This is a genomic window from Cohnella sp. CFH 77786, from assembly GCF_019400745.1.
In the GTDB taxonomy this organism is placed as follows: domain Bacteria; phylum Bacillota; class Bacilli; order Paenibacillales; family Paenibacillaceae; genus Cohnella.
This window is the reverse complement of record NZ_WJIB01000012.1, coordinates 115343-167144: the sequence shown is the minus strand read 5'-3', so window position 1 is coordinate 167144 and position 51802 is coordinate 115343. Positions and strand designations below refer to the sequence as shown.

General features: G+C 58.6%; 49 protein-coding genes and 1 riboswitch (1 of these 50 only partly in view). Of the genes, 33 read left to right on the top strand and 16 right to left on the bottom strand.

What is annotated here, in order from left to right; all coding sequences use genetic code 11:
* Positions 1–346: 346 nt before the first annotated feature.
* A complete protein-coding gene (locus GE107_RS18600) occupies positions 347–1246 on the bottom strand; it encodes an aminoglycoside 6-adenylyltransferase (protein WP_219641493.1) in 900 nt (299 codons plus the stop codon).
* A gap of 167 nt (positions 1247–1413) precedes the next feature.
* On the opposite strand from GE107_RS18600, the gene GE107_RS18595 reads away from it, so the two are divergent.
* The 4 genes from GE107_RS18595 (at position 1414) to GE107_RS18580 (ending at position 8219) form a co-directional block, all read left to right on the top strand.
* A complete protein-coding gene (locus GE107_RS18595; RefSeq protein ID WP_219641492.1) occupies positions 1414–1920 on the top strand; it encodes a tellurite resistance TerB family protein in 507 nt (168 codons plus the stop codon).
* A 362-nt stretch (positions 1921–2282) separates the two neighbouring features.
* Positions 2283–6083: a bifunctional 2',3'-cyclic-nucleotide 2'-phosphodiesterase/3'-nucleotidase gene (locus GE107_RS27435; protein WP_219641491.1), complete on the top strand. Its 3801-nt coding sequence runs from the start codon at positions 2283–2285 to the stop codon at positions 6081–6083.
* Between the two features lie 478 nt (positions 6084–6561).
* On the top strand, positions 6562–7806 hold the full coding sequence (locus GE107_RS18585) for a DUF445 domain-containing protein (protein ID WP_219641490.1): 1245 nt from the start codon (positions 6562–6564) through the stop codon (positions 7804–7806).
* Between the two features lie 62 nt (positions 7807–7868).
* On the top strand, positions 7869–8219 hold the full coding sequence (locus tag GE107_RS18580; RefSeq protein ID WP_219641489.1) for a Uma2 family endonuclease: 351 nt from the start codon (positions 7869–7871) through the stop codon (positions 8217–8219).
* Positions 8220–8243: 24 nt separating this feature from the next.
* Here the strand turns inward: GE107_RS18580 and htpG are convergent, their stop codons facing one another.
* From htpG to GE107_RS18555, 5 genes are all read right to left on the bottom strand, one after another.
* Positions 8244–10079: a molecular chaperone HtpG gene (gene htpG / locus GE107_RS18575; RefSeq protein ID WP_219641488.1), complete on the bottom strand. Its 1836-nt coding sequence runs from the start codon at positions 10077–10079 to the stop codon at positions 8244–8246.
* Positions 10080–10209: 130 nt separating this feature from the next.
* The gene (locus tag GE107_RS18570) at positions 10210–10983 is read right to left on the bottom strand and encodes a metallophosphoesterase (RefSeq protein WP_219641487.1); all 774 of its coding nucleotides are present in this window, start codon (positions 10981–10983) and stop codon (positions 10210–10212) included.
* Between the two features lie 118 nt (positions 10984–11101).
* Complete coding sequence (locus GE107_RS18565; protein WP_219641509.1) at positions 11102–11530, bottom strand: SRPBCC family protein; 429 nt, start codon at positions 11528–11530, stop codon at positions 11102–11104.
* 127 nt (positions 11531–11657) lie between these two features.
* Complete coding sequence (locus GE107_RS18560; protein ID WP_219641486.1) at positions 11658–14897, bottom strand: DEAD/DEAH box helicase; 3240 nt, start codon at positions 14895–14897, stop codon at positions 11658–11660.
* A gap of 261 nt (positions 14898–15158) precedes the next feature.
* Positions 15159–15272 carry a putative holin-like toxin gene (locus tag GE107_RS18555; protein ID WP_219641485.1) on the bottom strand — a complete coding sequence of 38 codons (114 nt, stop codon included), beginning with the start codon at positions 15270–15272 and terminating at the stop codon, positions 15159–15161.
* A gap of 220 nt (positions 15273–15492) precedes the next feature.
* On the opposite strand from GE107_RS18555, the gene GE107_RS18550 reads away from it, so the two are divergent.
* The 6 genes from GE107_RS18550 (at position 15493) to phnE (GE107_RS18525) (ending at position 21530) form a co-directional block, all read left to right on the top strand.
* Positions 15493–15681 (top strand): hypothetical protein, encoded by a 189-nt coding sequence (locus GE107_RS18550; protein ID WP_219641484.1) that lies wholly within the window; start codon positions 15493–15495, stop codon positions 15679–15681.
* Positions 15682–15698: 17 nt separating this feature from the next.
* On the top strand, positions 15699–16679 hold the full coding sequence (locus tag GE107_RS18545) for a Gfo/Idh/MocA family protein (RefSeq protein ID WP_219641483.1): 981 nt from the start codon (positions 15699–15701) through the stop codon (positions 16677–16679).
* Positions 16680–16695: 16 nt separating this feature from the next.
* Positions 16696–17589, top strand: a complete 894-nt coding sequence (gene rbsK, locus GE107_RS18540) for a ribokinase (protein ID WP_219641482.1) — start codon at positions 16696–16698, stop codon at positions 17587–17589.
* A 1597-nt stretch (positions 17590–19186) separates the two neighbouring features.
* Positions 19187–19972: a phosphonate ABC transporter ATP-binding protein gene (phnC, locus tag GE107_RS18535; RefSeq protein ID WP_219641481.1), complete on the top strand. Its 786-nt coding sequence runs from the start codon at positions 19187–19189 to the stop codon at positions 19970–19972.
* A complete protein-coding gene (phnE, locus tag GE107_RS18530) occupies positions 19969–20760 on the top strand; it encodes a phosphonate ABC transporter, permease protein PhnE (protein ID WP_219641480.1) in 792 nt (263 codons plus the stop codon). The genes phnC and phnE (GE107_RS18530) overlap by 4 nt, the downstream gene beginning before the upstream one ends.
* Positions 20757–21530, top strand: a complete 774-nt coding sequence (gene phnE / locus GE107_RS18525) for a phosphonate ABC transporter, permease protein PhnE (RefSeq protein WP_219641479.1) — start codon at positions 20757–20759, stop codon at positions 21528–21530. Before phnE (GE107_RS18530) ends, phnE (GE107_RS18525) begins: the two co-directional genes overlap by 4 nt.
* A gap of 60 nt (positions 21531–21590) precedes the next feature.
* On the opposite strand, the gene GE107_RS18520 is transcribed toward phnE (GE107_RS18525), so the two are convergent.
* Positions 21591–22616, bottom strand: a complete 1026-nt coding sequence (locus GE107_RS18520) for a phosphate/phosphite/phosphonate ABC transporter substrate-binding protein (RefSeq protein ID WP_255570616.1) — start codon at positions 22614–22616, stop codon at positions 21591–21593.
* A 124-nt stretch (positions 22617–22740) separates the two neighbouring features.
* Here GE107_RS18520 and GE107_RS18515 point away from each other — a divergent pair, with 124 nt between their 5' ends.
* The 3 genes from GE107_RS18515 (at position 22741) to GE107_RS18505 (ending at position 25991) form a co-directional block, all read left to right on the top strand.
* Positions 22741–24342 (top strand): bifunctional metallophosphatase/5'-nucleotidase, encoded by a 1602-nt coding sequence (locus GE107_RS18515; protein ID WP_219641478.1) that lies wholly within the window; start codon positions 22741–22743, stop codon positions 24340–24342.
* Positions 24343–24704: 362 nt separating this feature from the next.
* Positions 24705–25511 (top strand): adenosylmethionine decarboxylase, encoded by an 807-nt coding sequence (speD, locus tag GE107_RS18510; RefSeq protein WP_219641477.1) that lies wholly within the window; start codon positions 24705–24707, stop codon positions 25509–25511.
* Between the two features lie 15 nt (positions 25512–25526).
* Positions 25527–25991: an acyl-CoA thioesterase gene (locus tag GE107_RS18505; RefSeq protein ID WP_219641476.1), complete on the top strand. Its 465-nt coding sequence runs from the start codon at positions 25527–25529 to the stop codon at positions 25989–25991.
* A 552-nt stretch (positions 25992–26543) separates the two neighbouring features.
* Here GE107_RS18505 and GE107_RS18500 read toward each other — a convergent pair.
* Together GE107_RS18500 and GE107_RS18495 are read right to left on the bottom strand one after the other, a co-directional pair.
* Entirely contained in the window at positions 26544–26867 is a 324-nt protein-coding gene (locus GE107_RS18500) for a 2Fe-2S iron-sulfur cluster-binding protein (RefSeq protein ID WP_219641475.1), read from the bottom strand.
* 72 nt (positions 26868–26939) lie between these two features.
* Positions 26940–27794, bottom strand: coding sequence for an SDR family oxidoreductase (locus GE107_RS18495; protein ID WP_219641474.1), 855 nt, complete (start codon positions 27792–27794; stop codon positions 26940–26942).
* A gap of 305 nt (positions 27795–28099) precedes the next feature.
* Here GE107_RS18495 and GE107_RS18490 point away from each other — a divergent pair, with 305 nt between their 5' ends.
* From GE107_RS18490 to GE107_RS18475, 4 genes are all read left to right on the top strand, one after another.
* Positions 28100–28438: a YrdB family protein gene (locus tag GE107_RS18490; protein ID WP_219641473.1), complete on the top strand. Its 339-nt coding sequence runs from the start codon at positions 28100–28102 to the stop codon at positions 28436–28438.
* Positions 28439–28609: 171 nt separating this feature from the next.
* The gene (locus GE107_RS18485; protein ID WP_219641472.1) at positions 28610–29182 is read left to right on the top strand and encodes a permease; all 573 of its coding nucleotides are present in this window, start codon (positions 28610–28612) and stop codon (positions 29180–29182) included.
* Positions 29183–29206: 24 nt separating this feature from the next.
* The gene (locus GE107_RS18480) at positions 29207–29917 is read left to right on the top strand and encodes an MBL fold metallo-hydrolase (protein WP_219641471.1); all 711 of its coding nucleotides are present in this window, start codon (positions 29207–29209) and stop codon (positions 29915–29917) included.
* A gap of 113 nt (positions 29918–30030) precedes the next feature.
* A complete protein-coding gene (locus GE107_RS18475; RefSeq protein ID WP_219641470.1) occupies positions 30031–30615 on the top strand; it encodes a TetR/AcrR family transcriptional regulator in 585 nt (194 codons plus the stop codon).
* Between the two features lie 27 nt (positions 30616–30642).
* Here GE107_RS18475 and GE107_RS18470 read toward each other — a convergent pair whose 3' ends face one another.
* On the bottom strand, positions 30643–32910 hold the full coding sequence (locus GE107_RS18470; RefSeq protein WP_219641469.1) for an ATP-binding protein: 2268 nt from the start codon (positions 32908–32910) through the stop codon (positions 30643–30645).
* Positions 32911–33099: 189 nt separating this feature from the next.
* A riboswitch (cobalamin riboswitch) is annotated at positions 33100–33297 on the top strand.
* 200 nt (positions 33298–33497) lie between these two features.
* On the opposite strand from GE107_RS18470, the gene GE107_RS18465 reads away from it, so the two are divergent.
* The 11 genes from GE107_RS18465 to infC all read left to right on the top strand — a co-directional run bounded on the left by GE107_RS18465 (position 33498) and on the right by infC (position 43546).
* Entirely contained in the window at positions 33498–34517 is a 1020-nt protein-coding gene (locus GE107_RS18465; protein WP_219641468.1) for an ABC transporter substrate-binding protein, read from the top strand.
* A complete protein-coding gene (locus GE107_RS18460) occupies positions 34514–35551 on the top strand; it encodes a FecCD family ABC transporter permease (protein ID WP_219641467.1) in 1038 nt (345 codons plus the stop codon). The genes GE107_RS18465 and GE107_RS18460 overlap by 4 nt, the downstream gene beginning before the upstream one ends.
* 3 nt (positions 35552–35554) lie before the next feature.
* The gene (locus GE107_RS18455) at positions 35555–36343 is read left to right on the top strand and encodes an ABC transporter ATP-binding protein (RefSeq protein ID WP_219641466.1); all 789 of its coding nucleotides are present in this window, start codon (positions 35555–35557) and stop codon (positions 36341–36343) included.
* The gene (gene cobT, locus GE107_RS18450; protein WP_370636453.1) at positions 36336–37385 is read left to right on the top strand and encodes a nicotinate-nucleotide--dimethylbenzimidazole phosphoribosyltransferase; all 1050 of its coding nucleotides are present in this window, start codon (positions 36336–36338) and stop codon (positions 37383–37385) included. The genes GE107_RS18455 and cobT overlap by 8 nt, the downstream gene beginning before the upstream one ends.
* A gap of 81 nt (positions 37386–37466) precedes the next feature.
* Entirely contained in the window at positions 37467–38036 is a 570-nt protein-coding gene (gene cobU, locus GE107_RS18445; protein ID WP_219641465.1) for a bifunctional adenosylcobinamide kinase/adenosylcobinamide-phosphate guanylyltransferase, read from the top strand.
* Positions 38033–38998 carry an adenosylcobinamide-phosphate synthase CbiB gene (gene cbiB, locus GE107_RS18440; protein WP_219641464.1) on the top strand — a complete coding sequence of 322 codons (966 nt, stop codon included), beginning with the start codon at positions 38033–38035 and terminating at the stop codon, positions 38996–38998. The genes cobU and cbiB overlap by 4 nt, the downstream gene beginning before the upstream one ends.
* Positions 38971–39792, top strand: coding sequence for an adenosylcobinamide-GDP ribazoletransferase (cobS, locus tag GE107_RS18435; RefSeq protein WP_219641463.1), 822 nt, complete (start codon positions 38971–38973; stop codon positions 39790–39792). The genes cbiB and cobS overlap by 28 nt, the downstream gene beginning before the upstream one ends.
* 12 nt (positions 39793–39804) lie before the next feature.
* Positions 39805–40869 (top strand): threonine-phosphate decarboxylase CobD, encoded by a 1065-nt coding sequence (cobD, locus tag GE107_RS18430; protein ID WP_219641462.1) that lies wholly within the window; start codon positions 39805–39807, stop codon positions 40867–40869.
* Positions 40866–42443: a cobyric acid synthase gene (locus tag GE107_RS18425; protein WP_219641461.1), complete on the top strand. Its 1578-nt coding sequence runs from the start codon at positions 40866–40868 to the stop codon at positions 42441–42443. The genes cobD and GE107_RS18425 overlap by 4 nt, the downstream gene beginning before the upstream one ends.
* Entirely contained in the window at positions 42436–42984 is a 549-nt protein-coding gene (cobO, locus tag GE107_RS18420; RefSeq protein WP_370636452.1) for a cob(I)yrinic acid a,c-diamide adenosyltransferase, read from the top strand. The genes GE107_RS18425 and cobO overlap by 8 nt, the downstream gene beginning before the upstream one ends.
* 88 nt (positions 42985–43072) lie before the next feature.
* On the top strand, positions 43073–43546 hold the full coding sequence (gene infC / locus GE107_RS18415) for a translation initiation factor IF-3 (protein WP_219641459.1): 474 nt from the start codon (positions 43073–43075) through the stop codon (positions 43544–43546).
* On the opposite strand, the gene GE107_RS18410 is transcribed toward infC, so the two are convergent.
* Positions 43543–43890, bottom strand: a complete 348-nt coding sequence (locus GE107_RS18410) for a hypothetical protein (RefSeq protein WP_219641458.1) — start codon at positions 43888–43890, stop codon at positions 43543–43545. The two genes, infC and GE107_RS18410, sit on opposite strands and share 4 nt — an antisense overlap.
* Before the next feature lie 148 nt (positions 43891–44038).
* On the opposite strand from GE107_RS18410, the gene GE107_RS18405 reads away from it, so the two are divergent.
* Both GE107_RS18405 and GE107_RS18400 read left to right on the top strand, forming a co-directional pair.
* Positions 44039–44935: a Crp/Fnr family transcriptional regulator gene (locus GE107_RS18405; RefSeq protein ID WP_219641457.1), complete on the top strand. Its 897-nt coding sequence runs from the start codon at positions 44039–44041 to the stop codon at positions 44933–44935.
* Positions 44936–45006: 71 nt separating this feature from the next.
* Complete coding sequence (locus GE107_RS18400; RefSeq protein ID WP_219641456.1) at positions 45007–45525, top strand: hypothetical protein; 519 nt, start codon at positions 45007–45009, stop codon at positions 45523–45525.
* 56 nt (positions 45526–45581) lie between these two features.
* Here GE107_RS18400 and GE107_RS18395 read toward each other — a convergent pair whose 3' ends face one another.
* From GE107_RS18395 to GE107_RS18375, 5 genes are all read right to left on the bottom strand, one after another.
* Positions 45582–46274: a response regulator transcription factor gene (locus tag GE107_RS18395; RefSeq protein ID WP_219641455.1), complete on the bottom strand. Its 693-nt coding sequence runs from the start codon at positions 46272–46274 to the stop codon at positions 45582–45584.
* A complete protein-coding gene (locus GE107_RS18390) occupies positions 46271–47740 on the bottom strand; it encodes a sensor histidine kinase (protein ID WP_219641454.1) in 1470 nt (489 codons plus the stop codon). Before GE107_RS18390 ends, GE107_RS18395 begins: the two co-directional genes overlap by 4 nt.
* Before the next feature lie 23 nt (positions 47741–47763).
* Complete coding sequence (locus GE107_RS18385) at positions 47764–48513, bottom strand: ABC transporter permease (protein ID WP_219641453.1); 750 nt, start codon at positions 48511–48513, stop codon at positions 47764–47766.
* A gap of 1 nt (position 48514) precedes the next feature.
* On the bottom strand, positions 48515–49243 hold the full coding sequence (locus GE107_RS18380; RefSeq protein WP_219641452.1) for an ABC transporter ATP-binding protein: 729 nt from the start codon (positions 49241–49243) through the stop codon (positions 48515–48517).
* Positions 49244–49316: 73 nt separating this feature from the next.
* The gene (locus GE107_RS18375) at positions 49317–50198 is read right to left on the bottom strand and encodes a hypothetical protein (RefSeq protein ID WP_219641451.1); all 882 of its coding nucleotides are present in this window, start codon (positions 50196–50198) and stop codon (positions 49317–49319) included.
* Between the two features lie 244 nt (positions 50199–50442).
* Between GE107_RS18375 and GE107_RS18370 the strand changes: the two genes are divergently transcribed.
* The 3 genes from GE107_RS18370 to GE107_RS18360 form a co-directional block, all read left to right on the top strand.
* The gene (locus GE107_RS18370) at positions 50443–50949 is read left to right on the top strand and encodes a hypothetical protein (RefSeq protein WP_219641450.1); all 507 of its coding nucleotides are present in this window, start codon (positions 50443–50445) and stop codon (positions 50947–50949) included.
* A gap of 192 nt (positions 50950–51141) precedes the next feature.
* Entirely contained in the window at positions 51142–51582 is a 441-nt protein-coding gene (locus tag GE107_RS18365) for an SRPBCC family protein (RefSeq protein ID WP_219641449.1), read from the top strand.
* Between the two features lie 4 nt (positions 51583–51586).
* Positions 51587–51802 carry the start of an EVE domain-containing protein gene (locus tag GE107_RS18360; protein WP_219641506.1) on the top strand. Its footprint extends 327 nt past the window's final position, so 216 of the gene's 543 nt are visible here — the first part of the coding sequence; the start codon lies at positions 51587–51589; its stop codon lies beyond the right edge, outside the window.

Here is a 51802-nt window from a genome sequence, read left to right as displayed (position 1 = left end):
CTGATATTGAGCCATAGCAAATCCTCCCCTAGAATGTTGTCTCGACAACCTCATTCTAACCGAGGATTTTGACTATGGCTCTCCTATTTCTCACCATAGCTTTTTACACAAGTATACGGACTCAACTAGAGTTAAGGAACAAAATGCCTTAATTCCACCAAAATAGCGGGAGAGCGGCAGAGTTAAGGAACAAAGTGCCTTAATTCTACCAAAATAGCGGCAGAGCAGCGGAGTTATGGAACAAAATGCCTTAATTCCACCACAATAGACGGTTACGTTTCATGTGATCGACTCGAATCCTCTTCGTACTCCAAGGTATAGAATCCTTGTTCCTCTCCCGAAGGCTCTAAAACTTCGAGCCGTTTACTTGAGCCGGTTCGTCCAAATCATCCGCGTTCGGCGGTAAGCGATACACTTTGCGGAGATAGTCCGAAACCCGGCGGTCGTCGCCTTCCGGATACGAGAATCCGAACCGGTCGGCTACCGACTGAGCGGTCTTCCGGAACAGTGTCCCCATCTCGAACAGCGCCCGCCATATCGACTCGTAATCCCCATTTGCGAATGTCTGAACGAAAGCTTCCCATTTTGCAGGCTCGAGGTAATGCTCGAAATATTTGCCTTCCTTGCCGGACTCCGCGGCGAAGTCGGTGCGTACGCCGATGTACCAAGTCAACATGCGCATGAGCATGTCCCGCACCGGCCCCTCGTACATCCGCATGGCGTACGGCAATTGCCGGCGCCATAGCCCTTTCGCCACGTAGGTGCTGACCCACCAAAACTCGTTGCAGCAGTTGCCGAATTGTTCGGCGTTGGGCTTGACCGGCCAATAATCGCGGTTGCTGGGCGGAGGCACGTCTCCGAACAACCCGTCCTTGTCGAGCAAGATGACCGTCTCGCTGTCATGCGCCCAATACGCAACCCGGTCCGCCGGATAGAACGTCAGGTCGATCCGGTTTCCGTCCGCGAACAGCATGAGATAGGCGAACCTGTCAAACCGCGCGGCATCCGGACGGTCCATCCGGTCGGGAGTTTGCATGATCAGGATGTCGCCGAATGAGGAGATCCAGCTCGCGTCATCGACGAAATCCTGAACGGACGAAACGAAATAAACGATATCGTAATCTTGGAACAAATCCTTCGGCGCATGCGGGTTCGCCCGCGAACCGTTCATCATCACCGCGCGGATCCGGTCGTCGTTCTCCGCGAACCCGCGGATCGTGTGCAGCATTTCGGCTTCCTTCCGCAACGGGGCATCCTCTTTCCATCCGCATTTCCTTATATGGTAACGGTTGAAATGGGGATTCACAACTCGGATTTTGTATATTTTTTGGAAACCTTGTCCTCTCTATCCCGTATAGAAAAGTGCGCGCTACCGGGTCACCGGCCGCTATCATTTGGATGGAGGGTTCAAGCATGGGTCTGTTTGATATGTTCAAAGGGGACAAGAGCACGGAAGGCATGACGCCGCACTTCGCTTTCGCAACGTCGCTGCTGTATATGATGCAATCCGACGGCGAAATGGATCACGAAGAAGTGGGTCAGCTGCTCGCCGTCCTGGGCGGGGAAGAGAGCAATGGCGTCATCGGAGTCGGGGCGAATAACCGGCAGCTGCTGGACCGTGCGCTGAAGTACGTACGCTCCAACTCGATCGACAAATTCCTGCAGGAAGCGGTGCCGGTCCTGACGGACGCGCAGAAGATGTGCATCCTCGTTAACCTGGTCGACTCTTCGCTCGCCGACGGCCAGCCCGAACGCCAAGAGCAGGAGCTCTTCGCCAAGTTTCTGAACGGCTTCGGGATCTCCGAACAGCGGTTTGCCCCGTTCTTCGAGGTCATCGCGCTGAAGAACGACCGCTCCGTCTTCATGAATCAGAACCATCCGAAAAACCAGCCGGGATATCAAGTTTCGTTGTCCGTCTAAGCCCTGGCGGGACTCCCGAAAAATCCTCGCGCCGTGCAGGATATCGCGATGGGAGTCGTTGCTGCTTTTGCAAGTCCTTCGCGCAAATGAAAGAGAGCATTGAGGATTGGAAAGAACGGCAACAGGGCATTCCTGTAAGCGGTGAACCGCTTCGGGAATGCCTTTTCGTCGTTTTCGCGCCAGATTTGCTTTCTTTCGTGCAAAAAATCGATCTCTGCCCGCCCGTTGCGCAGAAGGTTTTTTCCGGTCCCGTATCGAATTTCTAACCCATACACTTCCTGACTATGGAAAAAAATCAAAAGAATGTATCGAATCCTGTCGGGTGGTGTCGCTTGTTTCTAAATGAGGAGGAGAAGGAGACCGTGAAGAGAAAATCGCTGATCGCCGTTGCGGTTGCCGCGCTGCTGTCGCTCCCGACCGGAGTATGGGGGCCGGCGAGGACGTTTGCGCATGAGGTGGGGGAAACCGTTCCCGCGCAAGTGAACCCGGTGGGGCCGAACTACGAAATGTCGAAGCATCCGCTGAAGGAAACGACGTTGACTTTGATTCACGACACCCATTTCCACGGAAACTTCGGCGATCCCAAGGCAGCCGAGAACATCGCGAATTATTTCGGCGTGGCCGACCGGATTCGTTCTCAATTCCCGAACTCCATCTATATCGCCAACGGTGACGACCTTGCTACCTCCGTCATGTCCAACGTATTCAAAGGCAAACACATGGTCGACGCTTTGGGCGCGGCCAAGGTGACGGTGGACACGTTCGGCAACCATGATTTCGACATGGGCCCGGACCAGCTGGCGGAGAACGTCAAGCTGAGCCGGTTCCCTTGGGTGAGCGCCAACGTGGTGGACAAGCGCACGAACGACGTTTTCGCCAAGGAACAAGGGGCCAAGAAGTTCATCATCCATGAGGTGAACGGCGTCAAGGTCGGCCTCACCGGATTGGTGACCGAAGACGCTCCCGAGCTGACCTCGATGGGCGATAACGTCACGGTTCTGCCCGCGGTGGACGCCATGAAGAAAGTCGTTCCCGAAATGAAAGCGGCCGGGGCGGACCTCATCGTCGTATCTTCCCACCTCTCGAGCCCGGATGCCCGCAAAGTCGCCGAGCAGGTGAGCGGCATCGACGTAATCGTCGGCGACCATGCGGCGTTCGCATACGAGACGCCCGAGAAAATCGGAAATTCGCTCCTCTGGTTCATCGGGGACGAATTCGAGTTCATGGGCCAAATCAATTTGCAAGTCGAGAACGGCAAAGTGACGGATTACAACTTCCATCGTTACAAGATCGCCGACGAAGTCGCGAAGGAAGGGTTCACGCCCAGCGCGGACGTCAAAGCGGTCATGGACGACTATACGTCCAAACTCTCGTCGGATCTGGGCGTCGTCATCGGCAAGACGGAGACCGAGCTCGACGTAATGAAGGCCTCCCAGCGCAAGGGCGAGACCGCGATCGGCGATTTCGTGGCGGATACGATCCGCGAATATGCGGGAGCCGACATCGCGCTCGTCAACGGCGGCGGCATCCGGGCGGAACGGATTTTCCCTGTCGGCAACCTGACGAAGAAGGATATCATCGACGCGCTTCCGTTCACCAACTACGTGATCAAGCTGGAAGTGACGGGCGAGATGATCCGGCAGGCGCTGGAGAACGGCGTGAGTCAAATCGAGAGCGGCGCCGGCCGCTTCCCGCAAGTCAGCGGCATGACGTATACGTACAATCCGAAGCTGTCGCCGGGCTCGCGCGTGGTCGATGTCCGCATCGGCGGCAAGCCGCTGGACATGAAAGCCAAGTATACGATGGCCTCGCTGGACTTCGTGGCGACCGGCGGCGACGGCTATACGATGTTCAAGGGCGCGAAGGTGCTGCTTGACGCGAACGCCGGACCGCTGCTGAACGCGCTGATCATCGAGACGATCCAGAAGAAGGGCACGATCGCTCCGAAGACGGACGGCCGCATCGCCGCGACGGACGCGATTCCGGAGAGCGCCAAGAACCGGCTGAAGCTGCGCCTGATGGAAACGACCGACATCCACGTCGAAATCATGAACTACGATTATTTTAAGGACGCCCCGACCGACGAATTCGGGCTCGTCCGCACGGCTACCCTGATCCGCAATGCCCGCGACGAGGTCAAGAACAGCCTGCTGTTCGACAACGGCGACCTGCTGCAAGGCAACCCGATGGGCGACTATATCGCCAAGATCGACCAATTGAAGGATCCGGACGCCGTTCATCCGGTTTATAAAGCGATGGACCTGCTCGACTACGATGCGGGCAATATCGGCAACCATGAGTTCAATTACGGCCTCGATTTCCTGCAGCGCAGCCTGAAGGGCGCGGACTTCCCGTACGTGAACGCCAACGTGTACGTGGACGACCATGACGACAACCCGGATAACGACAAAAACTATTTCACGCCGTACGTCATTTTGGACAAAACCTTCAAGAACGAAGCGGGAGAAGACGTCAAGCTGAAGGTCGGCGTCATCGGCTTCGTCCCTCCGCAGATCATGCAGTGGGACCGCTCCAATCTGCAAGGCAAAGTGATCGCGAAGGACATCGTCGCCACGGCCGAGAAGTTCGTTCCCGAAATGAAGAGCAAAGGAGCCGATATCGTCATCGCCGTGCCTCATTCGGGGATGGGCGGAACCGTCCATGAAGGCAACGAAGAAAATGCGGCATGGCTGCTCAGCAAGGTGAAAGATATCAATGCCATCCTGTTCGGCCATTCCCACGTCGTATTCCCGGGGCCGGCTTTCAAAAGCGAGAACGGAATCGATGTCGCCAAAGGCACGATCAACGGCGTTCCGGCGGTAGAGCCGGGTTATTGGGGCAACAACCTCGGCGTGATCGACATGACGCTGGAGAAGAAGGACGGCAAGTGGACGCTGGTCGATTCGCAAAGCCAGGCACGTCCGATTTCCGAGAAGAAAGACGGCAAGACGGTTCCGCTCGTGGATTCCGATCCGGAGATCGTCGAAGCGGTGAAAGAGGACCATGAGCACACCTTGGATTACATTCGCGGTCCCGTTGGGAAGACCAGCGCGCCGATCAACAGCTATTTCGCGCTGATCCAGGACGATCCGTCCATCCAGATCGTAACCAATGCGCAGAAGTGGTACGTGGAGAAGCATATCCAGGGAACGGAGCTGGACGGTATCCCGGTTCTGTCTGCCGGCGCGCCGTTCAAAGCCGGAGGAAGGAGCGGGCCGGCCTATTACACCAATATCCCGGCCGGCACGATCGCGATCAAAAACGTCGCCGACCTGTATGTGTACCCGAATACGCTGAAAGCGGTTCTGCTGAACGGCGATCAGGTGCGGGAATGGCTGGAGCGCTCGGCAGGACAGTTCAACCAGATCGATCCGAACGGTTCAGGCGAACAGCCGCTCGTCGACGAGAGCTTTCCTACCTATAATTTCGACGTGATCGACGGCGTCTCGTACCATATTGACGTAACCCAGCCGTCCCGATATGACAAGGACGGCAAGCTGAAGAACCCTTCCGCGCACCGGATCGTGGACTTGACCTTCGAGGGCAAACCGGTGACGAAAGACATGAAGTTCCTCGTTGCGACCAACAATTACCGGGCCGGCGGCGGCGGCAATTTCCCGGGTCTGGACGGCAGCAACATCGTCATCGACTCGCCGGATGAAACGCGACAGGTTATCATCGATTACATCATGACGCAGAAGACGATCAATCCTTCCGCCGACGGCAACTGGAGCTTCGCTCCGATTCCGGGCGGCGCGAACGTCACGTTCGAGACGTCTCCGAACGCGAAGGGCTTCGCCGAGAGCATCGCCTCGGTGCAATGGAAGAGCGACGAAGCGTCGGGCTTCGCGAAGTACGCCTTGGATCTGGGCAAGCCGCCCGTGCCCGCTTCTTCCGGCGGCGGTAGAGGCAGCGAAGGCGGCAACGGCGACGGCAGCGGAGCCGGGGGCAACGCCGGCGGCAACGGCGGCACCGGTTCAGGCGGTCACTCCGGCGGCGATCGTGCCGGCTCAGACATCGTCTACACCGTGAAGGCGGGCGACTGGCTGTCGAAGATCGCCCTCCGCTACGGCGTCACTTGGAAGGAACTCGCCGAATACAACCGGCTGTCCAACCCGGATTTGATCTTCGTCGGCCAGAAAATACGCATCCCCAGCAAGTAATCGAACGTAAACGCATGAAAGCGCCCCTTCGGCCGAACCGCAAGGTATCCCTTCGGTTCAGCCGCAAGGGGTTGTTTTTCGGGGAAAGGTTGATGTACGCCGTCGGGCCGGCACCCCAGTTTTCTTGAATAAGCGCCTGGTTATGCTCCAGAGAAGAGCGCTTCGCAAGCGGATGGAGTCATTTGTTCCGAGGCTACCCCGGGAGGGTAAATGGAGGAAAAAGTTCCCACCCAAAGTGGTCTCCGAATCGAAAATCCGGGTTGAAGGGGATTAATGGTGATTTTTCCTTTCCAATGGCTTATAAACTACGGTTGGGTGCAGTTTAGCGGTACATTTGCGCTAATCCAGTCCCGGCACCGGCTTGACGCCGCTACCCAAACAAGAAGGGTCTAGTCTCGGCTTTGGGAAAAGTTGTTCTTCCCCCCAACGTTCATTATCATGGAGGGAGATAATGTGGCACAGGCTCAGGGAGGTTCTCATGAAATCCAGATATTTGGCCGGGGCGTCGCTTGCGCTCATGGCTTGCGGTTTTACCGTTACGTTGTTTCTGCCCGATAGCGTATTCGTTCAGCTGCTCAGAGGCGGATTCGAAGCCGGTCTCGTCGGGGGAGTGGCCGATTGGTTCGCCGTGACGGCGTTGTTCCGCCATCCGTTCGGCATTCCGATTCCCCATACGTCACTGCTGCTTCGAAACAAGGACCGAATCGTCCAATCGCTCGTTTCCGCCATGGAGAACGAATTGCTGAACAAGCGGAGCATCGAAAACAAGCTGCGGAACGTTCCCCTTCTGAGCAACGCGGCTTCGTTCCTCACGAGGAATTTACGCAAACGGTCCGTGAGGACGGAGATGCTGGACGCCGCCATCGGCATGCTGCGCGAGTTTCCGATTGAACGATCGCTGCCGGCGCTGCAAGCGGGCATTGCCGGCTACGTTCGGCAAACGGATCCCAAAGCCGCGGCGGAAACCGTCGTCACGAAGCTCATTCAGTCGGGATACGAGGAGAAGGCGTTCGATTACGCGATTTCGGAGGCATTAAAATGGGTAGGGCAGCCGGGGACGAGGGACGTACTCGGCAGGCTCGCTCTCGAGAAGCTGTCCGAGGTCAAAGCCTCCGGCTTTATGGGATTCGCGATCCAGGCGTTCGCCGGCTTCGCGAGCGAGGACAAGCTGGGAACCCTGCTGCAGAACATGCTGATCTCGGCCGGGAACGGCTTGCTGGATTCGGATAATGAGAACCGGCAGCGGCTCATTCAGGAAATCCGCGTGAGGCTGTTCGAATTCGCGGGCGATGACGAACGGTTGAACCGATGGAAGCAGGGACTTGCCGATTTCGCGGCCGGCCCGGAGGGCGGAACGTTCCTGCTGGCGCGGCTGGAGGAAATCCGCAGGGGGCTGATCGATCGGTTGGAACGGGAGCGGGCAAGCGGCGGACGAGCCGTATTCGCCGTGTATCGAACGGCGGTGCGCAGTTTAAGCCGCCATCCGCAACGGGTGGAAGCGGTCCAGAACCGGGTGCTCGCGGCCGTCATCGATTGGGCCCAAGCGAACCATTACCGGATTGGCCAACTGGTCAAAGAGAACGTGGAGCAAATGGACGACGCTTCCTTGGTCCGCATGCTGGAAGAGAAGGTCGGCAAAGACCTTCAGTGGATCCGCGTGAACGGGGCGATCTGCGGATTCATCGTAGGACTCGTGCTGTCGGCGTTCCAGTGGATAACTTGAAGTTGATTCAACTTCAAGTTTGCCGTAGAATAAGAACAAACATTCGTAATGCGGTGACGGCTTTGTCCGACCAGAGGGATGAGCCGGATCTGATTTATATCTCGAACGAAAACTCGCAGATCATGAAAACCGGAATAGAGGGCGTGCCCGACCTGCTCGTCGAGATCTTGTCCCCCAGCACGGGCGAGCACGATAAGGTCCCCAAAAAGGAGCTTTATCAGCGGTTCGGCGTCAAGGAATATTGGATTGTCGATGCCCGTCACCGGACGGTGGATCAATTCGGACTGGAGAACGGGAAGTACCGCCTCGAACGAACCTGCGGATCCTTCGATACGCTCGTGACCGAGCGGTTTCCTTGCATCCGGATTGAAATGAAAAACCTTTTCCAAGTTCTGGAAAAGGTTGAGGGGTAATTCCTATTCTTGTTTTGATCCGCTTTACACCATCACTTTGCAAATGTCGTTCGTGAACGCGACGGGATCCTGGATCGGCAATCCCTCGATCAGCAGCGCCTGATGGTACAGCAGGTTGGTATACAGCGCCAGCTTCTCCTTGTCTTTCTCGTGAGCGTCCTGGAGCGATTGGAATACCGGGTGGTTCACGTTGATTTCGAGCACCTTGTCGGCTTTCACGTCCTGGCTGTTCGGCATCGCCTGCAGAATTTTCTCCATCTCGATCGAGACTTCGCCCTCCGTCGTAAGGCAGACCGGATGGGATTTCAGGCGTTTCGACGCCCGAACGTCCTTGACCTTATCCGACAGGTACGTCTTCATGTAGTCGAACAGCTCTTTGCGGCCGCCCTCCTCCTGCTCCGTCTTGCTTTCCCCCGCATCCGCCTCGATGCCGAGATCTCCGTCCGATACGGACTTGAACGATTTGTCCTTGTAGGACATGAGCACCTTGAGGGCGAATTCGTCGATGTCCTCGGTCAGGAACAGCACTTCGTATCCTTTGTCCAGCACCAGCTCGGTTTTCGGCAGCTTCTCGATCCGGTCGATCGACTCGCCGGAAGCGTAGTAAATGTATTTCTGATCCTCCGGCATTCTCGAGACGTATTCGTCCAGCGTGACCGGCTTCTTCTCCTTGGAGGAGTAGAACATCAGCAGATCCTGGAGCGTTTCCTTGTTCATGCCGAAATCGCTGTACACCCCGAACTTGAGCTGGCGGCCGAAGGATTGATAGAACTTCTCGTAGGCCTCCCGCTCGTCCTTGAGCATGCTCTGCAATTGGCTTTTGATTTTGCCCGTGATGTTCTTGGCGATCAGCTTCAGCTGCCGGTCATGCTGCAGCATCTCCCGGGAAATATTCAGCGACAGATCCTCGGAGTCGACCATTCCTTTGACGAAGCCGAAATAGTCGGGGAGCAGGTCCGCGCACTTGTTCATGATCAGAACGCCGTTGGAATAGAGCTCAAGACCTTTCTCGTATTCCTTCGTGTAGTAATCGAACGGCGGTTTCTCGGGGATGTACAGAATGGCGCGGTAAACCGAGGCTCCGTCCGCCTGGATGTGAAGGTGCTTCAGCGGCTTGTCGAAGCCGTAGCGCTTCTCCGCGTAGAAGTTCTCGTAGTCTTCCGCCGTCAGCTCGTTTTTGTTCTTGCGCCAGATCGGCACCATGCTGTTGACGGTCTGCTCTTCGCCGTCTTGCGCCATCTTGATCGGATACCGGATGAAATCGGAGTACTTCTTGATGATGGACTTCAGGCGGTAAGGCTCAAGATACTCGTCATAGTGCTCGTCTTCGGTGTTCTCTTTGATTTTCAGAGTGATCTCGGTTCCGACGGTCTCCTTGTCGCACGGCTCGATCGTATACCCGTCCGCTCCGGAGGACTCCCACTTGTAAGCCTGGTCGCTGCCGAGCGCTTTGCTGACGACCGTGACGACATCGGCGACCATAAAGGACGAATAGAAACCGACGCCGAACTGGCCGATGATCGAATGATCCTCTTTCAATTCGTTCTCTTGCTTGAAGGCGAAGGAGCCGCTTCTGGCGATGACGCCGAGGTTGTTCTCGAGATCCTCTTGCGTCATCCCGATACCGGTGTCCGTGATGGTCAGCAGGCGCTTCTCCTTGTCGGCCGCAAGCTTGATGTAATAGTTGTCTTTATCGAATACCAGGCTGTCGTCGGTCAGCGCTTTGTAGTAAATTTTGTCGATGGCGTCGCTGGCGTTGGAAATGAGCTCCCGCAGGAAAATTTCCTTCTGCGTATAGATGGAGTGGATCATCAGGTCGAGCAGGCGTTTGGATTCGGCTTTGAACGCTTTCTTGGCCACGCGGCGATTCCCCTTTCGAAATGGTAATCTCGTCCGGCAATTAGCACTCTTCGCGCAAGAGTGCTAAAGCTAATTTTCTTATACCATACCCATTTTTAGCGTGTCAACGCGGCCCTCATAACAAAGAAAATCACAGATGATGAAGGGTCACTTCGCTGCGTATAAGAAAACGAGCATTCAGACCTGCCTGTCCAATGCCTGCCGAGATGTAGAACGGCCCGTTTTGTCCAAGATGCAATCCTTTGTAAACGCCGCCGGCTGCCAACTTTCCCTTGTTTTTGATGCGAAAGAAAAAGGGGATGTTGAACTGTTTGCCGTGCAGATGCCCGGCCATGAAGTAGGTATACTTGCGATTCATATGGAGTACCAATTCCGGCGTATGGGTCAAAACCAAGCTTGCTTTATCGGGATTCACTTGATGGAACGCCTCGTCCACATTGCTCTTCTTGCTCGTAAAATCGTCAATGCCGATCCATTGGATGCCGGCTGTCTCTACGGATTCATTGATCAGGACTTTTACGCCTGCGCTCCTAAGTATCCGGACAAGGCGGTCTAAGTCAGCCGGAGGCAATCTGTAATCATGATTGCCTAATACGGCGAATACGGGGATTCCAAGCGAGCATATCGCTTCCGCATATCGTCTCACCTTGGACAAATAACGGGATTTCATCGTGAAATCACCGGTCAGCACAATATAGTCCGGCTGTTCTTCCAGGATCAATCGTTGCAGTCTGCCATATCCGACCCTGAGTCTCTCCACATGAAGGTCGCTGATCTGAAGAACTCGGATCCCTAAACCGCAAGGATGCTGAATTCGCTCGACCTTCAGCCACTGAGTGGGAACGATTAACAACAGGTGAAGTAAAATCGCAGCCCCAAAAATGCAAAGCAGCAATAGGCTCATTGTCCCTTTCCGTTCGGTATTGACATCGCCAATTCCTGAATAAGAAAATTGTATCAGAACGGGTGAGATCCTTGCTCGACAAAAAAACCTTCCGGGGAGAAGGTTTTTTTTGTGAATCTTAATTCGCGTTTTCGCAATATTTTTTGAAGTTGTCTAGAAACGCCTGCCAGCCCGCTTGTTGTTGCTCAATGGAATGGGTTCCTTCCGCTTCAAACACCTCAATGACCTTCGTGCTGTTCTCTTGACTCAAAAAGGTGACCGTGACTTTTCTTCCATCTCCGAGCGTGTAAGAAATGAATTCGTTGGTTCGAATTTCATCATAAACCCCGCCGAAATCGAATCCAAAGCTTCCATCCTTCGCTTCCAGCCTTGTAAGAAATTTTCCTCCCGCCCTTAAATCATTTTCGGCATGGGGAGCATGCCAGTCATCGGATGCAAAACTCCATTTCGTGATATGCTGCGGTTCGGTCCAATATTCCCACACTTTTCGGGCGGGTGCATGGACTGTCGTTTCTACCGATATTGTTCCTTGATTACCCGATTCCATTGTCATGAACGCCTCCCATTGCTTTGGATTATGGATAATTATACCATCAAACAGAAGGAGACGTTAGTAGCCCAAAAAAAGAGACGCTTCGGATGTTTCGAATCTCGAAGCCTCTCTTCCTTCATGCTCATTCGATCAGGAGGAGCTCCCGGATCTCTTGCTCCGTCAGGGTGGACAGGGATTCCTGGCCCGGCTGGATCACTTCCTCGATCAGATCCTTCTTACGCTGCTGGAGCGCGTACATCTTCTCTTCCACGGTGCCGTGCGTCACGAGCCGGATGACCTGCACGACGTTCTTCTGCCCGAAGCGGTGGGCGCGATCCGCGGCTTGCTGCTCTACGGCCGGGTTCCACCACAGGTCGTAGAGGATGACCGTGTCCGCTCCGGTCAGGTTGAGCCCGGTTCCTCCCGCCTTGAGGGAGATGAGGAAGAGCTCCCGCTCGCCCTCGTTGAACCGGCTGCACAGCTCCACCCGCTCCGCGGACGGCGTTTGTCCGTCCAGGTAGAAGAATGGCACGCCTTGGCCGGCCATCTCCCGCCGGATCAGATTCAACATCTCCGTAAATTGGGAGAACACCAGCACCCGTTTGCCGGAGCCGCGGCATTCCTCCAGAATCTCCAGGAGCTGCTCGAATTTGGCCGACCGGCCGGCGTAATCTTGAATGAACAGAGCCGGGTGGCAGCACAGCTGGCGGAGGCGGGTCAGACCGGCCAAAATTTTGATCCGGCTCTTGTGGAGCCCTTCCTTGGCCAGGTGCTTAAGCGTATCTTTCTGCAGCTTGGCCAGGTATGCGAGGTATAACTTCTTCTGCTCGGGCAGAAGCTCGGAAGCTTGCACGGACTCGATTTTCTCCGGCAGCTCCGTCAGCACGTCGGTCTTGAGCCGGCGCAGAAGGAACGGGCGAATCCGCCTGGCCACGGCTTCCCGGGACATTTCGCCGAACTCCTTGCGGTCCGGGAACAGTCCGGGGCATACGACGTCATAGAGGGACCACAGCTCTTCGAGGCGGTTCTCGATCGGCGTTCCGGTCAAGGCGAACCGGTGACGGGCCCCGATTTGCTTCACGGCTTGCGCCGTCTGCGTCGTCGGGTTCTTGAAAGCTTGGGCCTCGTCCAGAATCACGGTGTGGAACGCCATTCCGGCAAACCGCTCGAGATCCTTGAGGAGCAGCGGGTACGAGGTGATGACCACGTCCGCCCGCTCCGAGCGCAGAAGCCGGTTCCGTTCCGTCTTGCCGCCGTCCGCGACGACCGCACGGACGTCCGGGGCGAACTTCTCCAGTTCGTTGCGCCAGTTGTACAACAGGGAGGACGGAGCGACGATCAGCGCCGGCAGCCCTTCCGCCCGGATTTCCGGCAGCACGGAAACCAGAAAGGCGATGCTTTGGACGGTTTTGCCCAGTCCCATGTCATCCGCGAGGATACCTCCGAAACGGTAATGGGTCAGCGTTTTGAGCCACTGATAGCCGACCCTCTGGTAGTCCCGCAGCACGGGCGCCAGGCTGTCCGGCACGGGGAAATCGAGGCTGTCCGGGTTTCTCATGTCCTCGAGCAGCCTGCGGAACGACTTGCCCAGCCGAATGCCGGCCCGCCTCTCATCGGCATCCATCAGATGGAGGGCGCGGGCCAGAGGGACCTTGATTTCCGCTCCGGTCACGTTCTCGCTTCGGATGCCCACCTCGCGGAAGAATCGGATAATGTCCTGAAGCTCCGCGCCTTCCAGCGGCATCAAGGCCCCGCTCGGCATTTTGTAGAACCTGCGCTTCTCTTCCACGGCTTGCACGAGGCGCCGGATTTCATTGGGCGGAAATCCTTCCAGCTCGAAGCGGCAATAGAGCCAATCCGTTCGTTCGTCCGAATCGACGATGATCCGCGGAGGAGCATGGCCGGCGAACAGCCTGGTTTTGACCGCGGACGTCGCGTAGATGTCCGCCAGCTTCTGCAGCTGCGGGACGACGTGGTACAAGAAGTCGTATTCCGCTTCTTCTTCCGCCAGGAAGTATCCGCTCTCCGTTTTCGCGAAAGGAATCTGCTCCATCAGCTCCAGAATCCGCGTTTCCCGTTCCCCGTCCCGCATGAGAATGCGGTCGCCGCCCCTGCGGGTTTCCGTCTCCAGCGGATTGATCACGATTTCTCCGTAGTGGAATTCCAGCCCGGCCAGCAGCCGGTCCTTCACGCGGTCCAAGTACAGCTTGGCCTTCAGCGGGATCCGCGTCACCCGGTCCGCGACCGCTTCGTCGATGCGGACGCTTCCCAGCTTCATGAGAACCGGGACCACCTTCTCCATGAAGTCCCCGATTTGGGCGGGAGAGACCGGAAGGCGGGTCTTGCCGGAGGTTTCCAGCATCCGTTTGAACTCCGCCAGCCGATGCGAGAGATCGTCCCTCACCTTGACGATTCGCGCTTCATGCAAGACCATCCCGTAAGATTCCATGACGGCGATCCGGTCCAAACCGTCGATTGCGAGTTCATAGGTACCGGAGGCGGAGAATTGGAGCCGAAAGCGGAGCGGCAGCGGTTCGCTTACGATCCGGATCCCTTCGGATACGTAGTCGTCTTGTTCCATTCGCGCGGATGGCGCTGCCGCGAGCAGGGGGAGCAGGTTGTCCCAGAACACGGGCGGAACGAGCAGCATCCGGTCGCCGCTGATCCGTTGCGTGTCCGTGGCAAACGGATTCGAGGCGTCCCGGTACATTTTCTCGTGGCGCAAAACCCGGGTGAGCTGCCGGAGGACGGCGCCGTCTTCCGGGCGGAAGCCGTGGAGGCTCGGCTCGTAGGCGAAATGGCCGGAGAACGCATAAGGCTCCCGCCGGTCGACCCGGTCCAGGAATTCGCGAATTTTCTGCACGACGTACAACCGTTTAGGTCCCGCCTTCATCTCGATGCCCAACATCAGCTTGCGGTAACCGTAAGGGACCGGCCTGCAGGTGAATTCCACGTCCAGAAGCGGCCGGGCATCCTGCACGATGCGCGTGCTGGCCGGAGACTTCGGCGGGCTCGCGAACAAGCCGAGGACACTCTCGGTCAAGCTGAAATCACCGGGAGGAGCCGAGGCCTGAACGGTCGCGGCTCCATCCGCGGGAATATCCCGCAGACTCAGGAGGACGGCGGCGATGTGCTGGCAGCAGCGGTCATAGGAGCCGAGAGTAGGGCAGGAGCAGCGGGCATCGATCTCCTCCTGCGGATCGGCGGCAATCGAAACGAGAAGATTGCCGTTCCGTCCTTTGACGATAGCTTCGCAAATGCCCGCCGCAGCGTCGTAGCGGGTGATTTCCACTTTGCCTGCGCGGCAGAGGGTTTCGCCTTTGGCATAGGAAACCTGGCCGCACAACGACCGGATGGTCTTCAAGGAAAACTGCAGCCTCATGTTCAGGCTCCTAATCGTTCGTCTATTCTTCTCATCATAGCAAAGCGCGCGGCCTTCCATTCCGGTGCCGGCTCCCGCCAAGGCTCCGGCGGAACAAACGGGCGTATCGCAGGACGATAGTTGCAGGTATGGGGGGGCCGCGTTATAATCGAATTAAAAGAGGGGCCGGCGGCAACCGGCCCCCCAGGCACATAAACCGCTTCAAAGGCGGTCGGCTGCTAAATCGGGTAGGAAATAGACCGATTCCTTGGTGGGGGCGGTCTATTTCTTTTTGTTTTGGTTAATCGCCGTGACGATGGTCACGACCAGCGACAGCAGCGCGACGAGCAACGTGCCGGAGCCGATCATAAGCGTCAAAGCGTCTTTAACCTCCACAGGCATCACCTCCCTTCCGGGAGATTAGCCGACCGCCCTTGCCAGCCGTTTTATGTACCTATAAGGATTATAACATATGGAACGTCAGTTCGTATGTCGAATCTGGAAGAATCGCCGGGCGAGAACGATGCCGAGGCTCCGGAACGGCGAGGCTGCTGGATGGAAGCCGAAAAGTAAGCCATAATGGAACAAAAGCGAATCCAACGAGGTGATCGATCCCATGTCGGAATCCGGCCAACCGCCGAAGAAAATCAGCCTGGCCGAGGCCATGAAGCGCAAGCTGGAGCAGAAGAAGCAAGCGTCGTCCCCCGCCAAGGCACGGCAGGACCATTTCAGCACGGAGACGAAGCGAATGAAGAGCCAGATCAAGAAGAAGCCGAACAACCAGAAAAAAAGAACGGGCGTGTAACGCGAAGGAGCAGAAGCATGCGTTTCGGAATCATCGGTACCAATTGGATTGTAGATCAGTTCCTCGAGGCGGCGCGCGAGGTCGAGGGGTTCGAGCTGGCGGCGGTGTATTCGCGCACGGAGGAGAAGGCCCGGGCATTCGCGTCGAAGCACGGAGCCGCGCATACGTTCACGGATCTTGCCGCGATGGCGGCGAGCGATACGATCGATGCCGTGTATATCGCCAGCCCGAATTCGCTTCATGCGGAGCAGGCGATTCTCTGCATGAACCGCGGCAAGCACGTACTATGCGAGAAGCCGGCCGCTTCCAGCGCGAAGGAATTTCGGGCGATGGCGGAAGCAGCGGCGCGCAACGGCGTCGTGCTCATGGAAGCGATGAAATCGACGCTGCTTCCGAATTTCCGCGCGATCCGGGAGAACTTGCCCAAGCTGGGGAAGGTGCGCCGTTATGTGGCCAACTACTGCCAATACTCTTCGCGTTACGATGCGTACAAGCGCGGCGAGCTTCCGAATGCGTTTAATCCCGTTTTCTCGAACGGCGCTCTCATGGATTTGGGCGTATACGGCGTGTATCCGCTGGCCGTGCTGTTCGGAAAGCCGCACCGGATCCAAGCGACCGGCGTGATGCTCGATTCCGGCGTCGACGGCGAAGGCAGCTTGCTGCTGCAGTATCCGGATATGGACGCGGTGATCATGTACTCCAAAATCGCCGATTCCGCGCTCCCTTCGGAAATCCAAGGGGAGGCGGGCAGCATGCTGATTCACCGGATCAGCCAGCCGCAGCAGGTGGAAATCCGCTACCGGGACGGCAGGGAGGAAGATCTCACGTTGCCCCAGAGCATCCACGCGATGGCGTACGAGATTCGCGAGTTTATCGGGCTTGTCCGATCGGGGCAGACGGAATCGGCAATCAATTCGCATGCCAACTCTCTCCTGACGCTCGAAATCGTAGACGAGGCTCGGAGGCAGTTGGGGCTGGTCTATCCAGCGGATCGATAGGAGGCAGGCTGGGAAAATGAAGATTATCGTGATCGGCAGCGCGAACATGGATATGGTCATGAAGACGGTCCGGATGCCGGAAGCCGGGGAGACGTTGAACGGAACCGGGTTCTTCCTGTCGGCGGGAGGCAAGGGGGCCAATCAGGCCGTCGCCTGCGCGAAGATGGGCGCTCCTACGTGGCTGTTGGGGAAAGTTGGAGACGACGTCTTCGGGCAATCGATTTCGGAGAACCTGGCGCGCTATGGAGTGCAGACCGGCTGTCTCGAGACGGAACCGGGCGTGAATACCGGAGTGGCGGCCATTACGGTCTGCGCCGGGAACAACCGCATCATTCTCGAAGGCGGCGCGAACAAGACGGTCACCCCCGCTTATATCGACCGGCACCAGGACGAAATCCTGTCCGCTTCCGCCGTCATGCTGCAGCTGGAAATCCCGCTCGCGGCCGTTTATCGGGCGATCGAACTGGCCAAGGGCAAGGTTCCGGTCTTCCTGAATCCGGCGCCGGCCGTGCCGCTGGACGAATCGATGCTGGTCGGGATCGACTATTTCTCGCCGAACGAATTGGAAGTCGGCATGTATACGGGCATCCAGGTTCGCGGGGTAGAGGACGCGATGATGGCCTTGAACCTGCTGAAGGCCAAAGGCATCCGGTTCCCGCTCATCACGCTCGGAGACAAAGGCGTCGTATACTATAACGGCACCGAGAACATTTACAAGGAAGGCCTCCGCGTCATCGCGGTGGACTCGACGGCGGCCGGAGACACCTTTTCCGGCACACTGGCCGCGATGATCGTGTCGGGCAAGACGATGGACGAAGCCGTCGACATCGCCCAACGCGCGGCCGCGATCTCCGTCACCCGACCCGGCGCGCAGGATTCGATCCCCGTTTTGTCGGAAGTGCTAGGCTGAAGGTCCTTTCAGACTCACCGCCAGGGAACTTCGCGTTCCCTGGCGGTTCTTCTCGTTAAGAGGGGATGGTACCCGTCGCTCCCTCAGCACACCGCCGAAATAGCGTACTAGGTGTACTATTTTCCACGTTCTGCCGCCATATCGACGAAATAACGTCCGAGGTGCACTATTTTGCACGTTCTGCCGCCGCATCGCCGAAATAGCGTCAGAGGTGCACTAATTCGCACGTTCTGCCGCCGCATCGCCGAAATAGCGTCCGAGGTGCACTAATTCGCACGTTCTGCCGCCGCATCGCCGAAATAGCGTCCGAGGTGCACTAATTCGCAAGTTCTGCCGCCATATCGCCGAAATAACGTACGAGATGCACTAATTCGCACGTTCTGCCGCCATATCGCCGAAATAATGTACGAGATGCACTAATTCGCACGTTCTGCCGCCATATCGCCGAAATAACGTACGAGATGCACTAATTCGCACGTTCTGCTGCCACACCGCCGAAATAGCGTCCGAGGTGCACTAAATTCCACGTTCTGCTGCCACACCGCCGAAATAGCGTCCGAGGTGCACTAAATCGCACGTTCTGCCGTCCCACCGCCGAAATAGCGTACGAGGTGCACTATTTTGCACGTTCTGCCGCCACATCGCCGAAATAACGTCCGAGGTGCACTAAATTCCACGTTCTGCCGTGTAATCTCATCACACCTCCGAGTTAGCGCCCGCGGTCTGCTATTTTGCCCGTTCTGCGCTACTTGTCTATTCAATATGCAAGCGGTCTGCTTCATTTGACCCGTACTTTGACCGCTATCCCTTTAGCTCAGGATGACCGGTATCTGAGCAAAGGGGATAGCGGCGAAAAGGGAAGTGTGAGGAATCTGAGCGAAAGGGATAATGTCGAGAGCGGAGTCTCGGCGACTGAGGGAAGGGGATAGCGGCAATAGCGGGGATACGAGCAACAAAACTGAGCGAATGGGATAGCGGCTACAGCGGGAATACGAGCAGCAAAACGGAGTGAAGGGGATAGCGGGGATACGAGCAACAAAACTGAGTGAAGGGGATGGCGGCGACAGCGGGAATACGAGCAGCAAAACTGAGCGAATGGGATAGCGGCTACAGCGGGAATACGAGCAGCAAAACTGAGTGAAGGGGATAGCGGGGATACGAGCAACAAAACTGAGTGAAGGGGATGGCGGCTACAGCGGGAATACGAGCAGCAAAACTGAGTGAAGGGGATAGCGGGGATACGAGCAACAAAACTGAGTGAAGGGGATGGCGGCTACAGCGGGAATACGAGCAGCAAAACTGAGCGAAGGGGATAGCGGCTACAGCGGGAATACGAGCAGCAAAACTGAGCGAAGGGGATGGCGGCGACAGCGGGAATACGAGCAGCAAAACTGAGCGAAGGGGATAGCGTTGGAAGCTGACGATTGTCTACCCGACAAGCACGCCCAATCCGCACGATCGCGATAAAAAAATTGTATTTTCGACTCGTTTTAACACGAAATTTACATAACCGCAAAACGCCCTTCTCCTTCATCGCGGATACTGGTAGAGTTCGGGAAATGCTCCCGCGCTTAAATCCAAGGAAAGTTGGAGGGCCATGATCAAGTTCAACAACGTTTCGAAAACGTACGCAAACGGGACCAGAGGGTTAAACCGCGTCAATCTGACGATCGCCCCCGGCGAATTCGTCGTGATCGTCGGCTTGTCGGGCGCCGGCAAATCGACGCTGCTGCGGTCGATCAACCGGCTGCACGAAATTACGGAAGGCGAAATCCTGGTGGACGGCAAGTCGATCACCGCGGCGTCCGGCGAGAAGCTCAGGCGGATCCGCCGGGATATCGGAATGATTTTCCAAAATTTCAATCTCGTCAAACGGTCTTCCGTGCTCCGCAACGTGCTCTCCGGAAGAGTAGGCTACCACTCTACGATGAGGACCTTGCTCGGCCTGTTCCCCAAGGAGGATGTCGAGCTGGCCCATCAAGCGCTGAGGCGCGTCAATCTCGGGGAGAAAGCCTACGTCCGCGCCGACCAGCTGTCGGGCGGACAGCAGCAGCGCGTGTCCATCGCCCGCGCCTTGGCCCAGGAAGCGAAAATCATCCTCGCCGACGAGCCCGTCGCCTCGCTGGATCCGCTGACGACGCGCCAGGTCATGGACGATTTGCGGCGGATCAACCGGGAATCGGGCATCACGATGGTCGTCAACCTTCATGATGTCGAGCTGGCTCGGGAATATGCGACCCGGATCATCGGCATGCGGGTCGGGTCGGTCGTGTTCGACGGGCCGGCGGAGACCGCGACCGACGAGGCGTTCGCCGGCATTTACGGAAGTGCAGCCGAATCCGAAACGCGGGACACGCCCATGAATGCGAGGATTCACGCATGAAAACATCTACGCTGCCACCGATCCCCAAACCGCCAAGCCGCATCAAAAGCTACCTCACGTTCGCCCTGATCGTGCTTCTGCTCTGGTCCAGCGGCGTGAAGACCGGAGCCGATTTTCTCAAACTGGCAGACGGGCTGCCCAATATCGGAAGGCTTCTCGGAGAGATGGTGCCGCCGGACTGGAGCTACTTCAGCAAAATCACGGACGCCATGTGGGAGACGATCCGGATGGCGGTAGCCGGCACGACGTTCGGGGCGGCGCTGGCGATCCCGATCGCGCTGCTATCGGCCCGCAATGTCGCCCGCTCCCCGTTCCTCTATTATCCGGCACGGTTCATCCTGAACTTGGTCCGAACGGTTCCGGATCTGCTATTGGCGGCGGTATTCGTGGCCATCTTCGGCATCGGGCCGTGGGCCGGCATTTTCGCGCTCACGCTGTTCTCCTTCGGGCTGATCGCCAAATTGACGTACGAGTCGGTCGAGGCGATCGACCCGGGGCCGCTCGAAGCGATGACCGCGGTCGGGGCGAACAAGCTGCAGTGGATCCATTTCGGGGTCGTGCCGCAAGTGACGGGCCCTTTCGTTTCGTACTTTCTCTATACCTTCGAGGTAAACGTTCGGGCGGCCGCCGTCCTCGGGCTCGTGGGCGCGGGAGGAATCGGACTGTTTTATGAACGGACGCTGGGCCTGCTGAAATACGACAAAACGTCGTCCATCATCCTGTTCACGCTTGCCGTCGTTCTTATCATCGACTTCATTACCGTGAAAGTGAGGGAGAAATGGCTATGAACCGGACAAGAAGCAGAACCTGGCTCGCCCTTGCCGTCGTGGCCGCGGTATATGTCTGGGCGTTCTACGGGCTGCCGGCTGCCTCCTTCAAAGAAACGGCCGGGGAAGTGACGGGTAACATCGTCTCGGGATTGTTCCATCCGGATTGGGATTTCGTGTATTTGCCGGACGGGGAAGATTTGCTGCGCGGGCTGCTTGATACGCTCGCGATCGCCGCGCTCGGCACGTTCGTGTCCGCGGTCATCGGCGTTCCGCTCGCCTTCCTGGCCGCAAGCAACCAATTCAAGCGCAAATGGTATTCCTGGCCCGGCAAGGCCGCGCTTAGCTTTCTGAGAACCTTCCCGGAAATCGTCATGGCCCTCCTGTTCATCGTAGCCGTCGGCCCGGGCGCTTTCGCCGGGGTGCTCGCGCTCGGCTTGCATTCCGTCGGCATGCTGAGCAAGCTCTATTCCGAATCGATCGAGAATATGGAGACCGGCGCGATGGAGGCCCTGACGGCGACCGGCGCGAATCGGATCCAAACGATCCGGTTCGCCGTTATCCCGCAAATCTTGCCCGAGTTCCTCTCCTACACGCTGTACCGTTTCGAGATCAACGTCCGTTCCGCCGCCATTCTGGGGGCGATCGGGGCCGGCGGCATCGGGACGCCGCTTATTTTCGCGCTGTCGACGAGGAATTGGGACCGGGTAGGCATCATCCTGCTGGGAATCATCGTCACGGTCACGATCATCGACGCGATATCGGGATATCTCCGCAAGAAGCTCGTATAACATAGAGAAGGAGACCCGTCGCCGGGTCTCCTTCCCCATCATAACTTAAGAATTACGAGATTATTGCCCGACTTCCTTGCCGTACTCGCGAACGATTTGGAACTTGCTGTCGTCGGATTTTACGTAACCCTTGTGCGAGTAAATTTCGAAAATGATTTTCTGGCCTTCCGGATCTTGGCCGATTTCGATAAACGCGTTCTGCAATTTCTCGATCCATTCTTTGCTCATGTCGGAGCGGACGGAGATCGTGTCGTTCGGAATCGGAGCCGTCGTGTGGATGATGCGCGTTTGCTGGAATACGTCGGGCTTGTCCTTCAGCACGATGTTCCGAGCATCTCCGAAGATAGCGGCTGCGTCAACGTCTTTGTTCAGGACGGCCAGTACGGCTTGGTCATGGCCTTTGACCGTTACGCCGGTCACGTCTTTCTCCGGATCGATGCCTTCCTTCTTCATTTCGACGGCCGGCCATACGTAACCGGCGGAAGACGTGACGTTCTGCCAGGCGATTTTCTTGCCTTTGAGATCTTTGAGAGTCTTGATGTCGGAGTCGGAACGTACGATGATCAGCGCGTTATAGGAATCGACGAGCTCGTCGGTAGCCGTTCCTTCCGGCTCCTTCACTCCGTTGCGCTGCGCTTGCAGGATGACTTCGGCAGCGCCTTTGTCCTTCGCCAGCACGTAAGCGGTCGGAGGCAGGAAGCCGACGTCGACTTGCTTGGACGCCATCGCTTCGATGATCGTGTTGTAGTCCGTCGATACGCTGACCGTAACCGGGATGCCCAGCTTGTCCGACAGCAGCTTCTCCAGCGGCTTCGCTTTCGCTTCGAGCGTGTCGGCGTTCTGCGAAGGCACGAATTGAACCTTCAGCTCCGTCGGAACGTAGCCTTGGTCGGCGGCTTCTGAAGGGGATGCGGACTCGGACGGGGATGCCGATTCCGAAGGCGAAGCGGATTCCGACGGGGAAGAGGAGCTTTCCGTAGCCGGGCTCGGGGAGCTGCCGCTTTCGTTGTTGTTTTTGCCGCATGCGGACAGAATCGCGACCACCATGACCAATGCAAAACCCAGTACTGCGAACTTCTTGAACATTTTCGGTTTCCTCCACTTTTGTTTGTATAGGTACTTGCGATCCCACTATACTGAACCAATGTAAAATGGGCGCGGGATTTGTGTAAATTTACCGAAGTTTTAGGAAAAAGAAAGGAGTCTGCCGATGAACCAACCAACCGAAACCCTGGAAATCGCCATCCTGCAAACGAGCGACGTTCACGGTCACGTGTTTCCGATCCATTATTCCGACAACCGGGAGATGCCGCACGGCTTCGCGAAATTGGCGGCCGTGATCCGGCGGGAGCGCAAGCGGCATCCCCATTCGATCCTGGTCGACAACGGCGATTTGATCCAAGGAACGCCGCTTACCTATCATTACGCCCGTGTCGATTCGTCGGCCATGAACCCGATGATCCGCATCCTGAACGAGCTCCGCTACGACGCGGCCGTCATCGGAAATCACGAATTCAATTACGGTCTCGACCTGTTGAACCGGGCCGTGCACGAATCCGAATTTCCGTGGCTGACCGCCAATATCGTGAATCGGGAAACGGGGGAGCCGTTCTTCGGCAAGCCCTACCGGATCCTCGAGTTTCCCGGCGGCGTCCGGGCCGCGCTGCTCGGGCTTACGACGCCTTATATTCCGAATTGGGAAAACCCGCACCATATCGAAGGGATGGAATTCCTGGACGCCGTGGAAGCGGCGGACGCGTGGGTCAAACGGCTGAAAGAGGAGGAGCGGGCGGACCTCGTCATCGTGTCGTATCACGGGGGCTTCGAGAGGGACTTGAAGACGGGCGAGCCGACGGAAACGTTAACCGGAGAAAACCAGGGGTACGAGCTATGCATGCGGGTGCCGGAGATTGACGTGCTTCTGACGGGGCACCAGCATCGGATGCTGACGGGCGAGGTGAACGGAGTCGCGGTCATCCAGCCCGGCACGCAAGGCGTGAGGTTAGGCAAAGTCACGTTGGTCCTGCAGCGGGACGAAGACCGGTGGACGGTCAGGGAAAAACGGGCGGAACTGCTCCCGGTAGACGAGGTGGAGTCCGATGCCGCGATTATGCTTCTGGCGGAACGGTACGAGCGCTCGACCCAACTGTGGCTCGATCAGCCGATCGGCCGGGTGGAAGGAGACATGAAGGTAGCGAATCCGATGGAGGTGCGCCTGCGGGACCATCCGTTCACCGAATTCATCAATCGGGTCCAGATGGACGTCGCGGGCGTGGCCATTTCCAACACCGCGCTGTTCGACAACTTCGCGCCGGGCTTCGGACCGGTCATCACGATGCGCGATGTCGTGTCGAATTACATCTATCCGAACACGCTTAAGGTGATCCGGGTCACCGGTCAGGATATCCGCGACGCGCTGGAGCGGTCCGCCGCGTATTTCGCGGATTACCGGGGCGGGGACGGCCCGATCGAGGTCAGCCCGGCCTTCATGGAGCCGAAGCCGCAGCACTACAATTACGACATGTGGGAAGGGATCGGGTACACGCTCGATATCTCCCGTCCCGCAGGTTCACGGGTCGTCCGCCTGCAGGTTGCCGGCGAGGAGGAAGCGCTCGATCCCGCAAGGGAGTTCGACGTGGTGATGAACCATTACCGTGCGGGAGGCGGAGGGGACTATCCCATGTTCAAAGGCAAACCGGTCGTGCGCGAAATCAACGTCGACGTGGCGGAGCTGCTCGCGAACTACATCTTGGAGAAGAAAGTCATCGCGGCCGAGGTAAACCGGAATTGGGAAGTCGTATGGCAGAAGTGACCGGGCGATTTGTTCCGCACGCTGGCCCAATCCAACCCGGCAATCCGCCATACCATGGAAGAAGGCATTTTATCGATCCAGGTTAAAAGGAGGCAAACTAGATGAGCTGTGGATGCGGTTGCGGAGGACGATGCGGAGGACGCCGGAAATCGCGCATCGCCGGCGTCAACAGGCGGAAGGATTGGCATCGATCGCGGGAATCCGCGGGTACCTCCCATACGCGGAGAAAGCAGAAGCTCCCGAAACCTCTGATCCTTGTTTGATTGGATCGTCGCCTTGGGCGCCCTTCCGGGGCGTCTATTTATTTCCAGTGAAATTGGGAATAATACCTGTCGGTTTAACCGAAAGGAGCGCTGCACCTCATGAAGCTGACGCCCGAGCAAGTCATCACCTTGCACGGATTCAACAACCTGACGAAAACCTTGAGCTTCAACATGTACGACATTTGTTATACCAAGACAGCGGAAGAGCGCGACGCTTACCTGGCGTACATCGACGAGCAGTACAATTCCGACCGGCTCAAGAACATCCTGAAGGACGTAGCGGACATCATCGGCGCCCACACGCTCCATATTGCCCAGCAGGATTACGTCCCGCAGGGGGCGAGCGTCACGATGCTGGTGTCGGAAGGCCCGATCGTGGAAGTGCCGACGGAGCATTACGACGAGTCGCCGGGCCCTCTTCCCGAGTCCGTCGTCATTCAGCTCGACAAGAGCCACATTACGGTCCATACATACCCGGAATACCATCCGAACGGGGGAATCAGCACGTTCCGCGCCGACATCGACGTGTCCACGTGCGGGGAAATTTCACCGCTGAAAGCGCTGAACTATCTCATCCATTCGTTCGACACGGACATCATGACGATCGACTACCGGGTTCGCGGGTTCACGCGCGACGCGGACGGGCACAAGCTGTATATCGACCATGAAATCAGTTCGATCCAGAACTACATACCGGACGAAATCATCGACATGTACGATATGATCGACGTGAACGTCTATCAGGAGAACATTTTCCACACCAAATGCAAGCTGCGCAAATTCGACCTCAACAACTATCTCTTCGGCTACACGAAGGATAAATTGGATCCGGGCGAGGAGAAGGAAATCACGGAAAGCTTGAAGAAGGAGATGGATGAGATTTTTTACGGCAAAAACATCACGTAGAGAGGAGCTTGGGCTTTGAGGCCGATCGCGTACGTGCAGCCGGATCCCGAAGGGTGGCTGGGCAAATTCCGGTTTTCGATCCCGATCAAGCCCCGCTATTTCGAGACCGACATGTTCGGGCATGTAAACAACGTCAGCTATTTTATTTATTTCGAGCAAGGACGCGTCGAGTACTTGGAGCATCTGGGCGTGGCGGAGCAGCTTTTCAACGACGAATACGGGGCCGTCGTCGCCGATCTGGAGTGCCAATATCTGGCGCAAGTGTACAAGAAGGATCCGCTAAGGCTTCATGTGCGGGTGGCCAAGCTGGGGCGGTCGTCGTACGACTTGGAGTACGCGCTGGCGGACTCCATAACGGGTCAGCTCAAAGCGGCCGGGCGGGGAGCCATGGTGTTCATCGACAGGAGCAGCGGGCGGAGCACTCCCCTTCCCGAGCCGGTCAAGGAGAAGATCGCGGCGTTCGAGGGGATGTCTGGGTAGGGTACTTCATACTGCGGATCATAGTGGGGGCGAAGCCCCCCTTTTTTTTTTCGATTCATCAGAATATAACGTAGTAACGTTATCGGATCGTCCGATTTCACAGAAAACCGGCTCCGTTATTTCGGCTGAACCCCCGAATTCGAGCGCTGTAGTGACTTCTGGAGACGTTATTTCGGCTGAACCCCCCAATTCGAGCGTTGTAGTGACTTCCGGAGACGTTGTTTCGGCTGAAACCCCGAGTTCGAGCGCTGTAGTGACTTCTGGAGACGTTATTTGGGCCAAAACCCCGAGTTCGAGCGCTGTAGTGACTTCTGGAGACGTTATTTGGGCCGAAACCCCGAATTCGAGCGCTGTAGTGACTCCCGGAGACGTTATTTTGGCTGAACCCCCGAATTCGAGCGCTGTAGTGACTTCTGGAAACGTTAATCTTGCTGAACCCCCGAGAGACTGGCGCTGTAATTGGGGTTTTCGGGTCACTTCGAGAAAAAGGCTGCCGAACGATTTCGTTCGGCAGCCTTTTTCCTAATGGAGAGATGCTTCGTGTTCCAGACGTCAGTCCTGCGGACGGGTGCCGGGCTCCAGGCCGGACTCGGAGGCGGTCATCGCCGGCTTCACCGTCAGATCCGAATGTACGCGGATCTGGCAGGACAGCCGGATATGGGGCTCGGCGATTCCTTTGGCTTCGCGGATCGCGGCTTCCGCCTCGCCGATCGGGCCGGGTTCTCCCGCGATCAGTTCGACGCGGCAGGTCGTGCACCGGGCATTGCCGCCGCAGCGGTGGAGGATATCGACTCCGTTGTCCTCCAGGGCGAGGACGAGCTTCTTGCCTTCGTCGACTTGAAACGAACCTTTTCCTTCTACGGTAATCGTCGGCATCTCATACGCTCCTTTGCTTCTAATCATCTTGGCCAAGTTGCAGCCCGTTGAAACGTTATCGCTTCGCCGTGTTCACTTGCCTTTGCGCGTCAGCTCCGCGAGGCGCTCCCACTGCTCGTCGGTCACGTCGAGCAGACCGTTGAACTGGCCGGCGCCTTGGAGCCATTCCCCTCCGTCGATCGTCACGACCTCGCCGTTCAGATATTCGGCATAATCGGAGATAAGGTAAGCAGCCAGATGGGCAAGCTCTTCCGGTCGTCCGACCCGCTTCAGAGGGATGCGGTCCAGCATTTTCCGCTCCAGCTCCGGAGTGGGGGACAGCCGCGACCAAGCGCCTTCCGTCGGGAAGGGACCCGGGGCGATCGCGACTTGGCGGATGCCGTAGCGGGCCCATTCCACCGCAAGGGAACGCGTCAAGGCGAGCACGCCCGCTTTGGCCGCCGCCGACGGCGCGACGAAGCCCGAGCCGGAAGAGGCGTACGTCGTGACGATGTTCAGCATCGTGCCCGGCTGTCCGGCCGCAATCCATCTTTTGCCGATTTCAAGCGCGGCGTAGAACGTGCCGTGAAGCACGATGCCGAGCACCGCGTCCACGGCGCGGGGAGACAGGCGCTCGGTCGGGCTGATGAAGTTGCCGGCCGCGTTGTTGACCAGAACGTCGATCCGGCCGAATCGTTGTTCTAACGCTTCCGCCAGCTCGCGTATCTGCTCGGGGTCGCGGACGTCGCAGCTTTTCCAGAGCACTTCGCCACCGCCCGCGCCCATTTCGGCGGCTGCTTGCTTCAATACGTCCTCCCGCCGGCCGGCGATGGCGAGCTTGGCTCCCAGCTTGAGAAACATTTCCCCCATCGCGCGCCCCAACCCGGTTGCCCCGCCCGTGACGAGCACGACTTTGTCCATGAGCAAGTCCTGCGCGAACGGTCCCATACGCTTCCGCCTCCTCTCAGATCAGATTTTTGAACGGTCCCTTCAGATTTTTCCGGCGGTTTCCAGTTTTCGAATTCGACAGTCCCCTGCCGTTCTCCTTCCTGATATTTGGCGATACGCTCAGCAAACTTTCAGTCCGGAAAAGGAATCGTTATCGTGGCGTCAAAGGTTAACGCTAGGCGTGCATGGCGAGCGATACGAACGAAATTCCATGAAGTTCTTGACAAGAAAAAGGGAATCCATTATCATATAACTAATTGGATTAGTTTATTAAATAACAAGATTAGCGAAGGGAGAAATCGCGAATGGAAATCTTGAAAATGGCCAATCTGGGCATCCGATTCCTGCTGGAGCTCTGTCTGTTGGCCGCATTAGGCTACTGGGGGTTTCACGCGGGCAAGGTCGGGTTCGTGAAGTGGCTTCTCGGCATTGGAGCGCCTTTGCTCGCAGCGGTGGCATGGGGAACGTTCCTGTCGCCCAAAGCTTCGATCCCGGTGAGCATGCCCGTGCAGCTAGTGATGGAGGCGGTTCTGTTCGGAATCGCCGCAGCCGGACTCTATGCAGCCGGCCGTCCATCCCTTGCCTTTCCGTTCGCATTCATTGTCGTTATTAACCGTGTGCTCATGATCGTATGGAATCAATAAGGAATGGTCGATTTCTTGTCGACAAAAACTAATTCGGTTAGTTACTATAAAACTAATCATATTAGCCAAAAGGAGATGGCGAAATGAGTTTCCTGCTGTTTCTCGCGTTGTTCATCGGTTTGTGCGGCTGGTTGGATGCATCGATTCGATCGGGAAAGGATGTGGGCTAAAATGTTCGCAGGACATTTCGGAATCGCGGCGGCCGTCCGCGCGAAGAGCCCTAAGGTTCCCCTCTGGGCTTTGATGGCAGCCACGCAATTGCTTGATATCGCATTCGTACCGATGCTGCTGACCGGGACGGAGACGATCGATTCGTCCGGCGGAGAAGGATACGGCGAGGCGGTCATCCATGCGGATTACACCCATTCGGTTGTCGGGATGCTGGTTCTCGCGCTGATTGCCGGTCTCGCGGCAGCCCGGTGGTGGGGGAGCAGGGGAGGAATCACCATAGGGGCGGTTGTTGCCAGCCACTGGTTGCTGGATTTGATCGTCCATCGGGCCGATATGCCGATCCTGCCGGGCAACGCCGGAGATTTGCCGCTGTTGGGGCTCGGGCTGTGGAAGTTCCCCGAATGGAGCGCGGCCCTGGAGCTGATCATCGTAACGGCCGGATTCGCGATGTACGCGCTGTCGCTTCGGAGGAGAAGCGCCCGCCTGCAGAACAAGGCACGGGCTTGGACGGCCGGCACCGTCATGGGCGTTCTGCTACTGCTGTCGTTGGCGACGGACTATTTCGGCATATAATTGAAGAGCGGGAGTGAACGGAAAATGAAAATGGTTCGCATGGGCAAGGTTTACCAGATGACCTTCCTGCCGGGGGTATTTCCCGTCAATTGTTACTTCGTGGAGGAAGACGACGGCCTGACGCTTCTGGACGCCGCGCTTCCCGGCAGCGACAAAGCGATCCTGGCAGCGGCCCGGAAGATCGGCAAGCCGGTCGCGAGGATCGTGCTGACCCATGCCCACGACGATCATGTCGGCGCGCTCGATAAGCTGAAAGCCTCGCTGCCAGACGTTCCGGTCCATATTTCCCGACGGGACTCCCGGCTGCTTGCAGGCGATCGGTCCCTCGATCCGGGCGAACCGGATACGCCGATCCGGGGCGCCGTGCCGAAGAAGGTCATGACGCGCGCGGACGTTCTGCTCGCGGATGGCGACCGCGTCGGTTCGCTGGAAGCGGTGTCCGCACCCGGCCATACCCCGGGCTCCATGGCGTTCTACGATACGAGGAGCGGAGCCTTGATCGCTGGAGACGCCGTGCAGACGCGCGGAGGCATTGCCGTCAGCGGTCAGGTGAAGCCGTGGTTTCCGTTTCCCGCCTTCGCGACCTGGGATAAGGAAACGGCTCTCCGCAGCGTGCGGAAGCTGCGGGAATGGAACCCGAGCCTGCTTGCGGTGGGGCACGGAAGCATGATAGAATCGCCGGCATCGGCGATGGATCGGGCGATCGAAGAGGCGGCGGCGAACTTGTCGAAGTGATTCAAAAAGTATATAACCTGCGACACTTTTCTGAATCACCTCAACGTCTATCCGTCCGTGAAGGACTGCGTAGCCGTTTTACTTGACGACGTTGATACGGGAGGATCCCCTACATGGCTAGAACCGGATTGGACTTGCAGACCGTGCTTTCGGCGTCTGCGGAAATCGCCGATGCGCAAGGAGTGGAAGCGCTCAGCCTGGCCGTCTTGGCGCAGAAGCTGGGCATACGTTCTCCTTCGCTCTACAACCACGTGAACGGTTTGCCGGGCTTGAGAAACAAGCTCGTGCTTTACGGTTTCGCGCAATTGAAAGAAGCCCTCACGAGGGCGGCCGTCGGCAAATCCAAGGACGATGCCGTCAGGGCGATCGCCGAAGCTTACCTGACGTTCGTTCGCCGGCACCCCGGCGTATATGAGGCGATCAGCCGGTATCCGGATATGAGCGATCCGGCCATGCAGAAGGCGGCCGGGGAAATCGTCGAGATCGTCGTCCGGGTGCTGGAGGCTTACGGACTTCGGGACGATGCGGCCATTCATGTCGTTCGCGGGTTCCGCAGCTTGGTGCACGGTTTCGCTTCGATCGAGCAGCAGGGGGGATTCGGCATTCCGCTGGACCTGAACGTCAGTTTCGGGCTGCTGGTGGACACTTTTCTTGCGGGAATCCATGCCTTGCATGAAGCGAAGCAGGGCGCGAACTGATGATTAGGGGCATCGTGCCGATGCCGGTCAAGCGACCGGCAGCCGGATCTCTACGGTGGTGCCCTCCCCCCGCTTGCTGCGGATGGCCATCGTGCCTTTGTGGTTGGCGATGATTTTCTGCGAAACCATGAGTCCCAAGCCGTTGCCCGACGGTTTGCTGGTGAAGAACGGTTCCCCGATGCGGGACATCTCTTCTTCGGGGATGCCGCATCCTTGATCGCGAATGAGGACGACGACTTTGTCCTCTTCCGGCTCGTGCGCCATCTCGATCGTGATCGTTCCTCCTTGCGGCATCGCTTCGACGCCGTTTTTCAAGACGTTGATGAACACTTGTTTCAGCTGATTCGGTTCGCAGATCAAGGCCGGAACCACGGGCGGCAACCGATAATCGATTTCGACGCTCCCCATATTGGCGAGCGGATCGAGCAGCATGACGACATCGGTCATCAGGCTTCGCAGGTCGGCCGGTTGAAATTGCTTCGCTTGGGGCTTGGCCAAAACGAGGAACTCGCTGACGATGAAGTTGATGCGGTCCAGCTCGGACATCATGACTTCGAGATGGGAAGCCGTCAGCTTGCCCGTCTGCTGCTGCAGCTGCACGAATCCTCGGACGGTCGTGAGCGGATTGCGGATTTCGTGCGCGACGCCGGCCGCGAGCTGCCCGATGACCGCGAGCTTCTCCGAACGGCGGATCACCTCCTCGGTGTGCTTCCTTGCCGTGATATTCCGGGCGATTTCGGCGATGCCCACGATCTCGCCCCCTTCGTCCCGAATCGCGGACACCGTGATGCTCACGTCGACGGATTCCCCGTTTTTCGTCAGCCGAACGGTCTCATGATCCGCTACCGCCTCCCCCCGCAGGATACGGTCCCGGATTTCGTCGCATTCGCGCCAATGCTCTTGCGTTAAGTGCGACAACGACTGGCCCAGCACATCTTCCTCGTTCCAGCCGAACATCTTTTCGAACGCTTTGTTGACCCGCGTGACCTTGCCCTCCACATCCGTCACGTGGATCGCGTCCGAAGTTTGGCCGACGAAGGATTCCAAATATTCCTTCGTTCCCCGCAGCTCTTCCGCCGTATCCTTCAAGCGGTCCGTGTACGACTGGAGACTGTCCGCCATCGTGTTGACTCGCGAGGACAACAGGCCCAGCTCGTCGCGGCTTTGGATGATGATTTTGCTCCCGAAGCGGCCTTGGGCGATTTCGTCCACGTTGCGCAGAATCTGGCGAAGCGGCTGAATCAAGATGCCTGCGATCAGGTAACTGGCGATCCACGCGCCAATGATGAGTCCGGCCGATATGACCGACTGGAGGAACGCCTGGCGGTTGACGGACCGCTCGATGACGCGGTGATCGAAGATCACTCCAATGACGTACGGGCTTCCGCCGCCCAATGGAATGAAGCTCTTCATCACGTGTTTGCCTTCCACCTCCGTGGTCGCCGTGATGGCCTGCCCGGTTCTCGCCGTCTGCAGCACGCTCGGCACGTCGACTTTCCCATCTCTTAACGTGTACTCGCCGAACGGAATATCCTTCGTATCGAGGTTTTGAACCATCTTGCCGTTCACCTCGCGAAGGATCGGCGGTTTGCCGAAGAACTTCGGATCGAAGCCGGCGATGCCGAGGATGTCCGGATTATCCGCCAGCAGCTTGCGGATGAGGGAGTTCGTTCCGTTATTGTCCATGAACTCCAGGAACTCTTTGGCATCCACGTACGGATTGATCATGTAATCCGTCGTGCCGTCGTAATAATAGCCCCATTTGTCGATCCGGTTCTCGTCGGAGGTGGAGAACTGGATCGGCCCGGCCCAGTAATTCGGAAGCTTCTGGCCTTGGGGTACGGTCACCTCGCGCCGGTCGAACAATTCGTTGAACGCGGTATACCAGTAGTCCCACGTACTCGAGCCCATGTTGATTTCTTTCGGATCCGAGGATCTCACGGCGACGATGTCGCGGTCCGTCCGGATCCACAGCGTGATATGGTCGACGCCGAGCTTGCGGCTTAGCGCCGCCAGCTGTTCGTTGGTTACGTTCGCGATATGCGGATCCAGCTCGCTCTTGGCCGCGATGGCGGCATTGCGCAGCATTTCGCCGATTTTGTCTTCCATGTAGTTTCTGGTGCGCTCGGTCGTCTCCAGGGTGTTGCCGATCTGCTTGGCGATCCGGAGCATCTGCTGTTCTGCGTTCGCTTGCAGCTCCGATTTGGAGGAGACGTAGTAGATGGATATATTCAAGGATAAGATCACGGTTACGACGAGGGAGATCAACAAGGCGAGTTTCGCTTTGATCGACACGGTCCAGGCCTCCAACGCATGCGGGTGTCCTCTCTATAATTTGACACGGTTCCGATTAATTCCTGTCAGGACGCCGCTGACAAAATACGGAGTTTCTTGGCCGCCGGAACTGACGGACGGGCGTTGCTCACCCTTCTCTTTTCCTGCCGGTTACGCTATAATGCGATCAGAGATTCCGCTTGACAATTGAATCCATAGAGCCAACAGGTGCCTGGGCACGCGTTCGTTCGCGGTTCAGGTTAAAAGGGAAGCCGGTGCGAATCCGGCGCGGTCCCGCCACTGTGTATCGGGGACAACCTCGCAAGCCCACTGTTCCATCCGGAATGGGAAGGGGAGGAAGTCATCAAACCCGTAAGCCAGGAGACCTGCCTGCTGTGCTGCGCCAACAACATCCTTCGCGGAAAAGGACTGGCCGACTCGGGAATTTTCATAGATTCGCCGTTTTTTCGATTTCGGATTCGTTCCTGAGCTGCTAACCCCTTGCTTCCTCATGGAGACAAGGGGTTTTCTCGTTGATTGGTTGGTATGGGGATTCCGGTTCATTGTCCAAGCCCTTCTCTACTTAACACCGAAGGGATGAGGTAGAAATGAAGCGATTTGGAATTTGGGTTCTGATATTGGTGTTGACGGCGGTTTTATCGGCTTGCGGAGGCAAGGACGGGGCGGGTTCGGCGGTTTCCCAAAGCCCGGCGGCCGCGACGGAGTCCGCTCCGGCCTCCGGTTCTCCGTCCGGCGAGGCGTCGCCTTCCAGCGCGGTCAAGCGAACCGCCTATCCGCTGACGGTCAAGGATGCCTCCGGCGCGGAATTCAAGTTCGAGAAGGCGCCTGAGCGCATCGTTTCGACGTCCTCCTCGGAGACGGAAATCTTGTTCGCGCTCGGTCTCGGGGACCGGATCGTCGGCGTATCGGATTATGACAACTACCCCGAGGCAGCGAAAAGCAAACCGAAAATGGGCGGCGTGACGGAACCGAACGCGGAAGCGATTCTCGCGGCCCAAGCCGATCTCGTCGTTTCGGGCATTTCGATCAAGGAAACGGCGCTGGAAGGACTGCGCAAGCTGGGGCTGAACGTCTTCCGTACGAACCCCAAGAAAGTGGACGACGTACTGAACAACATTCTGCTGTTCGGGCAAATCAACGACAAGCAAGCGGAAGCGGAAGCTTTGGTCGCGAAGATGAAGGACGATATCCGCAAAGTGACGGAAGCCGCGGCCACGGTGAAGCCGGAGGACAAGAAGAAGGTGTACATCGAGTTCTCGCCGGGGTGGACGGTCGGCAAAGGCGAGTTCATGGATGAGCTGATCACGCTCGCGGGGGGCGTGAACATCGCGTCCGACATGGAAGGTTGGAATGCCATCAACGAAGAGAAGGTGATCGCGGACAATCCGGACGTCATTTTCTATACGCTGAACATTACCGACCAAGCCAGCGGCAAGAAATTGGAGGATCTCATCCGGAGCCGGGCCGGTTGGGACAAAATCAAAGCGATCGCGGATAACCGCATGGTCGGACTCGACGGCGACATCCTTTCCCGGCCGGGTCCGCGGATCACGGAAGCCCTGCTGCAGATTTCGAACGGCATCTATCCCGGACTGGTGAAGCGGTGAGCGGAAAAATCGGATGGTGGGGGGGCGCCGGCTTCGCGCTCCTTCTTCTTTCCGTTGTGGTCTGCCTCTCGATCGGCAGCGCCCGCTTGCCTCTGGGACAGGTATGGGGGATTTTGTGGCATCAGCTGCCCTACGCGGGCCACTGGGTTCAGTCGGACTGGCCGGTCTCCTCCGAGCAAATCGTCTTGAAGGTCCGGCTTCCCCGCGTTGTTCTCGCGATCCTTGTCGGAGCCTGTCTTTCCCTGGCGGGGGCCGGCTTCCAAGGCGTGCTTCGCAACCCTCTTGCCGACCCTTACACGTTGGGAGTGGCCTCCGGTTCCGCGGTGGGGGCGGCTTTCGTCATTTTGTTCGGTTTGCAAATGTTTCTTCTGGGCCGATGGACGATCCCGATCGTCGCGTTCGTCACCGGTATCGTCAGCCTGATCGCCGTGCTGCGGTTAGCGCGAATCCACGGCAAGCTTCAGCTCGAGACGCTGATTCTGTCCGGCGTCGTCGTGCAAGCCTTCCTCGGCTCGTTCGTTTCCTTCATGGCTTCGCAATCCGACCAAGTCGTGAACGAAATCACGTTCTGGTTAATGGGGAGTCTTGCCATGCGCGGCTGGCCGTTCACCTTCCTGCTCGCTCCGTATCTGATTGCCGGAATCGCCGTGCTGCTGGCTTACAGCCGGACTTTGAATCTCTTGTCCATCGGGGAGAGACAGGCCGAGCATCTGGGCGTCCATGTGGCCCGGACGCGGCTGATCGTGCTGGTCGTTTCCACGTTCCTTACCGCCGCTGCGGTATCGGTGGCCGGAACGATCGGCTTCGTCGGCCTTGTCATTCCCCATCTCGTCCGGCTGCTGGCGGGACCGGATTACCGGCTGCTGCTGCCGGTCTCCGCGATCCTGGGCGGCATATATTTGCTATGGGCGGACACGCTGGCCCGCATGCTGCTCAGCCCGCAGGAAATTCCGCTGGGCGTCGTCACGGCTTTCCTCGGGGCGCCGTTCTTCGCGTATTTGCTCCGCAAAAACAAGAGAATAGCGAGGGCGTAGCGAATGTTGCAAGTCCATGATCTCAGCAAATCGTACGGAGAAACGCGGATCCTCGACCGAATCGGATTTGCCGTCCGGCAAGGAGAATTCTTCGGCATCCTGGGTCCGAACGGCAGCGGCAAATCCACGCTCCTGAAGCTGATCTCGCGCGCGGAAAACCCGGATTCCGGCCGGGTGCTTCTGGACGGGCGGCCGATGGAGACCTTCACGCGCAAGCAACTGTCCCGGACGGTGGCGGTGCTTCAGCAGGAATCCCTGCCCCCCGTGGACTTCACGGTGAAGGAAGTCGTCGGGATGGGAAGATTCCCCTACCAAAACTGGCTGGGCGAGGAGACCGGGGAACGGGAGGGGATCGTGGAAACGATTCTGGGCAGGCTCGGGCTGGCCGAACTGCGGGATCGGTCGCTGCAGCATCTCAGCGGCGGCGAGAGGCAGAGGGTCGCCCTGGGCAAAGCGATGGCTCAGCAGCCCCGGTTGCTGCTGCTTGACGAACCGACCACCTATCTGGACATCGGCCATCAGATTCAAATGCTGGACCGGATCGCAGCCTGGCAGCGGGAAGCGGATTTGACGGTCGTTGCCGTGCTTCACGACCTGAATCTGGCTTCGATTTACTGCAACCGGATGCTCATGCTGCATCGGGGGGAAATCCTGCGGCTCGGGAATGCGGCAGACGTCCTGCAGCCGGATTTCATCCAAGAGGTATACGGAACCCGGCCGATCGTCGTCCCGCATCCGGTTCACCTGCTGCCGCAAATCATGCTTCAACGAGGAGGCTCTCAGATTGAATAAGCTGAACGAGACGATCGAACGGATCACGCCGCCGGACGAGTCGATGCAAAGCGAGGCGGCGCGATATCTGGACACGTTGACCAAACCGCCGGGGAGCTTGGGCCGCTTGGAAGAGCTGGCCATTCAGCTGGCCGGCATAACGCGGAACCTTCGGCCGGACCTCTCCAAGCGAGCGGTCGTGGTCATGGCGGGCGATCACGGCGTTTGCGAAGAAGGGATCAGCGCTTATCCGCAAGAGGTCACCTCCCAGATGGTGGCCAATTTCCTGAACGGGGGCGCGGCGATCAACGTGCTGGCCCGCCGTGCGGGCGCCGAGGTCGTCTGCGTCGACATGGGGATCAAGGCGGATTTACGGCATGAGGATTTGCACGTCCGCAAAATCAGGGAAGGCACGAGCAATTTCACCCGGGGAGCCGCGATGACCCGGGAAGAAGCGGTCCGGGCGATCGAGAGCGGCATCGATATCGCCCGGAAGCTTGCGGGCGAAGGCTGCCGGCTGTTCGCGACGGGAGAGATGGGCATCGGCAACACGACGTCCAGCGCGGCCATCCTTGCCGTATTCGCCGGCATCGAAACCGGTCTGGCCGTCGGGCGGGGGACGGGAATCGACGATGACGGCATGCAGCGAAAGCACGATGCGATCCGTCGGGCCATCTCCGTGAATGCTCCGGACGCGGGCGATCCGCTGGACGTCTTAAGCAAGCTGGGCGGCTTCGAAATCGCGGGGATGGCCGGGGTGATCTTAGGCGCGGCCGCGCTTCAATGTCCGGTGGTGATCGACGGCTTCATCTCCGGTGTCGCCGCATTGACGGCCGTAAGTCTCGCTCCTGACGCATGGGGATACCTCATTCCCTCCCATTTGTCCCAGGAACGGGGACATCGGCTCGTGCTGGAACGGCTGGGGCTTCGGCCGCTGTTGGACTTGAACATGCGCCTAGGCGAGGGGACAGGCGCCGTTCTTGCCTTTCCTCTCCTGGATGCGGCCGTGTCCATCATGAGGGAGATGGCCACCTTCGAAAGCGCCGGCGTATCCCGCGGGTAGTTTCATGTACGCAGCACGCAACTCATGCACGAAACACGAAGCACGGTCGATCGATCCATTTTGGGTGAGGGGGTGACCCGCATGATCGTTCTGGTGACGGGCGGGGCGAGGAGCGGAAAAAGCCGTTTTGCCGAGCGGTACGCCGCCCATCTGGGCCGGTCCGGCTTATACGTTGCGACCTCTCAGGTGCACGACGAAGAAATGCGCGCCAGGGTCGACAGGCATCGGGAACGCAGGGAGCGTTCGGAATTCGCTTGGGAGACGGTCGAGGAGCCGTACGATCTATGCGGCGTTCTGAAAGCTTCGAGCCATCCGGTCGTTCTCGTGGATTGCCTGACGCTCTGGTTATCCAATTGGCTGCTGTACGACGAACGCGGAGAAGATCCGGAGAGCCGCATATGGAGCAAAATCGAAGAGCTGGAGCAGACGTTGTCCGGGCACGGCAGCACGGTCATTATGGTGACGAACGAGGTCGGCGACGGGATCGTGCCGGAGTATCCGCTCGGCCGCCAGTTTCGGGATCTGGCCGGCTGGATGAACCAACGGGTCGCGGAGGTCAGCGAGCAAGTGTTTCGGGTGACGGCGGGCATCCCGATCGAATTGAAAAGCCGAGCCTATCGGCTTCCGGACGGGAATGGGCGAGCCCGATGATCTGGTTCTCCTGGCCGGAAACGCTGCTCATGCTGATGGGCGCGATTGTGCTCGACTTCCTGGTCGGCGATCCCAGACCGATTCCCCATCCGGTCATCTTGATCGGCAAATGGATCGGCTTCTGGGAGAGCAAGCTGCTGCCCGGGCCGGCCAAACGCGCGAATGGCGTCTTGCTGATGCTGATCGTGACCGCGAGCAGCTTCGCGCTCACCTGGGCGGCGGTTGCCGCGGCGTGGCGAATCCACCCTTGGCTCGGTTATGCGACGAATACTTGGCTGATTTCCACGACGGTCGCCATCAAAGGATTGAAGGATGCCGCCATGCTGGTGTATCGGGCGCTGAGCCGTGGGGATCTGACGGAAGCGCGGAAGTATACGGGATACATCGTGGGCCGGGATACCGATGGGCTTGACGCTTCCGAGCTCTCCAGGGCCGCGGTCGAAACCGTGGCGGAGAATACGGTGGACGCGGTCGTGTCCCCCCTGTTTTTCGCGCTGCTGGGCGGGGCGCCGCTGGCCATGTTCTACCGGGCGGCGAACACGCTGGATTCCATGGTCGGCTACCGGAACGAGAAATACTTGAGATTCGGCTGGGCATCGGCCCGGCTGGACGACGCGTTGAATTGGATCCCGGCGCGGCTGACGGGGTGGATGCTGGTCGCGGTATCGCTTTTCTATCCGCCCGCCTCCGCGTCCCGCTCGAGGAGAGCGGTGCGTGACTTCGCCCGTCTGCATCCGAGCCCGAACAGCGGCATTCCGGAGTCCGCCGTGGCGGGGGGCCTGGGCATCCAACTGGGCGGCGTGAACCGGTACGGCGGGATTCCGAGCGAGAGAGCGAGGCTGGGCTGGGCAAACCGGCCTATCGAGCGGGAAGACATCCGTCACGCCGTTCGCCTTCTGTACGGCGTCAGTTATCTGATCATGGGGGGATTGTCATGCGCGGCGCTCGCGTTATGCTGGTAGGCTGGCTGCAGGCGCTCGCCGCCGCTTTCCAGTTTCTGACCCGCATCCCGGTACCCGTGTCGTTCGAATACACGGACGCCCATTTTCGCCGAAGCGTCGTTTTCTATCCCGTCGCGGGCTTCGCGATCGGCGGCATCGTCATCGCGATCGGGATGTTGCTGGAACGTTTCTTGCCCGCTCCCATCGCCGGAATTATGCTCGTGGCGGTATGGACCTTCCTGTCCGGCGGGCTGCATCTGGACGGGTTAATGGATACGGCGGACGGCTTGCTCAGCCATCGCTCCAAGGAGCGGATGCTCGAAATCATGAAGGACAGCCGGGTCGGGGCGATGGGCGTGATCGTCTGTATCTTCTATCTCCTGCTCAAAATCGCCTCCGTGATCTCCTTGCTGCAGGGTGACGGGAGGCAATGGCCGGTTCTCCTCCTATCCGTGCCGGTGTGGAGCCGGTCTTTCCTGGCGACGGCCATTGCCTGCTGGCCATATGCCAGACGGGAGCAGGGACTCGGATCGTTGTATCGTTCCGTTAGAGGAAAACATGCCGTGTCATCCGCTCTGGCCGCTGCCGTCCTCACCTTGGGCATTCTGTCAGCCTGCGGTCGCTGGAACGCTCCGGAAACGGGGCTCCTTCTCCTGTCTTTCGCTTGCGTCACGTTCGGGATTGGCTTCGGGATCGCCTCCGCGGTGTCCCGGAAGCTGGGGGGACTCACCGGCGACGTGTACGGAGCATTAAACGAATGCATCGAGCTCGGCCTGCTGCTGGGCATCACGATTTACGCTTATAACGGAGGATAAGGAGGGAGCCGGATGGAACTGGAACGGTACGGCCACGGCGGCGACATTTGGACGGCGACGGAAACTTACGGCCGGCCTCTGGATGGATGGCTCGATTTCAGTTCCAACATGAATCCGTGGGGTCCGCCCGAGGTGATCGGCCGGTTGATGAAGGAGCAATGGCGCGACATCGCGCGTTATCCGGACCCTGCGGTGCGGAGCTTGCGCCGGAAGCTTTCCGAGGTCTATCGGGTTCCGATGGAAAGCATCCTCGTGGGGAACGGGGCGGCGGAGCTGATCGATCTCGTCATCCGCGTGCTGGGGCCCGAAGAGACCGTCATCGCAAGGCCTTCTTTCACGGAATACGAGCAAGCCGTCCGCAAGGCGGGCCGGAGAATCCAGGACGTGTTTCTCCGCCAGGACGATCTGTTCGACTTGAAGGACGCGGAGCCTTTCGCCTCGCGTACGGTATTTCTCGGGCACCCGAACAATCCGACCGGCCGCCTGATTCCGCAGTCCGTTCTGGAGCGTCTGCACGAGACGGAGACGCACCTGATCCTGGACGAGGCGTTCATGGACTTCGTGCCGGACGAGAGCGGGCATTCCTTCCTGGGAAGGGCGGCGGAGTCGGAGCGGATCCAGGTCATCCGATCGATGACCAAGTTCTACGCGATGCCCGGCATTCGCCTCGGATTTCTGGTGGCGCATCCCGATATCGTTCGGCGGCTTGCGGACCAACAGACGCATTGGAGCGTCAATTTTCTGGCTCAATTGATCGGGGAAGCCGTGCTGGACGAAACCGGGTATGCGGACCGCACGAGAGCATGGCTGCTCGAGGAACGTCCGTGGCTGATCCGGGAGCTCGGCCGGCTTGGCCTGCGGGTCATCCCCGGCGACGTGAACTACCTGCTCGTTTCATTGCCCGGAGACGGCCGCTGGAATGCGAAGCGGCTGCAGCGGGCGCTCGCGGAGAGAGGAATCATGATCCGGGATGCCTCGCTCTTCCGCGGGCTGGACGGCTCTTACTTCCGGATCGCCATCCGCCTCAGGCCGGATAACGAACGCCTGCTGAAGGAACTGAAGGAGGTTCTCGCATGACGGAAACGTCCAAACGGCCCGCAGCCACCTTGATGCTTCAAGGAACCGCCTCCGACGTCGGGAAGAGCTTGCTGACCGCGGCGCTCTGCCGCATTTTCAAGCAAGACGGGCGCCGGGTCGCGCCGTTCAAATCCCAGAACATGTCCTTGAATTCCTACGTCACGCCGGACGGCAAAGAAATCGGCAGGGCCCAGGGCATGCAGGCGGATGCGTGCGGGATCGAAGCCACCACGGACATGAATCCGATCCTGCTGAAGCCGACGAAGGATACGTCCGCCCAAGTCGTCGTTCACGGCAAGCCGTTCGGGAATATGGGGGCGCGGGAGTATCGCGAGCGATATCTTCCGGAAGCCGAGCGGATCGTGAAGGAAGCCCTCCATCGGCTTAGGGAACGGTACGAGGTCGTTCTGCTGGAAGGGGCGGGCAGCCCGGCGGAGGTCAATCTGAAGGATCGGGATATCGTGAACATGAGAATGGCGGCTTGGGCGGACGCGCCTGTCTTGCTGGTGGCGGATATCGACCGGGGCGGCGTGTTCGCCTCCATCGTGGGTACGATGGAGATTCTGGAGCCGGAGGAAAGAGCGCGCGTCGCCGGGATCATCATCAACAAGTTCCGGGGCGATGTCTCGCTGCTGACGCCGGGCCTGGAATGGCTGGAAAACCGTATCCGCAAGCCGGTGCTGGGCGTCGTTCCGTTCCTGGACGATCTGTCGCTCGAGGACGAGGATTCCGCGTCGCTTGACGGAAGGAGATTCCCCTCCGCATCCGGCAATCCGGCGTCGGACGGTTTGGACATCGCGGTGATCCGGCTTCCCCGCCTTTCCAATTTCACGGATTTCGATCCGCTGTTCAAGGAGCCGGGCGTCCGGGTCCGTTACGTCCATTCCGTGAAGGAATGGGGCGCGCCCGATGTCGTGATCTTGCCCGGCAGCAAGAACACGATCGAAGATTTGCTTTATCTGCGGAATTCCGGCCTGGAGCAAGAGTTGAACAGCCACATTGACCGAGGCGGACGGGTCGCCGGCATTTGCGGGGGTTATCAGATGATGGGGCAGAGACTGCTGGATCCCGGGCGAACCGAATCCGACGTTGCGGAGCTTCGGGGGCTGGGGATTTTTCCGCTGGAAACGGTATTCGCGCCGGACAAGACGACGGAACGGGTAAGCGGCCGGGTCGCCGCCGGACCCGCCGTGGGCTTTCCGCCCGACGCGCCGATCGAAGGCTACGAAATTCATATGGGGCAGACCTCATGCCTGAAGCCGGCCCTGCCCGCTTTTCGAATCCGCCCGACCCGGCTTCCCGAAACGCCGGAATCCTATCATGAGGACGGAACCGTTACCGAAGACGGGAGGATCTGGGGCACCTATATCCATGGCGTTTTTCACAACGACCGTTTTCGCCGCGGCTGGTTGAACGAGGTACGAAGAGGGAAGGGAATGGCGGTTTCGGACGTTTCGTTTTCCTTCCAAGCGCTCCGGGAACGATCCTTCGACCGGTTGGCGGACCACGTGCGGCGTCACGTGGACATGACACGGATTTATGAAATCATGGAGAGAGGGACGAACGGTGGATAAACCGAGCAAAGAAAGAGGGCTGACGCTCGTCTACACGGGGGATGGCAAAGGAAAGACGACCGCGGCCCTCGGCCTCGCGGTTCGCGCCGTCGGGCGCGGCTTCAAGGTGCTGGTCATCCAATTCATCAAATCTCCGCAGCGCACCTACGGGGAGAAAATCGTATTCGACAAGCTCGGAATCGAAATCCATCAGAAGGGCATCGGATTTACCTGGCTGAAAACGCCCGAGGAGCATCGGGAGGCGCTGCGGTCGGCCTGGTCGTTCGCCAAGGAACGGATCTTCGAAGGCCAACACCGGCTCGTCATTCTCGACGAAATCAACAATGCGCTGGCGATCGAATCGTTTCCGGTCGACGACGTGCTGCCGCTGGAGGACGTGCTTCGCGTCATCCGCGAGCGGCCGCAAGGCATGCACCTCGTGCTGACGGGCCGCGGAGCCCGTCCGGAAATCGTGGAAATCGCGGATCTGGTAACCGAGATGAAGCCGGTGAAGCACTATTACGAGGAAGGCATTCCAGCCGTCATGGGGATCGAGATGTGACATCCCGATATGATAGAATAGGAGAGAAGTTAGGCCAAGCGAACACGACCTAACATCGTCGACTAGATCGCACCCGAGGTGCCCGACCATGATCCTGAACGAGAAAATCAAAGCGTCCGAGGTCCATCTGACCGGCACGGGCGGCGAAGACCTCGGCATCGTACCGACCGCGGAGGCGCTGGCGATGGCCCGCAAGCTGAAGGTCGATCTCGTGTGCACGTCGCTCATGAGCAGTCCGCCCCCGGCGAAGCTGATCCGCGCGGGAGCGGCCAAGCAGGAGGCGTTGCAGGCGCGGAAGCGGGAGCAGCCGGCCAAGCTGAAGGAGATCCGCCTGACGCCTCGAATCGAAACGCACGACCTGGAGACGAAAAGGCTGCAGGCCGAGCGTTTGCTGAAGTCCGGCGACGCGGTTCAGCTCGTGGTGAAAATCCAAGGCAAAGAAGGACCCCTGGCCCGAGAGGTCCTTCAGTCGCTCATTCATGATCTTAAGCCCTCGGGCCGTCCCGCGACGGGGATCCAGCTGAGCGGCAAGCAGGCGTCGGTCCGGCTGGATCCGCTCTAGCCCTTGATGTCTACATACAGGTAAGGCGTCCGGCTGATTCGGTACGTGCCCCGGATCAGCTTCTCGGACAAGACGTTCGCCTTGATCAGGGCCGCGATTCTGGAAGCGTCCGCTTTGGAAACGTGTTTCCAGAGCTCCGGATCCGGCAGCGCCTCGAACAGCAGCTGCTCGTTGTATTGCTTCTTCTCTTGGTAAATGATTTTCAGCTTGTAGGGTCCGACTTCGACCTCCGCATCGTCCGTATACGCGTCGATGATTTCTTCGCGGAGGGCATCCAGTTCATCCTCCATTCTGCCGATTTCCGTCTTCAGCTCGCAGTAGCGCGCCAGCTTGGTTTCGTCCATTTCGTCACCGTCCATCGCTTTCGGATGTAGAACTTTATGAGGACGAGAACCGGTTTATGCCTGCGGACGGGATGTTGGCATCCGTATAGAGGAATTGCGGCGTTTTCTGTCGAATTACCAGATATCCCTGTTCGAGGTGGCGCTTACCTTGCCTATCATCCCCATTGAACTCGCCCGAGTCGGCATGAAATTAGACAAAGACATTCACTCCGGTTCCGGACTCAAGCTGGCGGTCAGGGGCATGGTGCTGACGCAGAACCAGATTCGCGTGCTGATGAAGTACAACGTGAAGACTCTGGAAGTCGAAGCCGCGGAAACGCCGCCCGTTGCCGCTTCGGTGCCGGCGGCCCCGATCGGGGGGAAACGGAAGGAAGCTGTGAGCCACCTGCTCAGGGGCATCCCGATGTTCGAAATTTTCAATGACGAACAGCTGGACCTGCTGATGGCGAACTTCACGATCGTGAACCATGGAGCGCGCGAAGTGTTGTTCCGGGAAGGAGATCCCGGCGACTCGTTCTTCGTCGTGCTCAAAGGCGCCATCAAAATCTACATGCACAACAAAGAAGGCCGGGAAAAGACGCTGTCCGTCTGCCGGCCGGGAGACAGCTTCGGCGAGCTCTCCCTGCTGGACGGCAAGCCGCGTTCCGCTTCGGCGCAGACGCTTAAGAAAACCGAGCTGCTGGTCATCTCGCACAACGATTTCATGAAGCTGCTCGAGGGTCATTTCGAAATCACCCATACCATCATGCGGGACATCATCGCGCGGATCCGCGACACGCACCAGCATATGCGGGATTTGACCGTTTTCGATGCCCGCACGCGCGTCATGACGAGTTTGATCAACATGGCCAACCGTTACGGCAGGCGAACCTCCCATGCGATCGAAGTGGAGCTGCCGCTGGATCCGAATGAATTGGCGCAGATGGTAGGCGTGAAGCCCGGCGAGCTGCAGCTCGTCCTGAACGATCTGGAGGAGCGGGACCTGATCCGGATGAATGCCGGCAACTTCGTGCTGAATATCGAGAAACTGCGGGCAAACCGCTGATGAAGCGCGGGGATGCGGGGTATCCTTTTCTTGAATCTGTAAGGGAATGAGAGGAAAGGGATTGCTGGGGTATGTTCGATCCAACCGTATTCGAGAACTTGAAGGTCGCCTTGGAGAATCAGCTGTACGACCTCGACAATCTGGCCGGCCGCATCCGGATCACCGGAAGAACGGACCGGCTGGAGATGGCCGTCATGTCCCGGGAATTCGCTCTGCGGTTCGAACTCGCGGAGACGGACGGGGTATGGGCGGAAATCCGGCTCCAAGCCTCGCTCCAAGATCTGGCCGCCGAAATCCTGGAGATGCCGGACGCGATGCCGGGGTGTTCCTTGATTCTGCGTTTCGGCCACTACGTTCGCGATATCCGGAGCCAATGCAAACGGGTGGAGCAAATCTTGCAAAGCATTTGGCAATCCGCCCTGCCGCCGGTTCAAACCGTCAGCTTCCTCTACGGGGAGCAGCAGCCGGAGCTATACCGGAACGTGGCCGAAGTTCGCTTCAATCGGCAAATCAACGAAGACCAGATGGAAGATCTTCCCGGGTTGATCGAGCACGTGCTTCGATCTTTGGCTGAGTTAAGCGTTGTGTGACACTCCTCCGGCGCTTAGACCGCTTCAAAGGCGGTCGGCTCGGGTAAACGTCGTTCTCACAGATTAAATCGGTAACCGACGCCCCAGATCGTCTCGATATATTGCGGCTTGGAGGGATCCGCTTCGATTTTCTCCCTCAGCTTGCTGATGTAGACGGTAACCGTGGCGGTGTCGCTCAGCGCGTCGAGCCCCCAGATTTTCTCGTACAGCTCGTCTTTGCTGAACGCCCTATTCGGATGCAGCGCCAGAAAATGGAGCAGGTCGAACTCCTTGGACGTGCAGGCGACTTCCGATTCGTTGACGAAGACTTTGCGAGACCGCTTGTCGATGCGGAGGCCGCGGATGCGGATCTCGTCCGTCTGCCGGGTCCGGCTGTCGGCCGTCAGCCGGTCGTAGCGGGCGAGATGCGCTTTGACCCTGGCGACCAATTCGCCCACGCTGAACGGCTTCGTCATGTAGTCGTCCGCGCCGAGTCCGAGTCCGCGGATTTTATCGATGTCTTCCTTCCGGGCGGAAAGCATGAGAATCGGGATGTTCTTCGCTTGCCGGACCTCCCTGCAGATCTCGAAGCCGTCCGTCTTCGGCAGCATCAGATCGAGAATGATCAGATCGTAATCCTCTTCCAGCGCTTTCCGAAGGCCGGTATCTCCGCTCGTCGCGGTGTCCACCGCATAGCCGGCGGCTTCCAAATAGTCCTTCTCGACCTCGACGATGACCTGTTCGTCCTCGACGATCAGAATCCGTTTCATGCCTTCTCCCCGCTTTCCGCCGTCTTCGGCAACGTAAAGGAAATGACCGTGCCTTCGCCCGGGCGGCTCTCCGCCCATACGCGGCCGCCTTGTCCCTCGACCATCTGCTTCACGATCGCCAGGCCCAGCCCGCTGCCGCCCGTCGCCGTGTTTCTCGACGGCTCCGCCCGGTAGAAGCGGTCGAAAATATGAGGCAACGCCGCCTCGTCGATCCCCGATCCGTTATCCCCGATTCGTACCAACGCTTCCTCCTGTCCGTCGATGAGCTCCACCCGGATTTCCTTCTGCGGCTTATCCATATATTTCAGGCTGTTGTCGACGATGTTCATGATGACCCTGCGAAGCTTCTCGCGGTCGGCCAACACGTCAACGGGAGCTTGAACGGCGCCGTCGAACCCGATCCGGATTCCGGCCATGCGGGGATCGAGGCGCAGCTCGTCTACGCAATCCCGCATATAGGCCGTAAGATTCGTCGGTTCGAGCTGGAAGGGCAGCCGGTTCAAGTCCAGTTTGGAAAACAAGAACAGCTCGTCGATCAACCGGTCCATGTCTTCCGTTTTCCGCTCGATCATGTCCATGTATTTGTCCCGTTTCGGCCCGCTGTCCGCGATGCCGTCCCGGATGCCTTCCAGGCAGGCTTTAATGCCGGTAATCGGCGTCTTCAGGTCATGCGAAATGTTGGAAACGAGTTCCTTGCGGTTCTCCTCGTACTGCAATTGCAAACGGATCGAGTCGCGGAGACGGACCCGCATCTCCTCGAACGCCGCGCCGAGCTTCCCGATTTCGTCCTTCCGTTTCACCCGGATTTCCTGGTTCAAATCCCCGTCCTTGATCCGTTCCGCTGCCTGTTTCAGGGCGTTCAGCGGCCGGATGATGCTTCGGGAGACGAGCCAGGTCAGCACGCCGTTGGTCAGCGCGATTACGGCCAGCAGGGAGAGAACCAGAATGGGGAAAAACGTTTTGAGCCGATCGATCCATTGTCCGCTGTCGGTCAGCATGTAGACCGTGCCGGAGGAGCGGTCTCCAAACGTGAAATCGTAGCGGGTGATCATATACCGGTCGTCCAGCATCGGTCCCCAATCTCGGTCGTTCCGTTTATCGGTCAACTGGCTGAGCCGCCGATAAAGATCGGTACCGTCGATTTCGACGAAGGGGGAGGAGTAGAGTAAGTCCTCCTTGCGGACGACGACCAGACCTGCTTCCAGACCGTTCAGCCGTTTGTCCGTGCTTGCGAGGAAGCGCGGGTCGGCGAACCGGTCCGGCTCGGTTTGCGCCATGAACTTGATGCCGGCGAACAGCTCTTCGCGCTCGTTCATCGATTCGAACACGCTCGGCGGACCTTGGCGGCCGATATGCAAATCTCCCAGAAACAGCAGAACCATGGAGAAGGCGATCAAGGCGAAGAGCACGACCGGAATGACCGTCATCGCGATATAGGAAAGCAGCAGTCTCGTCTTGATGGACATGTTCGGATCTCCTCCGGGGACGGTTAATGCTCTTTTCTTTCAAATAAAATCCAGCCTGCCGTATAAGCCATTATACAATAAGCGGCGAGCAGGACGAACGTATTGGCGAGTTTGCCGGCTGGCGCGCCGCTGCCGATCCAGAGCAAGTGCCAGTCCGTGTAGGAGAAGACGGACCAGACGGACAGCTGCGGAAACGCGAGGGGAAGCAGCTTGGCGGCGGCGTAGAGAAGGATGATCAGCGCCATGGCGCCGGAGCTTTGGCGGAACCATTGGGCCATGAAGATCGCGATCGAACCGATGGCCATCATCGGCACCCAAGCGGCCGCATATGCCTTCAAATCGTCCAGTGTCTCGGACGCTCCGCCGAAACCGGCCGCGAGTCCTTGCGCCAGCGTGGACACGACCCAGAGCGCCGCGAGCAGGGCGGCTACGAAGGCGGCCACGGCGAGCGCCTTCGACGCGAACACTTTGGCCCGCGTGACCGGGCGAACGAGCAGGAGCTTCATCGTTCGCGCGGCCGTTTCCCCGGCGAAGGAATCCGCAGCGGTCATCATCATGAAGAGCGGAAGCACGGCGAACGTATACAGGTTCAGCAGGATCAGCGGGAGATTGCTCCCGAGCCCGGCGATCACCGCCGAACGATCTTGCGCGTAACCGAGCAGCAGGGCGGAAACCGCCGGCAACAGAACGGTCAGCAGCAGGAACCCTTTCGTCCTCCGCCGCGCCCACGTTTTTTCCAGCTCGCCCGCGAAACTCGCATAGAAGCTATGCACGTTATACCGCCTCCTTCGCCGTTCGGAGTTCCGCAAGGACGTAATCCTCGAGCGAATGTCCGTCCGGCAGCAGATCCCGCGCCGCTCCTTGGCGGATCAAGCTGCCGTCCTTCATGATGCCGATGCGGCTGGCGATCATGCCCAGGTCGTGAATCAGATGGCTGGAGATGAGGAACGTAATGCCTTGGTCGCGCGACAGCCGCGTGACTGTCCGGCGAACGTCGGCCATGCCTTCGACATCGAGGCCGTTCGCCGGTTCGTCCAGCACGACGAGCTCCGGGCGGGAGAGCAGCGCGGACGCGAGCGCGAGCCGCTGCTTCATGCCGAGCGAGTAGCCGGCGACCTTCTCCTTCCGGTACGGGGCAAGGCCGACTTGCTCCAGCGCTTCCTCGATCCTTGTCTTCGGAAGGTCCGGGTAGAAGCGGGCGGCCAGCTTCAAGTTGTCGTAGGCGCTCATATATTCGTAGGCGTCCGCGGTTTCGATCAGGCAGCCGACGCCGGCCATCGCCCGTTCGAACCGGTCCGCCAAGGAATGGCCGAACAAACGGATCGTGCCCGAATCCGGGCGCGCAAGGCCGACGAGCATTTTGAGCAGCGTCGTTTTGCCTGCGCCGTTGGGGCCGATCAATCCGAAAATATCGCCTCTCGAAATCTCCAAGCTAACTTCCCGGACTCCCCGTCCGTTTCCGTAACGCTTCGTGACTTGGTCTGCTTGCAGCAAGGTGTTCAAAGCGGGTTGTCTCCTTTCGAGGGCGGCATGGCTCGGGGAAACGGGCAGCGGGGCCGCCCGTTCCGTCCGGCGCTTAGCGGTGCCAGCCGCGCCCGTTCTCTTGGGGTTTGATTTCTTCCGTCGGCTTGCCCGTCAAATCGATCCGGTCCGGCGATGTGCGATTCGCGTCCGTGAAGTCGATTCGGAGACCCAAGACGAGGTCGTGCGTCTTGCCTCCGGCGTCCGTGCCCGAGACGCGGATTTCCGCGGTTTGCCGCTCCAGCACGTTGTCCGGCGTAATATCGGCGTCCAGGTTCACGGCTTCGACCCGGATGTCTTCAGTCAATTCCGGAAGCTTGACGTCCGGGTGATCCGCGCCGGCCGGCTTGCCGAAATCATGGTCGGCCGCTCCCGAAGCAAGCAGCATCACGGCGGCGTTCAAGGCGGCGGGAATTTGGCTTCCTGTCAAATGGAGCGAGGCGTGCTTGCCGCCGTCCGATTCGCTTTTCACCGCCGCGAGCTCCCGCATATGGCCGGCAAGCAGGTCGATCGCTTGCTCCACCGCTTTCGGCGGCTCGTGTCCGCCGGCTTTCCACTTTGCTTCCTCTTGCGGATCATCCGTCTTCAACACTTTGTACACGTCGCTGTCTCCGTCCTTCACGATCACTTTCCCGTCCTGCCGATACACGTCCATGGAACGCGTCGTCGTACCGTCCGCGAAAGTCGCGGCCACGCTCTGGGCATCCGCGTCTTCGTTCCATTTCACGTTCGCATTGCCCTTCAGCAGCGCCGTTCCGTTGTCGGTGACGGTGAGCTCCGCTTGGGCCGTCAAGCTCGTTTGCGCATGCGTGTTTTTGAGCGCAGATTTGTACGCTTCGTACCCGGACGTATTCGCCATCGCGGATAATCCGCCGACCGTCAGCATCGCCGCGCCGAGCGTCAAGCCAGCCCCCGCCATCCACCATTTCTTGTTCATCGTAATCCTCCATTGCTTCGTTTTTTTGGAAAGCTTTCCTATCTCATCGTATCCCCCGGCTCTAAAAGACCTCTAAACCAAATCTTAAAAAAGTATAAAAGCCGCGGAATGACGGGTAATCGGGCGGAAATCAGACTTTGGTCCAGGTCTTTCCTTGGCTCAGGCTGGTAGTCAATCCAGGACCTCTGCTGTAAGATGATGGCATGAAGAAGATGGGTTTGCGATGATAAGAGGAGGAGAAAAATTGAATACTCGTACGCTTATGGGAATCGGCCTCTTGGCGGTCGGAGGTCTCATGCTGTATTTCGGCCGGGGAGAGGCGATCGGGACGGGAACGATGATCGGCTATCTGTGGCCGAGCCTGTTCGTGATTCCGCTGGGGTTGTTTTTCCATTGGATGTATTTCTCCATGCTGGAGAGAAGGGGGGCGGGACTGCTGATCCCGGGAGGCGTCCTCGTCACGGCGGGGCTCGTGTGCCAGTTTGCCATGCTGACGGACGGCTGGGGGTACATGTGGCCGGGGTTCATTTTCGCGCCGGCGGTCGGGTTGTTCGAATTCTACTTCTTCGGCAACCGGAACAAATGGCTGCTCATCCCGATCAATATCCTGACCGTGCTGTCGGTGCTGTTCTTCTTGGTTTTCTCGATCGGCACGCTGATCAACCGTTTCACAGGGCAGCCGATCATGGCGATGCTGCTGATCCTGGTGGGGGTGATCCTGCTGGTCGGCTGGAAGCGGAAAGCGGTTTGAGGGGAATTCTTAAGCATGAAGAGGCATGACGGGGTTATCCCGTTGTGCCTCTTTGCTTGTGACGCCATTCACGGGCTCCCGTCCCTGTTTCTCCAGCATGCTGAGGCGCGTTAGTCTTGACAAATAATATGTGTAAATATAATCTAATAAACAGATAATATTAATGCATATTAAATGGAGGGCGATGCGGAAATGTGGGAATTCGAGCACACGGTGACGACGAAGGCGAAAGCGGCAACAATTTGGGCGCTTTACAGCGATATCTCGACTTGGACGGAATGGGATCGGGGAATCGAGGAAGCTTCGCTGGACGGGCCTTTCGCAGTGGGCACCCAAGGGTACTTGAAACCGGAAGGACAGGAGAGGCTTCCGTTCGAATTGACGGAAGTGGAACCGCTGCGAGGATTCTCGGATCTCACGCGGATCCCCGGCGCGGGGATCGAAATCCGGTTCTCCCATCGGCTGGAAGAGGGCCCCGCGGGGACGCAGGTGAAGCACAAAGTCACCATTTCCGGCCCGAATGCAGAGACGCTGGGGCCGGAAATCGGAGCCGGCATGGCCGAGGGGATCCCACATACGATCGAGGGACTTGCCGCGTTGGCGCTGAGAAAGGAGGGGCAGCTTGCCGGTTGAGTCGATGCGGTTGGATGAGAAAACCCGGTTTTGGATCGGCGTCGTGTCCGCCTCCCATGTGAGGCTCGGCGTGCAGGGCGGTTTCGCCCAGCTGTGCCATGGGAAGGCGGCGCCGCTGCGCAAGATGAATCGGGGCGATTGGCTGATTTACTACTCTCCCCGCACCGCCTTCGCGCAAGGGGAGCCTTTGCAGGCTTTCACCGCGATCGGGCAGGTGGAG

What these genes read in the sequence shown, in the direction of transcription:
- speD (WP_219641477.1), top strand. Translation starts at nt 24,705, where the DNA reads ATGAAGCTGACGCCCGAGCAAGTCATCACCTTGCACGGATTCAACAAC.
- GE107_RS18545 (WP_219641483.1), top strand. Translation starts at nt 15,699, where the DNA reads ATGCGTTTCGGAATCATCGGTACCAATTGGATTGTAGATCAGTTCCTC.
- GE107_RS18425 (WP_219641461.1), top strand. Translation starts at nt 40,866, where the DNA reads ATGACGGAAACGTCCAAACGGCCCGCAGCCACCTTGATGCTTCAAGGA.
- GE107_RS18495 (WP_219641474.1), bottom strand. Translation starts at nt 27,794, where the DNA reads ATGGGACCGTTCGCGCAGGACTTGCTCATGGACAAAGTCGTGCTCGTC.
- cbiB (WP_219641464.1), top strand. Translation starts at nt 38,033, where the DNA reads ATGATCTGGTTCTCCTGGCCGGAAACGCTGCTCATGCTGATGGGCGCG.
- cobU (WP_219641465.1), top strand. Translation starts at nt 37,467, where the DNA reads ATGATCGTTCTGGTGACGGGCGGGGCGAGGAGCGGAAAAAGCCGTTTT.
- GE107_RS18455 (WP_219641466.1), top strand. Translation starts at nt 35,555, where the DNA reads ATGTTGCAAGTCCATGATCTCAGCAAATCGTACGGAGAAACGCGGATC.
- GE107_RS18390 (WP_219641454.1), bottom strand. Translation starts at nt 47,740, where the DNA reads ATGTCCATCAAGACGAGACTGCTGCTTTCCTATATCGCGATGACGGTC.
- GE107_RS18485 (WP_219641472.1), top strand. Translation starts at nt 28,610, where the DNA reads ATGTTCGCAGGACATTTCGGAATCGCGGCGGCCGTCCGCGCGAAGAGC.
- GE107_RS18560 (WP_219641486.1), bottom strand. Translation starts at nt 14,897, where the DNA reads ATGAGGCTGCAGTTTTCCTTGAAGACCATCCGGTCGTTGTGCGGCCAG.
- cobD (WP_219641462.1), top strand. Translation starts at nt 39,805, where the DNA reads ATGGAACTGGAACGGTACGGCCACGGCGGCGACATTTGGACGGCGACG.
- GE107_RS18595 (WP_219641492.1), top strand. Translation starts at nt 1,414, where the DNA reads ATGGGTCTGTTTGATATGTTCAAAGGGGACAAGAGCACGGAAGGCATG.
- GE107_RS18490 (WP_219641473.1), top strand. Translation starts at nt 28,100, where the DNA reads ATGGAAATCTTGAAAATGGCCAATCTGGGCATCCGATTCCTGCTGGAG.
- GE107_RS18400 (WP_219641456.1), top strand. Translation starts at nt 45,007, where the DNA reads ATGTTCGATCCAACCGTATTCGAGAACTTGAAGGTCGCCTTGGAGAAT.
- GE107_RS18520 (WP_255570616.1), bottom strand. Translation starts at nt 22,616, where the DNA reads ATGTTCAAGAAGTTCGCAGTACTGGGTTTTGCATTGGTCATGGTGGTC.
- GE107_RS18570 (WP_219641487.1), bottom strand. Translation starts at nt 10,983, where the DNA reads ATGAGCCTATTGCTGCTTTGCATTTTTGGGGCTGCGATTTTACTTCAC.
- GE107_RS18500 (WP_219641475.1), bottom strand. Translation starts at nt 26,867, where the DNA reads ATGCCGACGATTACCGTAGAAGGAAAAGGTTCGTTTCAAGTCGACGAA.
- phnC (WP_219641481.1), top strand. Translation starts at nt 19,187, where the DNA reads ATGATCAAGTTCAACAACGTTTCGAAAACGTACGCAAACGGGACCAGA.
- GE107_RS18480 (WP_219641471.1), top strand. Translation starts at nt 29,207, where the DNA reads ATGAAAATGGTTCGCATGGGCAAGGTTTACCAGATGACCTTCCTGCCG.
- cobS (WP_219641463.1), top strand. Translation starts at nt 38,971, where the DNA reads ATGCGCGGCGCTCGCGTTATGCTGGTAGGCTGGCTGCAGGCGCTCGCC.
- GE107_RS18475 (WP_219641470.1), top strand. Translation starts at nt 30,031, where the DNA reads ATGGCTAGAACCGGATTGGACTTGCAGACCGTGCTTTCGGCGTCTGCG.
- GE107_RS18515 (WP_219641478.1), top strand. Translation starts at nt 22,741, where the DNA reads ATGAACCAACCAACCGAAACCCTGGAAATCGCCATCCTGCAAACGAGC.
- GE107_RS18585 (WP_219641490.1), top strand. Translation starts at nt 6,562, where the DNA reads ATGAAATCCAGATATTTGGCCGGGGCGTCGCTTGCGCTCATGGCTTGC.
- GE107_RS18550 (WP_219641484.1), top strand. Translation starts at nt 15,493, where the DNA reads ATGTCGGAATCCGGCCAACCGCCGAAGAAAATCAGCCTGGCCGAGGCC.
- phnE (WP_219641479.1), top strand. Translation starts at nt 20,757, where the DNA reads ATGAACCGGACAAGAAGCAGAACCTGGCTCGCCCTTGCCGTCGTGGCC.
- GE107_RS18465 (WP_219641468.1), top strand. Translation starts at nt 33,498, where the DNA reads ATGAAGCGATTTGGAATTTGGGTTCTGATATTGGTGTTGACGGCGGTT.
- GE107_RS18565 (WP_219641509.1), bottom strand. Translation starts at nt 11,530, where the DNA reads ATGGAATCGGGTAATCAAGGAACAATATCGGTAGAAACGACAGTCCAT.
- phnE (WP_219641480.1), top strand. Translation starts at nt 19,969, where the DNA reads ATGAAAACATCTACGCTGCCACCGATCCCCAAACCGCCAAGCCGCATC.
- rbsK (WP_219641482.1), top strand. Translation starts at nt 16,696, where the DNA reads ATGAAGATTATCGTGATCGGCAGCGCGAACATGGATATGGTCATGAAG.
- GE107_RS18365 (WP_219641449.1), top strand. Translation starts at nt 51,142, where the DNA reads ATGTGGGAATTCGAGCACACGGTGACGACGAAGGCGAAAGCGGCAACA.
- GE107_RS18410 (WP_219641458.1), bottom strand. Translation starts at nt 43,890, where the DNA reads ATGGACGAAACCAAGCTGGCGCGCTACTGCGAGCTGAAGACGGAAATC.
- infC (WP_219641459.1), top strand. Translation starts at nt 43,073, where the DNA reads ATGATCCTGAACGAGAAAATCAAAGCGTCCGAGGTCCATCTGACCGGC.
- GE107_RS18395 (WP_219641455.1), bottom strand. Translation starts at nt 46,274, where the DNA reads ATGAAACGGATTCTGATCGTCGAGGACGAACAGGTCATCGTCGAGGTC.
- GE107_RS18375 (WP_219641451.1), bottom strand. Translation starts at nt 50,198, where the DNA reads ATGAACAAGAAATGGTGGATGGCGGGGGCTGGCTTGACGCTCGGCGCG.